This is a genomic window from Saccharopolyspora sp. MMCC62 (assembly GCF_057736575.1).
Genome location: NZ_JBYKCM010000004.1, coordinates 286338 through 343820 on the forward strand (window position 1 = coordinate 286338; position 57483 = coordinate 343820).

The 57483-nt window shown below is 73.0% G+C and carries 48 protein-coding genes and 1 riboswitch (1 of these 49 cut by a window edge); of the genes, 27 read left to right on the forward strand and 21 right to left on the reverse strand.

Going from position 1 to position 57483, the window contains the following annotated elements:
• Nucleotides 1–16: 16 nt before the first annotated feature.
• The gene (locus tag AC29IT_RS11785) at nt 17–595 is read right to left on the reverse strand and encodes a peptide deformylase (RefSeq protein ID WP_488218723.1); all 579 of its coding nucleotides are present in this window, start codon (nt 593–595) and stop codon (nt 17–19) included.
• A 370-nt stretch (nt 596–965) separates the two neighbouring features.
• Between AC29IT_RS11785 and AC29IT_RS11790 the strand changes: the two genes are divergently transcribed.
• Together AC29IT_RS11790 and AC29IT_RS11795 are read left to right on the forward strand one after the other, a co-directional pair.
• The gene (locus AC29IT_RS11790; RefSeq protein ID WP_358442398.1) at nt 966–1268 is read left to right on the forward strand and encodes a DUF3263 domain-containing protein; all 303 of its coding nucleotides are present in this window, start codon (nt 966–968) and stop codon (nt 1266–1268) included.
• The gene (locus AC29IT_RS11795) at nt 1268–1921 is read left to right on the forward strand and encodes a LytR C-terminal domain-containing protein (RefSeq protein ID WP_488218724.1); all 654 of its coding nucleotides are present in this window, start codon (nt 1268–1270) and stop codon (nt 1919–1921) included. Before AC29IT_RS11790 ends, AC29IT_RS11795 begins: the two co-directional genes overlap by 1 nt.
• A gap of 46 nt (nt 1922–1967) precedes the next feature.
• On the opposite strand, the gene AC29IT_RS11800 is transcribed toward AC29IT_RS11795, so the two are convergent.
• The 5 genes from AC29IT_RS11800 to moeA form a co-directional block, all read right to left on the reverse strand.
• The gene (locus AC29IT_RS11800) at nt 1968–4199 is read right to left on the reverse strand and encodes an AAA family ATPase (protein ID WP_488218879.1); all 2232 of its coding nucleotides are present in this window, start codon (nt 4197–4199) and stop codon (nt 1968–1970) included.
• A 476-nt stretch (nt 4200–4675) separates the two neighbouring features.
• Nucleotides 4676–5623, reverse strand: coding sequence for a CDP-diacylglycerol--serine O-phosphatidyltransferase (gene pssA, locus AC29IT_RS11805; protein ID WP_358442351.1), 948 nt, complete (start codon nt 5621–5623; stop codon nt 4676–4678).
• Entirely contained in the window at nt 5620–6369 is a 750-nt protein-coding gene (locus AC29IT_RS11810) for a phosphatidylserine decarboxylase (protein ID WP_358442353.1), read from the reverse strand. The genes pssA and AC29IT_RS11810 overlap by 4 nt, the downstream gene beginning before the upstream one ends.
• Nucleotides 6370–6999: 630 nt before the next feature.
• Nucleotides 7000–8961, reverse strand: a complete 1962-nt coding sequence (locus tag AC29IT_RS11815) for a M48 family metallopeptidase (RefSeq protein ID WP_488218725.1) — start codon at nt 8959–8961, stop codon at nt 7000–7002.
• Between the two features lie 108 nt (nt 8962–9069).
• Nucleotides 9070–10314 (reverse strand): molybdopterin molybdotransferase MoeA, encoded by a 1245-nt coding sequence (moeA, locus tag AC29IT_RS11820; RefSeq protein WP_358442358.1) that lies wholly within the window; start codon nt 10312–10314, stop codon nt 9070–9072.
• Between the two features lie 99 nt (nt 10315–10413).
• Between moeA and AC29IT_RS11825 the strand changes: the two genes are divergently transcribed.
• The 5 genes from AC29IT_RS11825 (at nt 10414) to AC29IT_RS11845 (ending at nt 17681) form a co-directional block, all read left to right on the forward strand.
• Complete coding sequence (locus AC29IT_RS11825; RefSeq protein ID WP_488218726.1) at nt 10414–11082, forward strand: TIGR00266 family protein; 669 nt, start codon at nt 10414–10416, stop codon at nt 11080–11082.
• Between the two features lie 434 nt (nt 11083–11516).
• Nucleotides 11517–11720, forward strand: coding sequence for a cold-shock protein (locus tag AC29IT_RS11830; RefSeq protein WP_184483357.1), 204 nt, complete (start codon nt 11517–11519; stop codon nt 11718–11720).
• 134 nt (nt 11721–11854) lie between these two features.
• On the forward strand, nt 11855–13279 hold the full coding sequence (locus AC29IT_RS11835; protein WP_488218727.1) for a serine/threonine protein kinase: 1425 nt from the start codon (nt 11855–11857) through the stop codon (nt 13277–13279).
• A gap of 301 nt (nt 13280–13580) precedes the next feature.
• Complete coding sequence (gene groL, locus AC29IT_RS11840; RefSeq protein ID WP_224960042.1) at nt 13581–15215, forward strand: chaperonin GroEL; 1635 nt, start codon at nt 13581–13583, stop codon at nt 15213–15215.
• A 447-nt stretch (nt 15216–15662) separates the two neighbouring features.
• Nucleotides 15663–17681: a glycoside hydrolase family 84 protein gene (locus tag AC29IT_RS11845; protein WP_488218728.1), complete on the forward strand. Its 2019-nt coding sequence runs from the start codon at nt 15663–15665 to the stop codon at nt 17679–17681.
• Nucleotides 17682–17703: 22 nt separating this feature from the next.
• Here the strand turns inward: AC29IT_RS11845 and AC29IT_RS11850 are convergent, their stop codons facing one another.
• Nucleotides 17704–18057, reverse strand: a complete 354-nt coding sequence (locus AC29IT_RS11850) for a PspC domain-containing protein (protein WP_358442371.1) — start codon at nt 18055–18057, stop codon at nt 17704–17706.
• A 152-nt stretch (nt 18058–18209) separates the two neighbouring features.
• Between AC29IT_RS11850 and AC29IT_RS11855 the strand changes: the two genes are divergently transcribed.
• The 4 genes from AC29IT_RS11855 (at nt 18210) to AC29IT_RS11870 (ending at nt 22303) form a co-directional block, all read left to right on the forward strand.
• Nucleotides 18210–18767: a suppressor of fused domain protein gene (locus AC29IT_RS11855; protein WP_488218729.1), complete on the forward strand. Its 558-nt coding sequence runs from the start codon at nt 18210–18212 to the stop codon at nt 18765–18767.
• Between the two features lie 215 nt (nt 18768–18982).
• A complete protein-coding gene (locus AC29IT_RS11860; protein ID WP_358442377.1) occupies nt 18983–20095 on the forward strand; it encodes an XdhC family protein in 1113 nt (370 codons plus the stop codon).
• Between the two features lie 87 nt (nt 20096–20182).
• Complete coding sequence (locus AC29IT_RS11865) at nt 20183–20719, forward strand: DUF4232 domain-containing protein (RefSeq protein ID WP_488218730.1); 537 nt, start codon at nt 20183–20185, stop codon at nt 20717–20719.
• A gap of 495 nt (nt 20720–21214) precedes the next feature.
• Entirely contained in the window at nt 21215–22303 is a 1089-nt protein-coding gene (locus AC29IT_RS11870; RefSeq protein ID WP_488218731.1) for an SRPBCC family protein, read from the forward strand.
• Nucleotides 22304–22483: 180 nt separating this feature from the next.
• Here the strand turns inward: AC29IT_RS11870 and AC29IT_RS11875 are convergent, their stop codons facing one another.
• The 4 genes from AC29IT_RS11875 to AC29IT_RS11890 form a co-directional block, all read right to left on the reverse strand.
• Nucleotides 22484–23152 carry a GNAT family N-acetyltransferase gene (locus tag AC29IT_RS11875; RefSeq protein WP_488218732.1) on the reverse strand — a complete coding sequence of 223 codons (669 nt, stop codon included), beginning with the start codon at nt 23150–23152 and terminating at the stop codon, nt 22484–22486.
• A gap of 45 nt (nt 23153–23197) precedes the next feature.
• Entirely contained in the window at nt 23198–24193 is a 996-nt protein-coding gene (locus tag AC29IT_RS11880) for an o-succinylbenzoate synthase (protein ID WP_358442387.1), read from the reverse strand.
• 188 nt (nt 24194–24381) lie between these two features.
• Nucleotides 24382–24975, reverse strand: coding sequence for a suppressor of fused domain protein (locus AC29IT_RS11885; RefSeq protein WP_358442390.1), 594 nt, complete (start codon nt 24973–24975; stop codon nt 24382–24384).
• Between the two features lie 159 nt (nt 24976–25134).
• Entirely contained in the window at nt 25135–26808 is a 1674-nt protein-coding gene (locus AC29IT_RS11890) for a DNA repair helicase XPB (protein ID WP_488218733.1), read from the reverse strand.
• A 225-nt stretch (nt 26809–27033) separates the two neighbouring features.
• Between AC29IT_RS11890 and AC29IT_RS11895 the strand changes: the two genes are divergently transcribed.
• Together AC29IT_RS11895 and mdlC (AC29IT_RS11900) are read left to right on the forward strand one after the other, a co-directional pair.
• Complete coding sequence (locus AC29IT_RS11895) at nt 27034–28290, forward strand: LppU/SCO3897 family protein (RefSeq protein ID WP_488218734.1); 1257 nt, start codon at nt 27034–27036, stop codon at nt 28288–28290.
• Nucleotides 28291–28351: 61 nt separating this feature from the next.
• Nucleotides 28352–29935 (forward strand): benzoylformate decarboxylase, encoded by a 1584-nt coding sequence (gene mdlC, locus AC29IT_RS11900; RefSeq protein ID WP_358433886.1) that lies wholly within the window; start codon nt 28352–28354, stop codon nt 29933–29935.
• A gap of 112 nt (nt 29936–30047) precedes the next feature.
• Here the strand turns inward: mdlC (AC29IT_RS11900) and AC29IT_RS11905 are convergent, their stop codons facing one another.
• The 3 genes from AC29IT_RS11905 to AC29IT_RS11915 form a co-directional block, all read right to left on the reverse strand.
• Entirely contained in the window at nt 30048–31211 is a 1164-nt protein-coding gene (locus AC29IT_RS11905) for an SGNH/GDSL hydrolase family protein (protein WP_488218735.1), read from the reverse strand.
• Nucleotides 31212–31451: 240 nt separating this feature from the next.
• Nucleotides 31452–32453, reverse strand: a complete 1002-nt coding sequence (locus AC29IT_RS11910) for an ABC transporter substrate-binding protein (protein ID WP_358433892.1) — start codon at nt 32451–32453, stop codon at nt 31452–31454.
• A 104-nt stretch (nt 32454–32557) separates the two neighbouring features.
• Nucleotides 32558–33613 carry an ABC transporter substrate-binding protein gene (locus AC29IT_RS11915; RefSeq protein ID WP_358433895.1) on the reverse strand — a complete coding sequence of 352 codons (1056 nt, stop codon included), beginning with the start codon at nt 33611–33613 and terminating at the stop codon, nt 32558–32560.
• Between the two features lie 267 nt (nt 33614–33880).
• Here AC29IT_RS11915 and mdlC (AC29IT_RS11920) point away from each other — a divergent pair, with 267 nt between their 5' ends.
• A complete protein-coding gene (gene mdlC / locus AC29IT_RS11920; protein ID WP_358433898.1) occupies nt 33881–35476 on the forward strand; it encodes a benzoylformate decarboxylase in 1596 nt (531 codons plus the stop codon).
• A 315-nt stretch (nt 35477–35791) separates the two neighbouring features.
• Here mdlC (AC29IT_RS11920) and AC29IT_RS11925 read toward each other — a convergent pair whose 3' ends face one another.
• From AC29IT_RS11925 to AC29IT_RS11935, 3 genes are read right to left on the reverse strand one after another with little or no spacing between them, the layout of a single operon-like run.
• Nucleotides 35792–36577 carry an ABC transporter ATP-binding protein gene (locus AC29IT_RS11925; RefSeq protein WP_488218880.1) on the reverse strand — a complete coding sequence of 262 codons (786 nt, stop codon included), beginning with the start codon at nt 36575–36577 and terminating at the stop codon, nt 35792–35794.
• Nucleotides 36578–36589: 12 nt separating this feature from the next.
• On the reverse strand, nt 36590–37429 hold the full coding sequence (locus AC29IT_RS11930; protein WP_358433903.1) for an ABC transporter permease: 840 nt from the start codon (nt 37427–37429) through the stop codon (nt 36590–36592).
• Nucleotides 37426–38193, reverse strand: a complete 768-nt coding sequence (locus tag AC29IT_RS11935) for an ABC transporter permease (RefSeq protein ID WP_358433906.1) — start codon at nt 38191–38193, stop codon at nt 37426–37428. The genes AC29IT_RS11930 and AC29IT_RS11935 overlap by 4 nt, the downstream gene beginning before the upstream one ends.
• 686 nt (nt 38194–38879) lie before the next feature.
• Here AC29IT_RS11935 and AC29IT_RS11940 point away from each other — a divergent pair.
• The 4 genes from AC29IT_RS11940 to AC29IT_RS11955 are packed head-to-tail and all read left to right on the forward strand — an operon-like array spanning nt 38880 to nt 44388.
• Nucleotides 38880–42467 carry a sensor histidine kinase gene (locus AC29IT_RS11940; RefSeq protein ID WP_488218736.1) on the forward strand — a complete coding sequence of 1196 codons (3588 nt, stop codon included), beginning with the start codon at nt 38880–38882 and terminating at the stop codon, nt 42465–42467.
• 20 nt (nt 42468–42487) lie between these two features.
• A complete protein-coding gene (locus AC29IT_RS11945; protein WP_184485825.1) occupies nt 42488–42895 on the forward strand; it encodes a roadblock/LC7 domain-containing protein in 408 nt (135 codons plus the stop codon).
• Nucleotides 42896–42941: 46 nt separating this feature from the next.
• Nucleotides 42942–43781, forward strand: a complete 840-nt coding sequence (locus AC29IT_RS11950; RefSeq protein ID WP_358433911.1) for a DUF742 domain-containing protein — start codon at nt 42942–42944, stop codon at nt 43779–43781.
• A 13-nt stretch (nt 43782–43794) separates the two neighbouring features.
• Nucleotides 43795–44388: a GTP-binding protein gene (locus tag AC29IT_RS11955; RefSeq protein ID WP_224966597.1), complete on the forward strand. Its 594-nt coding sequence runs from the start codon at nt 43795–43797 to the stop codon at nt 44386–44388.
• Between the two features lie 238 nt (nt 44389–44626).
• On the opposite strand, the gene AC29IT_RS11960 is transcribed toward AC29IT_RS11955, so the two are convergent.
• Nucleotides 44627–46882 (reverse strand): helicase-associated domain-containing protein, encoded by a 2256-nt coding sequence (locus AC29IT_RS11960; protein WP_488218737.1) that lies wholly within the window; start codon nt 46880–46882, stop codon nt 44627–44629.
• A gap of 168 nt (nt 46883–47050) precedes the next feature.
• Here AC29IT_RS11960 and AC29IT_RS11965 point away from each other — a divergent pair, with 168 nt between their 5' ends.
• The 4 genes from AC29IT_RS11965 (at nt 47051) to AC29IT_RS11980 (ending at nt 50654) form a co-directional block, all read left to right on the forward strand.
• Nucleotides 47051–47245, forward strand: a complete 195-nt coding sequence (locus AC29IT_RS11965) for a hypothetical protein (protein WP_358433918.1) — start codon at nt 47051–47053, stop codon at nt 47243–47245.
• Between the two features lie 262 nt (nt 47246–47507).
• Entirely contained in the window at nt 47508–48962 is a 1455-nt protein-coding gene (locus AC29IT_RS11970; protein ID WP_358433920.1) for an NAD-dependent malic enzyme, read from the forward strand.
• Nucleotides 48963–49044: 82 nt separating this feature from the next.
• Complete coding sequence (moaC, locus tag AC29IT_RS11975; protein ID WP_358433922.1) at nt 49045–49524, forward strand: cyclic pyranopterin monophosphate synthase MoaC; 480 nt, start codon at nt 49045–49047, stop codon at nt 49522–49524.
• A 179-nt stretch (nt 49525–49703) separates the two neighbouring features.
• Nucleotides 49704–50654: a molybdenum cofactor biosynthesis protein MoaE gene (locus AC29IT_RS11980; RefSeq protein ID WP_358433924.1), complete on the forward strand. Its 951-nt coding sequence runs from the start codon at nt 49704–49706 to the stop codon at nt 50652–50654.
• Nucleotides 50655–50972: 318 nt separating this feature from the next.
• Here AC29IT_RS11980 and AC29IT_RS11985 read toward each other — a convergent pair whose 3' ends face one another.
• The 3 genes from AC29IT_RS11985 to moaA all read right to left on the reverse strand — a co-directional run bounded on the left by AC29IT_RS11985 (nt 50973) and on the right by moaA (nt 53726).
• The gene (locus AC29IT_RS11985; RefSeq protein ID WP_358433927.1) at nt 50973–51605 is read right to left on the reverse strand and encodes a transglycosylase family protein; all 633 of its coding nucleotides are present in this window, start codon (nt 51603–51605) and stop codon (nt 50973–50975) included.
• 20 nt (nt 51606–51625) lie between these two features.
• Nucleotides 51626–51740: riboswitch (cyclic di-AMP (ydaO/yuaA leader) on the reverse strand.
• A gap of 625 nt (nt 51741–52365) precedes the next feature.
• A complete protein-coding gene (locus tag AC29IT_RS11990) occupies nt 52366–52662 on the reverse strand; it encodes a MoaD/ThiS family protein (RefSeq protein ID WP_488218738.1) in 297 nt (98 codons plus the stop codon).
• Between the two features lie 5 nt (nt 52663–52667).
• Nucleotides 52668–53726 carry a GTP 3',8-cyclase MoaA gene (gene moaA / locus AC29IT_RS11995; RefSeq protein ID WP_488218739.1) on the reverse strand — a complete coding sequence of 353 codons (1059 nt, stop codon included), beginning with the start codon at nt 53724–53726 and terminating at the stop codon, nt 52668–52670.
• Nucleotides 53727–53898: 172 nt separating this feature from the next.
• Between moaA and AC29IT_RS12000 the strand changes: the two genes are divergently transcribed.
• The 5 genes in view from AC29IT_RS12000 to AC29IT_RS12020 are tightly spaced (at most 26 nt apart) and all read left to right on the forward strand, a layout consistent with a single transcriptional unit that may run on beyond the window.
• The gene (locus tag AC29IT_RS12000; protein ID WP_358433936.1) at nt 53899–54297 is read left to right on the forward strand and encodes a TOBE domain-containing protein; all 399 of its coding nucleotides are present in this window, start codon (nt 53899–53901) and stop codon (nt 54295–54297) included.
• Nucleotide 54298: 1 nt separating this feature from the next.
• Nucleotides 54299–55063, forward strand: coding sequence for a molybdate ABC transporter substrate-binding protein (gene modA, locus AC29IT_RS12005; protein ID WP_488218740.1), 765 nt, complete (start codon nt 54299–54301; stop codon nt 55061–55063).
• Nucleotides 55060–55875: an ABC transporter permease gene (locus AC29IT_RS12010; RefSeq protein ID WP_358433942.1), complete on the forward strand. Its 816-nt coding sequence runs from the start codon at nt 55060–55062 to the stop codon at nt 55873–55875. The genes modA and AC29IT_RS12010 overlap by 4 nt, the downstream gene beginning before the upstream one ends.
• On the forward strand, nt 55872–56966 hold the full coding sequence (locus tag AC29IT_RS12015; protein WP_488218741.1) for a sulfate/molybdate ABC transporter ATP-binding protein: 1095 nt from the start codon (nt 55872–55874) through the stop codon (nt 56964–56966). The genes AC29IT_RS12010 and AC29IT_RS12015 overlap by 4 nt, the downstream gene beginning before the upstream one ends.
• Nucleotides 56967–56992: 26 nt before the next feature.
• Nucleotides 56993–57483, forward strand: the 5' portion of a protein-coding gene (locus AC29IT_RS12020; RefSeq protein ID WP_488218881.1) for an HAD-IIA family hydrolase. It continues 274 nt past the right edge of the window; only the first 491 of its 765 coding nucleotides appear in the window; its start codon is at nt 56993–56995; its stop codon lies off the right edge, out of view.

The following is a 57483-nucleotide window of genomic DNA, read 5'->3' on the forward strand; positions in this document are numbered from 1 at the left end:
CGCAACGGGAGAAGGCTCAATCCTCCTCAGCGAACGGATCGCCTTCGATCGCCGGGTCCCAGGAGAGCCCGGGAACTCCCCACCCGTTGCGCTTCACGGCCTTCTTCGCGGCCCGCGCGTTCCGCCCGACGAGCCGGGTCAGGTAGAGGTGCCCGTCCAGGTGGTCGGTCTCGTGCTGCAGGCAGCGGGCGAAGAAGCCGGTGCCCTCGACCTCGACCGGCGCGCCGTCCACGTCGAAGCCGGTGACCTTCGCCCAGCTCGCCCGGCCGGTGGGGAACGCTTCGCCGGGGACGGACAGGCAGCCTTCCCAGTCGTCCTCGGGGTCGGGCATGGTCTGCGGGAGCTCGCTGGTCTCCAGCACCGGGTTGACCACCACGCCGCGGTGCCGCACCCCGTCGTCGTCGGGGCAGTCGTAGACGAAGACCCGCAGGTCCACGCCGATCTGGGTGGCCGCCAGCCCGGCGCCGTTCGCGGCGGTGTTCGTCTCGAACATGTCCTCGACGAGGGTGCGCAGCGCGTCGTCGAACCGCTCGACGGGGCGCGTGGGGTGGTGCAGCACCGGGTCGCCCACGATGCGGATCGGGTGAACAGCCATGCGGCGGAGGGTATCGGTAGCGGTCTCCGGGGCGCCTCGGGAGTGGTGGCGCGGAGGTGCGCGCCGCCCATCGGAGTGATCTTCGCCGGGCTGCCGGTGGATCTCCGCCGGGGGCGTGTTGGCCGCGCACGGCGGGCGGGCTCGCGTGATGTAATGGGCTTGGAATCACACCCGTGTGATTCCGGCGAACGCGGGGGCCCCGGATCGCGACGCGAGGAGCCAGATGGACGCCGCCCAGATGCTGACCGTGCACGAGATCGCCCGGCAGTGCGAGGAACTGGCGCGTACCGACGGGCGCGGAGCGGCGGGTGAACCCGCGTCCGGCAGGCACCTGCGGGCGGTCGACCCGCCCACCGAACCGCTGCCGCGCATCCCCCCGGATGAGTCCACTTCGGACGATCAGGAGCCCGCGGCGGAGCGGGGTCTCGGCGACCGCGAGCTGAGCATCCTGGCGTTCGAGCGGCAGTGGTGGAAGAGCGAGGGTGGCAAGGAGCGGGCCATCCGCGAGTTGTTCGACATGTCCGGCACCCGGTACTACCAGGTGCTGAACGATCTGCTGGACGACCCGGCGGCGGTCCGGGCCGATCCGATGCTGATCAAACGTTTGCGCAAGGTGCGGGCGAGTCGGCAGCGCGCCCGGCAGGCCCGCCGACTGGGAATCGAGTGGCACTGATGACTTCCGGGGAACCCCCGACCAGCCCGTCCGCCGCGAAGATCGGCGGTATCGCTCTCATCGGCGCGGGCGCGCTATCGGCCGTGCTCGGCCTGACGACGCTGGTCTCCGGCGGGTCCGACGACGCGGCCGCGCCGCCGGTGGACCAGCAGCAGACCTCGGCTCCGCTGCCGCCGCTGCCGCCCGGCCCGACGAGCTCCGCGCAGCCGCCGACCTCGTCGGTCGCCGAACCGCCGCCCGCCGCGGACGAACCGCCCGCGCAGACACCCGACCCGGAACCGCAGGTGCCGCCGGCGAACCAGCCGCGCCCGGACTCGCCGGGCTCGGACTCGACCGGTTCGGACCACCAGCGGCAGCGGATCGTGGTGCGGGTCTACAACAACAGCACCATCAAGGGCTTGGCGCACCGGGCCGCCGACGAGTTCCGCAGCGCCGGGTACGAGGTGCCGGAGGTCGGCAACTACTCGCAGGGCGTCATCCCCACCACCACGGTGTACTACCGGCCGGGCACGCCGGAGGAGGCGCAGGCGAAGGAGATCGCCGTCGCGTTCCAGGCCCGCGCCGAACCGCGCTTCGAGGGCCTCGCCCCGGCGAGCCCCGGTGTCATAGCGATCATCACGAACGACTACCAGGGCATGCCGAAGGGCAGCTAGCGCCCGGTGCGCGGCCCCGCCGAGCGGGTGGGCCGCGCACCGCGGATCAGCCGCGCCGGTCGGCGTAGGACTCCAGGGACGCGAGCTGCGCCGGGTCCAGCGAGGGGCGCACGGCGCCGCGCGCCGCCGCCAGGTGCGCGGCCGTCACCTCCGCGGCGCTGAGCGACTCGCGCATCGCGGTCAACGCCGCCTCCCGGACCAGCGCGGCGCAGTCCGCCGCCGAGTACCCGTCCAGCTCCGCCGCCACCGCCGCCAAGTCCACATCGGACGCCAGCGGCGTGTTCCGCGCCGCGGCGCGCAGGATCTCCGCCCGCGCATCCTCGTCCGGCGGCGGCACGTACACCAGCCGCTCCAGCCTGCCGGGCCGCAGCAGCGCCGGATCGATCAGCTCCGGCCGGTTGGTGGCGCCGAGCACCACGACCTCCCGCATCGGCTCGACCCCGTCGAGCTCGGTGAGCAGCGCCGCGACCACCCGGTCGCCCACCCCGGAGTCGCCGGACTGGCCGCGGCGCGGGGCCAGCGCGTCCACCTCGTCGAGGAAGACCAGCGCGGGGGCCGCGTTCCGGGCGCGCAGGAACAGCTCCCGCACGGCCCGCTCGGATTCGCCGACGAACTTGTCCATCAGCTCGGCGCCCTTGACCGAGAGCACGTTGAGCCGGCCGCTGCCCGCGAGCGCCCGCACCAGGAACGTCTTGCCGCAGCCCGGCGGGCCGTACAGCAGCACCCCGCGCGGCGGCTCCACGCCGAGCCGGGTGAACGAGTCCGGGTAGCGCAGCGGCCACAGCACCGATTCGGTGAGCGACTGCTTCACCTCGACCATGTCGCCCACGTCGTCCAGGGTGAGCCCGCCGGTGCGCAGATCGTCCGATGTGGACATCGACAGCGGCCGGACGGACGACAGGGCGTCGACGAGGTCCTGCTGGGCGAGCGCCGGTTCGCCGTCCGCCCCGCCGCGGTGGCGCAGCGCGGCTCGCACCGCGGACTCGCGGCACAGCGCCACCAGGTCGGCGACGACGAAGCCGGGGGTCCGCTCGGCGAGCTCGCCGAGCTCCACGTCCGCGGCCAGCGGGGTGCCGCGCAGCAGCACCCGCAGCAGCTGCACCCGGGTCGCCGCGTCCGGCAGCCCGACGGTCACCTCCCGGTCCACCCGGCCGGTTTCGCGCAGCCGCGGGTCCAGGGATTGCGGCTGCGCACTGGTCACCACGACGGCGAGCCGCTCGGTGCGCATCGCGGTGTCCAGCGCGTCGAGCGCGACGGTCGCCAGCGGCGGCGGCTCGGCGGCGGGCAGCAGGCTGTCGGCGTCGGTGAGCAGCACCACGCAGTTCCGGCCGCCCGCGGCGATTCCCGCCGCGCGGTCCAGCGACCGCTGCAGGCGCTGCGCTGCGGAGCGGGATTCGAGCGCGGCGACGCTGGGCGCGGTGACCTCCACGAGCTCCGCGCCGACCGCGGCCGCCACCGAGCGCGCCAGGGTGCTCTTGCCCGCCCCGGGAGGTCCGCTGACCAGCACGCCCAGCCGGTCGCCGCCGCCGAGCCTGCGCAGCAGCTCCGGTTCCTCGAAGTGCAGCCGCAACCACTCGGTGAGCCGGGTGGCGGTGTCCTGCGCGCCCGCGAGATCGCTGACCGGCAGCGCCGGTTCGACCGGTTCGACCCGTTCGGCGGGTTCGGGCGCTTCGGCCGCGGTGGTGGGGAGGTCGGCGACGTCGAGCGGGGCGCCCGCGGGGGCGCTCGGCGCGGAACCGCGCCAGGAGACCACTGTGGACGGTTGCACGGTGACGGCGCCGTCCGGATCGGTGGCCGCGATCGTGATCAGCTCGGTGGTCCACGTCCGGCCGATCGACGCGGCCAGCCTGCTGCGCACCTGCCCCGCGTTGGCCGCCGTCGCCGGCGCCAGGTCCTGCGGCAGCAGCGAGACGGTGTCGCCCGCCCGGAAGACCTTCCCGGTCAGCGCCAGCCGGATCGCCTCCGGCGGCGCGGTCGCGGTGGCCAGCCGGGAACCGGCGACCGTGACGCTGCGCGCGGGCGCCGTGCGCACCGGGGCGACGCCGACCTCGGCGCCCTCGGCCAGCCCCAGGTTGGTCAGCACCACGTCGTCCACCAGCACCACGCCCGCCGGGCCGCCCCGGTCCGCGGCGGCGGCCAGCGCCACCGACACCCGGGCGCCGGTGAGGGCCACCGCGTCCCACGGGCGCAGGCCGAGCGCATCCAGCACTTCCGGGTGCAGCCGCACCACCCCGCGCCGGGTGTCGGCGGCGGAAGCGGACAACCGGACGGTCAACATCAACGAAGCCACGCACCGACAGTAAGGCCTCGCCCCGGAACTGTTCGTTCGTGCTGCTTCTGCCGCGTGGTGCTCGGGTGGCGGAACCGCAGCGGTTTCCTCGCTGCGGGATCGTTTTCGCAGGTGGCTCCGCCGCAGGCGACAACGCTGTCCTCGCGAGGAGGCCGCTGAGAACCCGCTGCGGTGCGAGTTGCCCAGGTGGTCGTCGGCTCAGCGGCTTCGCCGCTGACAGGAAACCGGCCCGCCGGGCAGGTTCGGAGACAGGCGCTGAGCGGGGCCGGTGGCGGAACCCCGGCGGCGTGTTCGCCGCGGGATCGCCGGCACCGGTGGTTCCGCCACGTGCGACGGCGCCGCCCTCCCGAGGACGGCGCCGCGGACCCGCGGCGGTGCCGGTCGATCCGGTGGGCGCCGCTCGGCGACTCGGCCGCCGACGGGATTCCGCTACCTGCCCCGGCTCGCAGCGGCCGGGGGAGCGCTCAGCGGGGGTGCTGGTTGCCGCGGTTGCGGCGCAGGCCCAGGCGGCGCCAGCTCAGACGAGGACCTTCCGGGCCGCCCGCGCGGCTGCGGCGCATCCGCTGGCGGGCGCCGGCGAGAGCGCGGCGCGGGTGCGGCGGGCGCAGGCCCAGCCGCCGCTGGGTGCGCCTGCGGATGGCGCGCCGCTCGCGGGGGGCCGCCGCCCACGCCTCCGGGTGCGCCGCGAGCCAGCGGTGCCGGTACACGGCGTACGGGATGTGCGCCAGGTACACCACGAGCGCCACCGCGAGCGAGATCAGCGGGAACACGATGACCGCGGCGGCCAGCACGGCCACCAGCACCAGCAGCGGCGCGACGAGCCGCGCGGGCACCTTCGCGGTCTTCAGCGACAGCGTCGGCACCCGGCTCACCGCCAGCGCGGCCACGGCGACCATCCACACCATCACCACCGGCTGCTGCGCCCACCAACCCGGATAGCCGAAGTGCGCGGTGAGCACCAGCGGCAGCAGCGCCAGCAGCCCGGCCGCGGGGGCCGGGACACCGACGAAGAACTCCTTGCTGAACGCGGGCTGCTCGGTGTCGTCGAGCAGCGTGTTGAACCGCGCCAGCCGCAGGATCATGCACACCGCGAAGATCAGCGCCGCGATCCAGCCCGCCCGGTTGTCCTGCAGCTGCCACGCGTAGAGCGTCAGCGCCGGGGCCACGCCGAACGACATCGCGTCGGACAGCGAGTCCAGCTCGGCGCCCATCCGCGTGGTGGCGTCCAGCAGCCGGGCGATGCGGCCGTCCAGCCCGTCGAGCACCGCCGCCACCGCGACGGCCGCGATGGCGCCGACCAGCTGCCCGTTCAGCGCGAACTGCACGGCGGAGAGCCCGGCGCACATCGCCAGCACCGTGATCGCGTTGGGCAGCAGGCGGATTCCGGGCGGGGCGATGCGGGCGCCGCTCATGCCCGCTCGCCACCCGCCTGCTCGTGGTCCGGCAGTTCGGCGAGGACGGTTTCGCCGCCGACGGTGCGCTGCCCGGGTTCGACGAGGACCCGGCTGCCCGCGGGGACGTACAGGTCCACCCGGGAGCCGAAGCGGATCAGGCCGTAGGTGCTGCCCGCGGTGGCGCGTTCCCCGCTCTGCACGGAGCAGACGATGCGGCGGGCGACGAGCCCGGCGATCTGTACCACGGCGAGTTCCTGGCCGGCGTCGGTGCGCAGCAGCAGCGAGTTGCGCTCGTTGTCCTCGCTGGCCTTGTCCAGGTCGGCGGAGAGGAACTTCCCGGGCCGGTAGGCGGCGCGCACGATCTCGCCGTCGACGGGCAGCCGCTGCACGTGCACGTCGAAGACGGTCAGGAAGGCGCTGATCCGCGTCATGGGCCGGTCGCCGAGCCCGAGCTCGGGCGGCGGGGTGGCGGTCTCCACGTGCGCGACGGTGCCGTCGGCGGGGGCGACCGCGATGCCCGCGCGGGTGGGGGTGACGCGCTGCGGTTCGCGGAAGAACCAGGCGCACCAGGCGGTGGCGACGGCGCCGAGCACGCCCGCGGGACGCCAGGCGCGGCGCAGCAGCAGGGTGCCTGCGGCGGCGCCGAGCACGAACGGGCGACCCGCCGGGTGCATCGGCGGCACGGTGTCGCGGGCGAGCTTGGCGAGGTGCGCGAGCGGGTTGCCGCTGGCGGGGGCGGTGCCCCGGTCTGTCTGGGTGCTCATCGAGCTGTACACCCCTGCATCGGAGGTCGTTACCGCGGCGCGGTGGCTGCGCTGCGGCCGGGCCGGTACAGCATCGCGGACGGGGTGGCGGCGGCTGCGCGAGGGGGCGGAGTCGATCAGCGGTGCGGGCGTGCGCCGGGCGAACCGGCGGGCCGCGCCGGGGCTGCTCCGAACGAGTGAGGCGAGGTGGGCGGCGCCGCGATGGTGCTCGCGGGGGTGCTCCGGAGGGATCGCGGGTCGCGGCGACCGGTCGGCGGCGGAGCTCGCGGACGCCCGGCCGGATGCGGTGGCCGAACCGGATCGTCGCAGGTGAACGGAAAAGTGCCGGGGGGGGGGGGGGCCCGCCCCCCCCCACGCGCCGGGCCCACCCCGGCACCCAACCGCACGGCGCCTCCCCGTGGGCGCCGAACGGTCCCCGATGTGGGCCCGTGCACCCCCCGACGGCACACGGAGCCCGGTGTCCGCTCCCTCCCTGGTGGAAGGGGGCTGACGTCTGAAGAGACGGAGTCGATCGACAGGTTGTTACGCGTTTTCCAGTGTAATTGAGCTCACACGAACTACGTAGCCGCTATTGGAGGACATTGGGCACGAAATTTGTGACGGAGGGTGACAAATCTGGGCCGTTGTTACTCACTCGTCCGAGGGCTCCCGGCGGTCGTCGACCCGCATCCGCGCGCCCATCAGCTCGTCGAGCCCGCTGTACGGGTCGCCGCGCTCGTCCGTGTCGGCCGTGCTGCGCACCTCCAGCTCCGCCACGTCGTCCTCGCCGTGCACCACCGCGTCCGAGCGCACCGTCGAGGACGACGCGTCGTCCAGGTACAGCTCCAGCTTCAGCGACCAGCCCGAGCGGTCCTGCACCAGCGTCGTCGCCGCCACGTCCCGGCTGTCCACCCACTGCGCGCCGTCCCGGTCCCGCAGCCGGTCCACCGGCGCCACCATCAGCTCGTCGAGCTCCTCCAGCTCCGACTGCCACATCCGCGCCGAGGCACCCGCCAGCAGCCGCCGCGCCGTGCTCGCCGAACTCGGCAGGAACACCAGCCCGCGATCCGTCACCAGCAGGTCGTAGCGCTCGCCCGCGTACTGCACCGGGCTGACGATCCCGGACACCGACGGCTCCGGTTCCGCCACCGGCTCGCGGGAGTGCTGCAGCGGGACCCCGAGGTCCACCAGCGCCCGGTGCAGCCCCGGCACCAGCCGCGGATCCGCCACCGCGGGCCGCACCAGCCGGTCCGGGTCCAGCGGCCTGCCACCGCTGAGCCGCACCACCGATTCGCCCGCCCAGTCCAGCTCGTGCTGCGCGCGGCCCGCGCACACCAGCGCGTCCACCACGGCACCGCCGAGCAGCTCGGTGAGCGTGTCCACCGCGGCCTCGTCCACCAGCTCCGGGCTCAGGCCCGGGTTCAGCACCGGGTTGATCAGGTCCGCGCCCTCGCCGCGGTGGATGGCGGCGAGCACGCCGCCGATCGCGGGCGGGCACTCCAGGCCGCTCTGCTGCACCGCCGAGCTCAGCAGGCCCGCCTGCCGGGCCACCTCCGCGGCGCCCGCCTTGCGGGCCAGGTCCGGCCACGGCAGCCGCGGCCCGAGGCCGTCCACCAGCAGCCGGTCCTCCAGCTCGGGGACGCTCTTGCGCGGTTCCCGCAGCAGCGCGAACGCGGGCGCCTCCTCCGGCTCCCGGTCGCCACCGCGCAGCCGCTTCATCGCCTCCACCCGCTCCCGGGTGGGCGGGTGCACGTCGCGCTCCTCGGCGAGCGATTCCTTGACCCGCTCGGCCAGCTGCGGCTTGCGCTCCGGGTGGTCCATGAACGCGCGGAAGCCCAGCAGCAGGTCCGGGGTGTGCTCGACCTTGGTGGCCATGCTCAGGTACTGCTCGGCGTAGTCGCGCCAGCCGAACTCGACCGCCTTCATCTTGCGCAGCGAGGTGACCGCGGCCCGCTTGCCCGCCGCCTTCACCGCGATGGTGTCCGCGCCGAACCACAGCTTGTCGCCGACCCCGGCGGCCACCGCCGAGTAGGTGCGGGCGTACCCGGTGAACAGCCACTTCACCGGTCCGCCGGTGAGGCCGGTCGCGGTGCGCCGCACGCTGGTGTCGATCCGGTCGGCCAGCACGACGAACTTCCCGGCGCCGACGGTGCGGCCCAGCTCGCGGGCGGTCACGGCGCGGAGCTCGCTGGTGGACAGCCCGGCGATCAGGGGTAACCCGATCTCCAGGTGCCGGGAGCGGACCTTGAGGCCCAGCAGCGCGGTGTCCTCCCGCAGCCGGGCGGTGGGCTGCGAGGTCACCCGGACCGCGTCGGGGGCGGCCGCGCCGGACCCCGAGCAGATCGAGTCGACCATCTTCCAGACCTTGGGCTGCGCGCCGCGGGTCAGCTCGACGCCGCGCGGTCGTTCACGTCTGCGCAGCACGGTCCGCAGCCCGATGCCGAACACCACCGCGACGACGACCGCGGCGAGACCGGCGCGGACGCCGCCTCCGAAGTCGAGCCGGACGGTGTAGGCCGCTATCAAGAGCAGGCCCAGCACCGAACAGAGGGGCACGGCGAAGAAGCCGATGTGCAACGCCAGCGCCAAGGTGGCGCGCCAGGGGCCACGCACGGTGTTGAAACTCCTGAGTGAGGTGTCGACTGCTCGCGGTCCGAACCCGGCGCGACGAGCGCAGCGACGGGACGTGCGGGGGCAGTCTTAGCGGAAATCAGCCGGACGTCAATCCATCAGAAGTACGTCCACAGTGGAACCGGCTGGTAGATCCACCGTCTCCTCCGGTACTTCCAGCAGGCAGTTCGCCGTCGCCATCGCGGACAGCAGGTGCGAACCGGGGCCGCCGTGCGGGGTGACCTCGCCGGTGGCGGGGTCGTACAGCGCTCTGCGGTACTGCCGCTTGCCGGGCGGGCCCTCCAGCGAGCGGGTCAGCACCGCCTTCCTGCTCGGCCGCTCGGCCCGGTGGTGCCCGGCCGCGGCGCGCAGCGCGGGCCGCACGAAGACCTCGAAGGAGACCATCGCGCTGACCGGGTTGCCGGGCAGCGTCACCACCGCGGGTCCGCCGCGGTACCGGCCGGCGCCCTGCGGCATGCCGGGCTGCATGGCGACCTTGGTGAACTCGACGCCGTTGCCGGACAGCGAGTCCTTCACCACCTCGTAGGCCCCGGCGCTGACCCCGCCGGAGGTGATGATCAGGTCGGTCTCGTCCAGGTGCGGGGCGAGCGCGGCGTGGAAGGACGCCACGTCGTCCGGCACGAAGCGCAGCAGCTCCGCGCGACCGCCCGCCTCCCGCACTGCGCCGGCCAGCATCAGCCCGTTGGACTCGTAGATCTGCCCGGTCCGCAGCGGGGAACCGGGTTCGACGAGCTCCGAGCCGGTGGACAGCACCAGCACCCGCACGGGTCTGCGCACCGGCAGCCGCGCGGCGCCGACGGCGGCGGCGATGCCCAGCTGGGTGGGGCCCAGGGTGGCGCCCGCCGCCAGCACGGCCGTGCCGACCCGCACGTCCTCGCCGGCGCGTCGCACGTGCACGCCCGGTTGCGCGGGGGCGTGCACCCGCACCTCGGCGGTGCCGCCGTCGGTGCGCTCCACCGGCACGATCGCGTCCGCGCCGGACGGCACCTGGGCGCCGGTCATGATCCGGTGCGCGGTGCCGGGCAGCAGCGGTGGGCTGTCCACCCGCCCGGCGGGCAGGTCTTCGGCCACCGGCAGCAGGACCGGCTGCTCGGGGCTCGCTTCGGTGACGTCGACGGACCGCACCGCGTAGCCGTCCATCGCCGAGTTGTCGAATGGCGGCAGCGGGATCGCCGCGACCAGGTCCTCGGCCAGCGCCAGCCCGAGGCAGTCGGCGAGCGGACGGGATTCCACCGGCGCCGGGGTCAGCAGCGCCGCGACCCGCGCGCGGTGCTCGGGCACCGGGGTCAGGCCGGAAGGTCCAGTTGCGTGGGGCACGCCCCGATCATCGGGCATCGGGTACCGGGCTGTCGCCACCGGCGTGCGGAAAGTCGCCGCGGCGCCCGTGGCAGACTGCCGGGCGATCGTGTGAGCGGTGCGGGGAGGGGTGGGGCCGTGCAGGTGCGGAACCGGCACACGCCGTCGTTCGGAGTGGCCCGGTTGGTGCTCGCGCCCGGCGAACCCGTCCGGATCGCCGCCGGCTCGCTGCTGGCCACCAGCTACGGCGTGGCGGTCGAGGTGCGCGGTGGAGGTCTGCTCAAGTCGCTGGCGAAGGGCCGGTCGGCCGCGGTGGCCACCTGCACCGCCGGGCAGCAGGGCGGCTGGGTGGACGTCGCGCCCGCGCTGCCGGGCGATCTGCACGTGCTGGAGCCGGACGGCCAGGGTTGGTGCGTGGCGGGGTCGGCGTGGCTGGCGTCGGCGTCCGGGGTGCGGTTCGACGAGCAGTGGGCGGGGTTCAAGAACCTCTTCGGCGGGGAGCGCGGTTTCCTCGGCCACGTCAGCGGGCAGGGCCCGGTGGTGCTGGCCTGCTACGGCGCGCTGGACGTGATGACGCTGCAACCGGGCGAGTTCCTCACCGTCGCCCCGGGGCACGTGGTGGCCTACGGGGAGTCCGTGCAGACGCGATTGCGCCAACTGGGCCACGGGGTGCCGCAGTCGTTGAAGACGGGGGAGGGTCTGGTGTTCGATTTCGCCGGCCCGGGTCAGGTGCTGGTGCAGACGCGGGATCCGCGTTCGATGGTGAGCTGGTTGCATTCGCAGGGGCTGGGCGCGCCGCGTTCGTGAGCGCGGTATTCGCCGCTCCGGCCGAGCGGGGAAAGCGGAGCGCTTTCGGCGGGTTCCGGCGGCGCGCAATGGTAATGATCTTCATCGTTATTGCGCCGCCGCGGCATTCCGGGGCGCCGTTTCGATACCCGCTCCCCGGGTGGGCCGGTGCGGGCCGGGCGCGGCCCAGGTCGTGGCCAGGCGCAGGCTCCGGCGGGTTTTCGCACCACTGCGGCATTCGGAATATTCCGTGATTCTCGCGTCCGCGAAACGGCCCAATGCGAGCGCTCCGGCTACGCGCGGTGGCTGGGAAATCCACTCGTTCGGAGCAGTATTTCGCGGAAAAGTCGCAATGGTCAACAGCGGACGAACCGGGCCGACTCCGGTAGCGTCATCCGTGCTCCATCGGCGCTTTTTCGGGGCGCCGTGCATCACATTTCAACGAGGAGGACGCCGTGGCGGTCGGCACGGTCAAATGGTTCAACTCGGAGAAGGGGTACGGCTTCATCGCCACCGATGGTGGTTCCGATGTGTTCGTGCACTACTCCGCTATCAACATGTCCGGTTTCCGCACTCTCGCCGAAGGTGACCGGGTCGAATTCGAGGTGAAGGCTGGGCGCGACGGTCGAAGCCAAGCCGACGGCGTCCGCAAGGTCTGAAGCTCGCCGCCAGTGGCCCGCCCCGCGGCAGGGGGCGGGCCACTGGGCTTTCCGGGGAGCCTGCCGGGCGCTGCCGGGGCCGAACCGGTGGAACCCGCAGACGGGGAAGATCGCGGGACGTTAGGCTTCCTGACGTGTCGGAAGACCTCACCGGGCGCCGTCTCGGCCACTACAAGATCGACGGAGTGCTCGGCCGCGGCGGTATGAGCGTGATGTACCGCGCCACCGATACCCGGCTGGGCCGCAAGGTCGCGCTCAAGATCATGGGTGAGCACATCACCGGTGACGCGGAGTTCCGCGAGCGCTTCGTCGACGAAGCCCGCAACACCTCGGCCATCGACCACGCGAACATCGTGCCGCTGTACGACTTCGGCGAGGTCGACGGCATGCTCTACATCGCGATGCGGCTGGTCGACGGGTCCGACCTGGCCAGCCTCATCAAGGACGGGCCGATCTCGCCGCCCCGCGCGCTGGAGCTGCTCAGCCAGGTCGCCGAGGCGCTGGACATGCTGCACGAGCGCGGTCTGGTGCACCTCGACCTGAAGCCGGCGAACGTGCTGGTGACCTCGCGGGAGTCCTCGAACGAGCACGTGTACCTCGCGGACTTCGGCCTCACCCGCCGCGGCGCCACCGGGCACCGCACCAGCTCCGGGGACTTCCTCGGCTCGCCGACCTACGCCGCGCCGGAGCACCTGCGCGGCGAGCCGGTGGACGGCCGCACCGACCTGTACGCGCTGTGCTGCATGTTGTTCGCCTGCCTGACCGGGCGCCCGCCGTTCCAGGGCCAGGTGCAGGAGGTCATCCAGGGGCACCTGAGCACCGCGGCGCCGTCCGCGCTGCCGCTGGTGGCGCTGCCGGCTGGGCTGGACGAGGTGCTGCGCAAGGGCATGTCGAAGAAGGCCGACCAGCGCTACGACACCTGCAAGGAGCTGATGGCGGCGGCGAAGGCCGCGTTGAACGCGCCGCCGGACGCGCCGACGAAGAAGACGATGCCGACGCTGGGGCCGCCGTCCGGTCCGCAGCAGGTCCAGTCCGCGCCGCAGCCCCCGGCCCGTTCGCCGCAGCAGTCGGGCCCGGTCTCGCCGCCCGCGGGTCCGCAGCAGGCGCAGTCCGGCCCGCACCCGGCCCCGCAGCAGCCCGGTCCGGCGCAGTCCGGGCCCCAGCCGGTCGGCTCGCAGCAGTCCGGCCCGCAGCAGTCCGGGCCCCAGCAGTCCGGCCCGCAGCAGCCGGGTCCGCAGCAGTCCGGGCCGTACGGCCCGCAGTACCAGCAGGCGCCGCGCCCGATGTCCGGTCCGGGCGCCGATCCGGTGCGGCTGCGCCCGCCGATGCCCGCGCAGTCCTCGTCGTTCGCCACCGCCAAGGGCGGTGGTTCGGCGAAGTGGCTGGTGCCGCTGCTGATCGCCGTCGCCGCGATCATCGTGGTGATCGTGTTCATCGCGACGGCGTCCTCGTCGGGCGGTGGTTCCGGTGGCTCCGGCGGGGCCACCACGTCGGCCGTGCACTCGTCCGCCGCGGAACCGAGCGGGCTGCCCACCGAGGTCCCGACCGTCGGCCGCTGAACATGGCGTCGGCCACCCCGTCGGGTGGCCGCGTGCGGTCCGAACGGGGGAAATGCGGCTGGTCGGGGCGGCGCGCGCCCGAGCGGCTTGCACTCGCCGGGCGTGAGTGCTAAACCTGGATTTGGCACTCAGCGCAGTTGAGTGCCAGGTCGGGACGGTGAGGCCGTCCGCGCTCCGCCACACGACGGCGGGTGCGCGACCGGTCGTCCGTCGCGGGCACCGAGCCTGGCCGAGCACAGAGTCCTGCCACGGGGTGAATCTGCCTTTCGTGGCGTCCAGATAGGTGGAGGACCACACCGCAATGGCCAAGATGATCGCGTTCGACGAGGAAGCCCGCCGCGGCCTTGAGCGCGGCATGAACACCCTCGCCGACGCCGTCAAGGTGACGCTCGGGCCGAGGGGCCGCAACGTCGTGCTCGAGAAGAAGTGGGGCGCGCCGACCATCACCAACGACGGCGTCTCCATCGCCAAGGAGATCGAGCTCGAGGACCCGTACGAGAAGATCGGGGCCGAGCTCGTCAAGGAAGTGGCGAAGAAGACCGACGACGTCGCCGGTGACGGCACGACGACCGCCACCGTGCTCGCCCAGGCGCTGGTGCGCGAGGGTCTGCGCAACGTCGCCGCCGGTGCCAGCCCGATCGCCCTCAAGCGGGGCATCGAGAAGGCCACCGAGGCGATCGCGGAGCAGCTGCTCAAGAGCGCCAAGGAGATCGAGACCAAGGACCAGATCGCCTCCACGGCGGCGATCTCGGCCGGCGACCGCCAGATCGGCGAGCTCATCGCCGAGGCCATGGACAAGGTCGGCAAGGAAGGTGTCATCACCGTCGAGGAGAGCAACACCTTCGGGCTCGAACTCGAGCTCACCGAGGGTATGCGCTTCGACAAGGGCTACATCTCGCCGTACTTCGTCACCGACACGGAGCGGATGGAGGCGTCGCTCGACGACCCGTACATCCTGCTGCTGAGCTCCAAGGTCTCGAACATCAAGGACCTGCTCCCGCTGCTCGAGAAGGTCATGCAGGCCAACAAGCCGCTGCTGATCATCTCCGAGGACGTCGAGGGCGAAGCCCTGTCCACCCTGGTGGTCAACAAGATCCGCGGCACCTTCAAGTCCGTCGCGGTCAAGGCCCCCGGCTTCGGCGACCGCCGCAAGGCGATGCTGCAGGACATGGCGATCCTGACCGGCGGCCAGGTCATCAGCGAAGAGGTCGGCCTCAAGCTGGAGACCGCGGACCTGCCGCTGCTGGGCCAGGCCCGCAAGGTCGTCGTCACCAAGGACGAGACCACCATCGTCGAAGGTGCGGGCGACGACGAGCAGATCGCCGGCCGGGTCAACGAGATCCGCGCCGAGATCGACCGCTCGGACTCCGACTACGACCGCGAGAAGCTGCAGGAGCGCCTGGCCAAGCTGGCCGGTGGCGTGGCCGTCATCAAGGCGGGTGCGGCGACCGAGGTCGAGCTCAAGGAGCGCAAGCACCGCATCGAGGACGCGGTCCGCAACGCCAAGGCCGCCGTCGAGGAGGGTGTCGTCGCCGGTGGCGGCGTGGCCCTGCTGCAGGCCGCCGTGTCCGCGTTCGACGGCCTCAAGCTCGAGGGCGACGAGGCGACCGGTGCCAACAGCGTCAAGCTGGCCGTCGAGGCTCCGCTGAAGCAGATCGCGATCAACGCCGGTCTCGAAGGCGGCGTCGTGGCGGAGAAGGTCAAGAACCTGCCCGTCGGGCACGGCCTCAACGCCGCGACCGGCGAGTACGAGGACCTGCTGGCGGCCGGCGTGCCGGACCCGACCAAGGTCACCCGTTCGGCGCTGCAGAACGCCGCGTCGATCGCCGCGCTGTTCCTGACCACCGAAGCCGTGGTCGCGGACAAGCCGGAGAAGGAAGCCGCCGGTGCGGCCGGCGGTGGCGACCCGATGGGTGGCATGGGCGGCATGATGTGACCCATGCCGGTCACCGGGGTTCGCGCTGAATCCCAGCTACCGCACGAGAAGGGCCGTCCCGTTCCGGGGCGGCCCTTCTCGCTGTCCGGGGTCCCGGGCCACCTGGTCTCTCGCGCCGTCCGGGGTCTGCGCCCGCCCGGGTTCCCAGGCCGTCCCGGGCCCTGCGCCACCCGGAGTCCCGTGCGGTCCGGGTCCTGCGCCACCCGGTGTTCTCGTGCGTCCCGGGGCCCTGCGGCCACCCGGTGTTCTCGTGCCGTCCAGGATCCTGCGCCGACCCCGGGCGCTCGTGTCGTCCGGCCCCGCGCTCGGCCCCGTGCGGCCGATCGGGGGATGCTGCGGCCGGACGCGTGGCGCAAGCCGGTCAGGTCGCGGCCACCGGCCGGACGATGTGATCTCCTGAGCACCGAACGGGACACACGTCCGCTCAGGTCGAGGAGGTTCGGGCGAATGGCCATTCCAGGTGCGCTGCGCCGGTTCGGTGGTTCAGCGGCGATCGTGCTCAGCGCCGCGCTGGTCGCCGCGGGCTGCACGGATGCGGCACCACCCCCGCAGCAGCCCGGTGCGGGCGCCGAGGCGGGGCCGTCGTCCTACCCGGCGGAAGGCGTGCCCGAAGTGGTCCCGCAGCCGCAGAAGGCCGAGCGGCTCGGCGACGACGTGGCCGTGCGCGGCAAGGTCGAGCTCGTCGTCGACCCCTTCGTGGACGAACCGACCAGGGACCTGGCGCAGCGGGTGCTCCGCGAAGCGGGCGCCTCCGACGTGGTGGTGCGCGAACCCGGCCCGCGCGCCGAGGATGCGACGCTGCAGGTGCGGATCGGCGACCGGATGGCTCCCGGCGTGGTGAAGGGCTTGCAGGCCAACGGCTGGGGCGCGCCGTCCCCGCTGCCCGCGGAGGGCTACGTGCTCGCCGCGCACGGCGGTGAGGACAGCGTGGTGCTCGGCGCCGACGACGCGGCGGGCGCCTACTACGCGGTGCAGACGCTGCGCCAGCTCGCCTCGCCCGGCCGGATCGCCGGGGTCGGCGTCGTGGACCAGCCGAACATGCCGATCCGCGGCTCCATCGAAGGCTTCTACGGCAGCCCGTGGACGCACGCCGAGCGGATGGACCAGCTGGCGTTCTACGGCGACGTCAAGCTCAACACCTACGTCTACGCGCCGAAGGACGACCCGTACCACCGGGAGCGCTGGCGCGAGCCGTACCCGGAGGACAAGCTCTCCGAGGTGCGCGAGCTGATCGGCCAGGCCGCGGCGCACCACGTGCGCTTCACCTTCGCGCTCTCCCCCGGGCAGTCGATCTGCTTCAGCGACCCGGCGGATTTCCAGGCGCTGCTGGGGAAGCTGCAGGCCGTGTACGACTCGGGCGTGCGGGACTTCTCGGTGCCGTTCGACGACATCTCCTACACCCGCTGGAACTGCGGGGCGGACCAGGCGCACTACGGCGCCCCCGGCGAGGCGGCGGCGGGCCGCGCGCAGGCGGAGATCCTCAGCCGCGTGCAGCGCGAGTTCATCGACGCCCACCCCGACGCGCGCCCGCTGCAGATGGTGCCCACCGAGTACTCCGACTACGAGGACTCGCCGTACAAGACGGCGTTGCGCGAAGGCCTGGACCCGCGGGTCGTGGCGATGTGGACCGGGGACGGCGTGATCCCGGAGCAGATCACCGTCTCGGACGCGGAGAAGGCCGCGCAGGTGTGGGGCCGGAAGGTGTTCCTGTGGGACAACTACCCGGTCAACGACTTCGACGGTTCCGAGGGCCGGTTGCTGCTCGGGCCGTACGGGGAACGCGAACCGGGGCTGGGCGAGCAGCTCGTCGGCGACGTGGTGAACCCGATGAACCAGGCCGCGGCCAGCAAGGTCGTCGAGATCGGTGCGGCCGATTTCGCCTGGAACGACGACGACTTCGACGCGCAGCGCGCGCACCGGGCGGCGGCGCGCTACCTGGCGACCGATCCGGCGGCGGCGTTGCGCCCGGCCACGGCGGCCGATCCGGCGACGACGCAGGCGCTGCAGGTGTTCTTCGACCTCAACAGCATGGCGCCGCTGGCGAACGGTTCCCCGTGGCTGCCGCCCGCGCCGGAGCTGGCGCGGCGCATCGAGGAGTTCCGCTCCGGGTGGAGCGGCGGGGACCGGGTGCAGGCGCTGAACGGGCTGCGGGACTACGCGCGGCAGATCGCGGACGCCCCGGAGCGCATCCGCGAGTCGGCGCCCGCGGACTTCGTCGCCGACTCGGAGCCGTGGTTGCAGGCCACCGACCTGTGGGGCGACGCGCTGGTGACCACTGTGGACGGTTTGCAGGCGCGGGAGGACGGCGCCGGGCAGGTCGCCGACGAGCGGTTCGCCGTCGCGGCGGACCTGGCCCGCCGGGCCGAGCAGGTGCAGACCATCCCCGGCGAGACCCGGCCGCAAGGCCCCGTCCGGCTCGCCGACGGGGTGCTCGACGTGTTCGTCCGGCAGGCGCCGCAGCTGTAGCCGGACCGCGGCCGGGCGCCGCTCAGTCCTGCGGCACCAGGACCCAGCAGACCAGGTAGAGCAGGATGCCGGTGCCGAAGCCGAGGATCGTCGCCGCCACCAGCCCGACCCGGATCAGGGTCGCGTCGATGCCGAGCAGGTCGGCCGCGCCGCCGCACACCCCGGCGATCATCCCGTCGCGGTGGCGGCGGAACCGGCGGGGCTCTGCCTGTGCGGTGGAGTCGGTGGCCTGCCCTGCGGAGTCCGTGGTCGACCCGGCGAAGTGGGCGGTCGGCCCGGCGAAGTCGGTGGCGGGCCCGGTCGGGTCGGTGGCGGTCCCGGTCGCGGCGCCGCCCGGGTCGGTGGCGGTGGTGTGCTGGTGCGTCGTCTCCGTCATGCCACCAGCGTGATCTCCAGGCGTCCCGGGGGCCTCCGGGGAGTCCCGGGGGCGCACCCGGACATCGGGGGCGCGCGCCTCCGGGAAGCCCCGCACCCGGACGGCCCGGCACCCGGCCCGTGGCATGATCGCCTTCCGAGGGAAGGGGTGGCATGAGCCGGTTCAGCGGGTTCCCCGCGCACGTCGAGAAGTACGTCGGCACCGTCCGCGGGGCGGACTCCCGCGGCACCGACGGGCGCGAGCGCGCCTACCACCTCGTCTACTGCGACCACCACTCCGGACCGTACGTGTCGGTGCTGACCAGCGGCCTGCGCGAGCACACCGCGGGCGCCCCGCTGCCCCAGGAAGTGCTGTGCACGGTGCACGCCGACCAGGAGATCCTGGGCAGGCACCTGACGGCGGTCGTCGCCGAGCTGCTCACCGAATCGAACAGCCGCGTCGGCTACGGCGCCCTGATCATGAACGACCGCGCGCTGCTGCCGGAGACCGAGATCGCCGGCGCGCTCGCCGCCCCGCACCCGTACCTGGCCGACGAGTTCGACGTGCTGCTGGACGCGGACGGCGGCCCGGTGCTGCAGCTGATCACGCTGCTGCCGGTCACCCGCGGCGAATCGCAGCTGGTGGCCCGCTACGGCCGGGATGCCCTCTACGACCGCTGGGAGCAGCGGAACGTGGACCTCACCGACATCCGCAGGCCCTCCGCGGCCTGACCGGTCGCCCTTCCGGACGGGTGGTGCCCGATCGGGCGGCCCGGCGGGTCCACCGCCGGTGGGCGCGAGAACGTTCCGTGCCGGTTCGGCGACGGTCGGTGATACCGCGCGGCGACTCCGGACGAATGTGACTTCGATCCGCCCCAACGGGAATGCGATCGGCGCCCCGGGTGCTGAGATGGCCATGACGCGGCGAGGTGCAGTGGAGGTGGGCCGTGCGTGACGTGCTCGACGAGGTGTTCCAGCGGTGGGAGTCCGGGGAGGCGGTCGGCCTCGGCACCGTGGTCGCCACCTTCCGGTCCGCGCCGCGCCCGCCCGGCGCGTCGATGCTGGTCACCCAGGGCGGTGAGGCCGTCGGCAGCGTGTCCGGCGGCTGCGTGGAAGGTGCCGTGTACGAGCGGGCCACCGCGGTGCTCGACGGCGAACCGGCGGCGCTGCAGCGCTACGGCGTCAGCGACGACGACGCGTTCGCCGTCGGACTGACCTGCGGCGGCATCCTCGACGTGTTCGTGGAACGGGTGGACCGCGCCGCGTTCCCCGACTTCGACGTGGTCGTGAAGTCGGTGCGCGACGAGGAACCGGTGGCGATCGCGACCGTCGTGGACCATCCCGACCCGGCCCGGGTCGGTGCGCACCTGCTGGTGTGGCCGGAGCGGACCTCGGGCGGGCTCGGCGACGACCGGACCGACGCCGCCGTCGCCGACGACGCCCGCGGCATGCTCGCCAGCGGGCGCAGCGGCGTCCTCGAGTACGGGCCGCAAGGCCAGCGGCGCGGCGAAGGCATGCGGGTCTTCGTGAACGCGTTCGAACCGCCGCCGCGGATGCTCGTGTTCGGCGCGATCGACTTCGCCGCGGCGATGGCCCGCATCGGCTCGTTCCTCGGCTACCGGGTCACCGTGTGCGATGCGCGGCCCGTGTTCGCCACCCGCAGCCGGTTCCCCGGCGTCGACGACGTGGTCGTGGACTGGCCGCACCGCTACCTCCAGGCGGAGGCCGATGCGGGGCGGCTGGACGCGCGGACCGCGGTGATGGTGCTGACGCACGACCCGAAGTTCGACGTGCCCGTGCTGGAGATCGCGCTGCGGCAGCGGCTCGGCTACGTCGGCGCGATGGGTTCGCGGCGCACCCACGACGACCGGATGCTGCGGTTGCGGGAGAACGGGGTGCCGGAAGCCGACCTGGCCCGGTTGTCCTCGCCGATCGGCCTCGACCTCGGCGCCCGCACTCCCGAGGAGACCGCGGTGTCCATCGCCGCCGAGCTGATCGCGCTGCGCTGGGGCGGGCTCGGCGCCCGGCTCACCGAGACGGAAGGCCCCATCCACCGCTGACCGCGGCGTTCCCCACCCGGGACAACCCCGCGCCGCTCCGTGCGTCCTACGGGCCGGAAGCGAAGTCTCGGGAAGGGAATACCACGCATGCCGAAGCGGAAGCTCGCCACTGCGGCCGTCGCGCTCTGCGCCGGATCGTTGCTGCTCGCCGGGGGCGGCCAGGCCGTCGCGGCCGAGGCGGCGAACCCGCCCGCTGGAGGCACCGCGGCGTCGAACTGCTCCGGGGAGGACTTCGCGGTCACGATGCGCGCGCAGGCCGACCCGGGCTCGTTCCTGCTGGAGCTGCGCAACACCTCGGACCGGGCCTGCCAGGTCGGCGGCTGGGTGCGCTTGACGCCGCAGACCGCGAAGGGCACGCCGATCGACGTGCCCACCGACTACTTCCAGGTCCCCGGCCCGCCCGGGGTCGACGAGGTGGCACCCGGCGGGACCGCCTACGCCGGCGTGCGCGCCGAGTACGGCGAGACCGACTTCAACGCGGTCGGGTTCGAGGCGGCCCCCGACGACGTCGCGGGCCACAGCATGGTCGTGGTCGAAGGGGCGGGGGAGCCGTACCCGTTGCTCCCCGTCACGAGCCTCCAGGTGGGCACCCTGCAGGCGACTCCGGACGGGGTGCTGGGCTGACGGTTCGCCTTCCTCGGGGTGAGCCGACTGCCTGTCTCTTCTGCCGCGTGGTGCTCGGGTGGCGGAACCGCAGCGGTTTCGCCGCTGAGGGAGGCCGACAAGACCCGCTGGGCGGGTTCGGAGACGGGCGGTCAGCGCTTTCCTCGCTGCGGGATCGTTTGCACAGGTGGTTCCGCCACCTGCGACGACACCGTCCCCGCGAGGAAAGCGCTGCGAACCCGCTGCGGTGCCGGGTGCTCGTGGGTTCGCTGCTGGCAGGACGAAGGCGCGGTCCGCCGGGAGCGGGGGAACGGCCGTCGGCCGCGGGCCGGACGGGCGGTGGGCGGGGGCGCTCGGGTGTAGGAATGGACGGGTCGGCGCGCCCGGGGTGCACCGGCCTCCCGGTGCGCGGTGGCGTGCGCGGGGAGACTGGCGCGGAGGTCCCCGGCCGGACGACCGGGAGCGCCGAGCACCGCCCCGCACGCAGTGCGGCGATCTACCAGGAGGACCTGTCCCGTGCAGCTGCAGCACCACTTCACCGTTCCGGTCCCGGTCGACGTGGCCTGGCCGGCGATCATCGACCCGGAGCAGGTCGCCCCGTGCATGCCCGGTGCCACGCTCACCTCCTCCGAGGACGACCGCTTCAATGGCACGGCGACGGTGAAGCTGGGGCCGATCTCCCTGCGGTACAAGGGTTTCGGCTCGTTCCAGCGGATCGACGCGGCGGCGCGCCGCATCGTGGTCGACGCCGCGGGCACGGACCTCCGGGGCAACGGCACCGCGGCGGCGACGGTGACGCTGACGCTCGCCGAAGCGGACGGCGGCACCACGGCGCAGGTGGACACCGACCTGAAGGTGACCGGGAAACCGGCGCAGCTGGGGCGCGGCCTGATGTCCGAAGTGGTCGGCAAGGTCCTGCACCAGTTCGCCGCGAACCTGGCCCGCAGCCTCACCGGGCAGGACACCGCGGCGGCCCGGCCGGAGTCCGAGCGCGCCGGTGCCGACCACGCCGAGCGGGCGGGAGGAGCGGCGGACCCCGCGGACGCCCGGGACTCCGGCGACGCCCGGGACCGCGCCGATGCCCAGGCCCCCGGCAACGCGCAGGACCGCGCCGCCGCGGCGGGCTCCGGCGATGCCCAGGACTCCGGCGATGCCCAGGACTCCGCCGATGTCCGGAATCCCGGCGATGCCTGGAACCCCGCCGATGCCCGGAACCCCGGCGACCAGCGCCCCGACGACCGCAGCGCGGACGGTGCCGAGCCACCGGCTCCGGACGGACCCGGGCGGCGCGGCTCGCCGGACCGTTCCCGGCACCCGAGCAACGGCGAACGCCCCTCCGGCCGCAACCCGGCGTGGCGGGTCACCTCGCCGGCCGCCGCGGTGCGGACCGCGCCCGCCGACGCGGTGGCCGTCACGACCACCGCCGTGCACGGTTCCGCGAGCCGGGCGGACGCCGTGGTCACCGCCGCCCCGGTCCCGCAGGACGAACCCGTCGACCTCCTCGGCACCGCGGACAAGCCGGTGCTCAAGCGGGCGGTGCCCCTCGCCGCCGCAGCTCTGGCCGCGGTCCTGCTCCTGCGCAAGCTGCGCCGCCGCCGCGGCTGACCGCTGTTGTCACGCGCGAGTTCCCGTGCGTCGAGATCGGCTGCGGCCGCCCGGGAACTCGCCGTCCTCGCGAGGGCACCGCAGCGCACCCGCGGCGGCACCCGTCGATCGGGCGGCTCGGTCGCCGACCGGGAACCGCGGACTGCGGCGAGGTCTCCGCCACCCGGGTGCCGTGCCAGGTCAGCGGCGGGTGCCCGCTGAGACGACTCCGGCCAGCCGGGTCCAGCCGAGCGCGGTGTAGAGGTGGTGGCCCTGCTTGCTCGCGGTGAGCAGTCCGGTGCTCGCGCCGAGCAGCACCGACTCCCGGACCAGCGCGCTCATCAGCGCTCCGCCGAGGCCGCGCCTGCGGTGCGCGCGGTAGGTGGCGATGTTGTGCGCGACGGCCACGTCCCCGTGCACCACCATCACGCCGTGCGCCGCGGGATCGCCGTGCTCGTCGGTGATGCGGGCGGCGAGGATCGGGCCTTCGCGCACCAGGTCCACGGCGTACCGGGCGCCCGCGGTCCGCTGCGGGTGCGCGGTGAGGTCGGTGGTCATGAAGTGCTCGCGGGCGGGCGCGAGCCGCAGCCCTTCGGAGCTGAGCACGTCCTCGACGGCCGCGGGGTCGGTGGTCGGCACGGTCAGCCAGTCGGGGTGCGGTGAGCCGGCGACCTGCGCGGCGTGCAGGCGCAGCGAGCCGGGGTTCCCGTCGGCGTCGAGCACGATGCTCTCCAGGTTCCTGCCGGGTTTGCCGGACAGCACGTGCAGCGCGCCGTCCGCCTCGTCGGCGGGGGCGAGCCCGCACGCGACGCCCCACCCGTGCTGCCACCGGCGGACCAGGTCGGTCAGCGGGGGAGAAGTGCGCTCCATGCCGCTAGCCAACCACCAGGTCGCGGCTCCGGCTCGGAGGGCGGGTCACCGGGCGGCGAGCAGCGCGTGCACCCGCACCAGGCGGTCCAGCCAGCGGCGCTGGTCGTCGGCGGTGGGCGTGGCGGCCGCGACCCGCGCCGGGTCGGGCTGCGGTGCGCGGCGCGGCACCGGGAGCACCCCGTCGCGCGGCAGCAGCGAGTCGCTGACCACGTCGCCGTCGAGCAGCGACAGGGTGCCGAGCCCGCAGGCGAACGGCAGCTCCGGCAGCGCCCCGGCCAGCGCGAGCTGCGCGGCGAGCCCGACGCTGCTCTCCACGGCGGAGGACACCACGCAGGGCAGGCCGCAGGCCTCGGCGACCTGCAGGGCCCGCCGCACCCCGCCGAGCGGTGCGGCCTTGAGCACGGCCACGTCGGCGGCTCCGGCGACCGCGACCTTCATCGGGTCCTCGGCGCGGCGGATGGATTCGTCGGCGGCGATGCGCACCCGCACCTTGCGGCGGACGGCGGCGAGGTCGTCGATCGTCGGGCTCGGCTGCTCCACGTACTCCAGGCCGCCCGCGGCGCGGTCCAGTTCGGCGATGCGGGCGACGGCGGTGTCCACGTCCCAGGCCGCGTTGGCGTCGACGCGGATCGCGGCGGACGGGCCGAGCGCGTCCCGGACGGCGGCGACCCGTTCGAGGTCGTCGCCGGGATCTTGGCCGCGTTCGGCGACCTTCACCTTCGCGGTGGTGCAGCCGGAGGCGGCGGCGATGGCGTGCGCCTGTTCGGCGCCGACCGCGGGGACCGTGCAGTTCACCGGGATCTCGTCGCGCACCGGCTCCGGCCAGTCGCCCGCGCAGGACTCCAGGGCGGCGGCCAGCCACGGCACGGATTCGGCGTCGGTGTAGTCCTCGAACGGGCAGAACTCGCCCCAGCCCGCCGGGCCGCCGAGCAGCACCCCGTGCCTGCGCGTGATGCCGCGGAACCGGGTGCGCATCGGCAGGCCGTACACGCGGACCGCGTCGAGCTCGGCCAGGCTGATCGTCGCCCCGTTCGCGGTCATGTTCGGTCCTTCCGCTCGGCCGTCACCACGGCGTCCTGTCGCGCACATCGTCGTCCCGGTGCCCCGTGCGGGCAGCGGGACGCACGTGCAATGACGTCGCGGGCGGTGCAGGTGTTCCTGCACCGGTCACGACGCGAAGCACCGGCCACCTCCGCGGGTGGCCGGTGCGTGCGGGGAACCGGCGCGCGTCAGGCGACGCTGGGGCGGCCGAGGTCGAACACGTCGACCTCGAACCGGGCCCACTGCTGGCGCAGCGCGGTCACTCCGTTGTCGAGGATGTAGTTCAGCTCGCCCAAGGTGACCGGCAGCAGCGTGTACACCTGCAGCTGCTCGATGCCCTCGGGATCGGTGAAGCGGGTGAACTCCGGCGGGAACAGCGGATGCCCGCTCGCCAGCACCCCGTAGAACTCGGTGTCGGGCAGCAGCGGCGCCTCGTTCGGCACGATCTGGTCCGGGACCAGGTGCGTGCCGCTCTGCACCAGCAGCTCCGACGTCACGTCCACCAGGTGGCGGGCCGCCTCCGCCTGCTCCTTGTAGACGGTGCACGCCAATTCCTGCGCCGGATCCGCGCCCAGCGGCTGGAACCGCAGCCCCGAGCTGATCACGGTGCTCAGGTGGTACTGCTCCAAGTGGAAGAACACCAGCCCGTAGCCGCGGTTCTCGCCGCGCACGTTGGGCGGCTCCGCGGCCGTCGGGGTGCCCGCGTGACGTTCGAGGTTCTCCGCCAGCCCGATGAACCGGTGCGCACCACCCATCGCGGTGTTGTGCTTCTCGGTGGTCATCCGATCTCCAGTGCTGCGTGTGCTGTCGCAACGGTAACCGGTGCCGCGAGGGGCACGGGCAGTTTCACCGACGACGTCGAAAATACGACCTCGCTCCGCGGCGCCGGCGGCGGGTACCGCAACCGATCAGCCGACCGGCGACGCCCGTGGTCCCGGGGCTCAGCCGCCATGCGGACCGACGTCCGGCAGGGCCGGCCCGAGCAGGTCGTCGGCGTCGACGATGCGGTACGCGTAGCCCTGCTCGGCGAGGAACCGCTGCCGGTGCGCCGCGTAATCGGTGTCCAGCGTGTCGCGCGAGACCACCGAGTAGAAGTGCGCCTGCTTGCGCTCCGCCTTCGGCCGCAGCAACCGGCCGAGCCGCTGCGCCTCCTCCTGGCGGGACCCGAAAGTGCCGGACACCTGCACCGCCACCGAGGCCTCCGGCAGGTCGATGGAGAAGTTCGCGACCTTCGACACCACCAGCCGGGAGATCTCGCCGCGGCGGAACGCGTCGAACAGCTTCTCCCGCTCCTTGTTCTTCGTGGAGCCCTCGATGATCGGCGCGTCCAGCGCCTCGCCGAGCTCGTGCAGCTGCTCCAGGTAGGCGCCGATGACCAGCGCCGGCTCGCCGGGGTGCTGGTCGAGGATGGCGCGCACCACGGGCGCCTTGGTACGGGCGGTGGAGCACAGCTTGTAGCGCTCCTCGGCTTCCGCGGTCGCGTACCGCAGCCGCTCGTCGTCGGTGAGCGTCACCCGCACCTCGACGCAGTCGGCGGGCGCGATCCAGCCCTGCGCCTCGATGTCCTTCCACGGCGCGTCGAACCGCTTCGGCCCGATCAGCGAGAACACGTCGCCCTCCCGGCCGTCCTCGCGCACCAGCGTGGCGGTGAGGCCGAGGCGGCGGCGGGACTGCAGGTCCGCGGTCATCCGGAACACCGGCGCCGGCAGCAGGTGCACCTCGTCGTAGACGACGAGGCCCCAGTCGCGGGAGTCGAACAGCTCCAGGTGCTTGTACTCGCCCTTCGACTTGCGGGTGATCACCTGGTAGGTGGCGATGGTGACCGGGCGGATCTCCTTCTTCTCGCCGGAGTACTCGCCGATCTCCTCCTCGGTCAGCGAGGTGCGCTCGATCAGCTCCCGCTTCCACTGCCTGCCCGCGACGGTGTTGGTGACCAGGATCAGCGTGGTGGCGCCCGCTTCGGCCATGGCGGCCGCGCCGACGAGGGTCTTGCCCGCGCCGCAGGGCAGCACGACCACGCCGGAGCCGCCCGCCCAGAACGACTGCACCGCTTGGCGCTGGTAGTCGCGCAGGGTCCAGCCGTCCTGGTTCAGCTCGATCGGGTGCGCTTCGCCGTCCACGTAACCGGCGAGGTCCTCGGCGGGCCAGCCGATCTTGAGCAGTAGCTGCTTGAGCCTGCCGCGCTCGCTGGGGTGCACCGCGACGGTGTCGTCGTCGATGCGCGCGCCGAGCATCGGCTGCACCTTCTTGTTCCGCAGCACCTCTTCGAGCACCGCGCGGTCCAGCGAGATCAGCACCAGTCCGTGCGCGGGGTCCTGGGCGAGCTGCAACCGGCCGAACCGGCCCATCGTCTCGACGATGTCCACCAGCAGCGGCTGCGGCACCGGGTAGCGGGAGAACCGGACCAGGCCGTCCACCACCTGCTCGGCGTCGTGCCCCGCGGCGCGCGCGTTCCACAGCGCCAGCGGCGTGATCCGGTAGGTGTGCACGTGCTCGGGGGCGCGTTCCAGCTCGGCGAACGGGGCGATGGCGCCGCGGGCTTCGTCGGCCTGGGCGTGATCGACCTCGAGCAGCAGGGTCTTGTCGGACTGGACGATGAGCGGTCCGTCGGTCACGGGTGCGGCTCCTCGGGCTGGGCGGCTCTTTGCGCAGGTGATCGGCCTGCGGGAACAACGGTCGGGCCGGGCTCCAGTATTCCACCGCCGCGGGCGCGCCCGGGTGCGGCGTCCGCGATGTCGGAACCGAACGGTTCTGGAAACGTTTCCCCCGGTTCCTGCGTGGCGCGCGCGGGCGTCGGCTAGGTTTCGCTCGGACGTAGATCATTTAGGAGTTGTGTCTTCGTGAGCGTTCCGCCGCAGGGTCCGCACTCGCCGGTCGAGCCGTCGGGATCGTCGCCGGAGTGGGGGCCGGGCGGGCATCCGAGGGTGGCGCAGGGCCATCCGCAGGGGTTCTCGTCCCCGCCGGACCAGCAGTACCCGGGCTGGCAGGACCACGACTGGCAGGACCACCGCCAGCGGGACCGCGGTGAGCGGGACTCAGGCGAGCGAGCACCCGGCGCGCAGGTTCCTGGCGAGCAGGACCATGTCGAGCAGGACCGCACCGAGCAGGGCCGGCGGTACGGGAGCATGCAGTACGGCGGCCCGCTGCCGGGGTTCGCGCCGGTGGAGCCGCCGCTCGGGCAGCTCGCCTTCGGGATGGCGGCGGGCGGGCCTTTCGCGTCCGGCCAGATCCCGTCCGGCCAGATCCCGTCCGGCCAGATCCCGTCCGGCCAGATCCCGTCCGACCAGATCCCGTCCGACCAGGTCCTGCCCGGCGGGTTCTCGTACGGCCCAACCCCGTCCGGCCGACCCTCGTCCGGTCAGGTTCCGTCCGGGCCAGCCACATCCGACCGGTTCCCGGCCGACCAGCCCTCTTCCGGCCAAGTCCTGTCCGGCCAAGTCCTGTCCGGCGGGTCCGCTTCCGACCAAGTCCCGCCCGGCCGGTCCTCGTCCGCCCCGGCGGGGCCGGTGCCGACCAGGCCCGGCCTGCCGCAGCCCGACCAGGCCCGGCCGCGGCCCACCTCGATCCCGGCTTCCGGCGCGCCGCCGAAGCGCAGGCGCGGGCTGCTCGGCGCCGGGCTCGGGTGCGGGGCCCTGCTGCTGCTCGGCGCCCTCGTCCCGGCGCAGGTCGGCTTGGGCGAGGCGGCCCCCCAGGTGGGCCAGTGCGTCGCCGTCACCGACGACTCCGAGCGGACCTTCGCCTACGAGACCACCGCCTGCGGCACCGCCGACTCCGACCACCGGATCGTGCAGGTCAAGCAGAACGACCAGGCCTGCGACGGCGACTACTCCGAGATCGCCCGGGGCGGCACCCGGCTGTGCCTGGTCCCGGACGTCGTCGTCGGCGACTGCCAGCGGGTGCCCGGCGCGAGCAGCGCGGGCGCCACCATCCCGACCGGCATCGACACCAAGGTGCCGTGCGGCAGCCCGAAGGCCGACGTCGAGGTCGTCGGCGCCACCGACACCACCGCGGGCGAGTCCGCCTGCCCGGAGGGAACTGCGAACTACTCGGTCTTCACCGCCCCGGCCAAGACCTTCTGCTTCAAGCTGACCCGCTGAGCCTGGACCGGTGCGCGCCGGTGTGCTGGGCTGATCGCGGACACCGAACCGGGAGGTGGGGATGGACGAGCGGACGGTCCGGGACGTCACGCGGGACCTGCTGCGCGAACTGGGGCTGACCACCGTGTTCGGGAATCCCGGCACCACCGAGGTCCCGTTCCTCACCGGCTGGCCGGACGACTTCCGCTACGTGCTCGGGCTGCAGGAATCCGTGGTGGTCGCGATGGCCGACGGGTACGCCCAGTCGCGGCGGGCACCGGTGCTGGTGAACCTGCACTCGGCGGGCGGCGTCGGGCACGCGCTGGGCTCGGTGTTCACCGCCTACCGCAACCGCACTCCGATGATCGTCACCGCCGGGCAGCAGACCCGGACGCTGCTGTTCGACGAGCCGTTCCTCGGCGCCACCGACGCGGCCACCTTCCCCCGGCCGTACGTGAAGCACAGCTGCGAACCGGCGAGCGCCGCCGACGTGCCCGCCGCGCTCGCCCGCGCGCACCGGCTGGCCGTGACCGCGCCGCAGGGGCCGGTGTTCGTCTCCATCCCCGCCGACGACTGGGACCAGCCCGGCGCACCGGTGCCCGTCCGCCCGGACACCCCGAACCCGGCGCCCGATCCGGCGGTGCTCGCCGAACTCGCCGCCGCCCTCGACGGCTGCGCCCGCCCGGCGTTCGTCGTCGGCCCGGCCGTGGACCACGAGGGCGCCGTGCCGGAGCTGGTGGAACTCGCCGAGCGCACCAGGGCCGCGGTGTGGGTGGCGCCGCTGTCGGCGCGCTGCTCGTTCCCGGAGGACCACCCGCGGTTCGCCGGATTCCTGCAGCCGGAACGACGGCTGCTGGCCGCCGAGCTCGCCGCCTACGACCTGGTGGTGGTGTGGGGCGCTCCCGCGTTCACGTACCACGTGTACCGGGGCGAGGCCGTCGACGAGCTGCCCGAGATGTTCCTGGTGCACGACGACCCGGACGTGCTCGCCCGCGCCCGGCGCGGCAGGGGAGTGCTGGGGTCCGTCGCGCACGCGGTGCGCCGCGTCGCCGAGCTGGCCGGAGCCGCGCAGTGGCGGCCCGAACCGCAACCGTGCGCCCGGCCCGAGTCGCCGGAACCCGCGACCCCGCTGCCGCCCGCGTACGTGCTCTCCCGGGTGCGCGCGGCCTGGCCCGCGGACGCCGTGGTGGTGGAGGAGGCGCCGAGCCACCGCAACGACCTGCACGAGCACTTCCCGATCACCTCCCGCGACGGCGGGTTCTTCGCCTGCGCCTCCGGGTCGCTGGGCTACGCCGTCGGTGCCGCGGTGGGGGCCGCGATCGCCGACCCGTCGCGGCCGGTGCTGGCGCTGCTCGGCGACGGGTCCAGCATGTACGGCATCCAGGCGGTGTGGTCGGCGGTGCGGGAGCAGGCGCCGGTCACCTTCGTGATCCTGGACAACGCCCGCTACGCGGCCGTCGCCGTGCTCGGCGCGGCCGGTGGCGGGCGCAAGCTGCCCGGGGTGGAGCTGGGCGGCACCGACTTCGCCGCGCTGGCCCGCAGCCTCGGCTGCCCGGCCGACACCATCCGCACTCCGCAGGAGCTGGACGAGGCGCTGGCCCGCGCCGAACCGGGCCCCCGCCTGCTCCACGTCCACGTGGCCGCGGAACAGCGCCACCTCTACTGACCAGGTGAATGGCCCATTCGCCCAGCCCTGCTGGTCGAGTGGGCCATTCACCCTCGAACGGCCCCGCAGGTGAATGGCCCATTCGCCCAGCCCCGTTGGGCGGATGGGCCATTCACCTGGCGGTGAAGAAGCCGTCGGGGGCGGTGGCCCGCTCGGCGAAGCGGTCCGCGATGCGCAGGTGCGCGGCGGTGTCCGGGTGCAGCTCGTCCGGCAGCGGCAGTTCGGCGTAGTCGGCGGGGCCGTAGAGCTCCTCGCCGTCGAGGTACCGCAGGTTCGGGTCCGCCGCCGACCGCTGCCGCACGATCCGCGCCAGCTCGTCCCGCACCACCCGCAGCGTCAGCTTCCCCTGCGCCCGTTCCGCCGGATCACCGGTGGCGCGGAACTTCAGCACCCCGGTGCTGAGGTCCACCGCGCCCGGCCCCGGCGTGTCCTCGTGGATGGGGCAGTGCAGCGGCGAGATCACCAGCAGCGGCGTGTCCGGATGCCCGTCCCGGAGGGTGTCCAGGAAACCGTGCACCGCGGGCGTGAACGCGCGCAACCGCATCAGGTCCCCGCCCACCAGGTTGATGCCGATCTTGACGCTGAGCAGGTCGGCCGGGGTGTCGCGCATGGTGCGCGCGGTGAACGGGTCGAGCAGCGCGCTGCCGCCGAGCCCCAGGTTGATCAACTCGACGCCGCCGAGCAGCGCGGCGCGCACCGGCCAGGTCGAGGTGGGTTCGGTGGCGTTCGACCCGTGGCTCAGCGAACTGCCGTGGTGCAGCCACACCGGTCGGCCGCGGTCGGCGGCGGGTGCGACGGGGGCGTCGGTGCGCAGCGCGACGAGTTGGGTCATCTCGTTGTGCGGCAACCAGATCTCGACGTCCTTGTCCCCGGCGGGCAGTCCGGTGAAGCGGGCGGTGCCGCTGGGCCCGGGCTGCACGTCGGCGGTGCCGGCCGCCGGGTCGAGGACCATCCGGTCGCCCTCGGGCACGGTGGTGCGGGCGAGCAGTTCGCCGTCGACGAGCAGGTCGTAGCAGCCGTCCGGCCGGGGTGGGGCGCCCGCCATGCCCCGCTTGGTGGGCACGGTCTCCAGCTCGATCGCGGTGGCCGCGGTGCGGAAGGCCAGCCGCACGCCCGCGGTCTCCGCTTCGACCATGGACAGCTGCAGGTCGGTGCACTGCTCGCGAGCCCAGCGGGGCAGCCGGTGCGGCCGCAGCCCGCGCTCGGTCGGTTCCAGTTCGAGGACGCCGCGCAGCAGTTCGGCGGTGAGGGGAGTGGTGGTCCAGCCGGTGTTCATCGCGTGTGGTCGCCCGCCCGTGGTTCGTGTCGGTGCGCCGTTCCCCGGCGCGCGCTCATCCTCCAGCCGGAGGCCGGTCGGTGCCACGCCTTTTCCGACGCCGGGTGATCGGCCCGGTCGGCGTGGAGTGATCGGCCCGGTCGGCGCCGAGTGTTCGGCCCGGTCGGCGTGGGGTGATCGGCCCGGTCGGCGCCGGACGAACGGCCGGTCCGGCGCCGGGAACGGCCCGGCGCCCTCGGATCAGGGGTGCGCGGCGATCATGCTGCTCGCGTCCAGCGGCCGGTCCAGGAAGCCGAAGCGGTGCATCAGGTCGGCGACCCGCTGCACCTGCGCCCCGTCCGGCACGGTGTGGAACTCGACGAGCTTCGTCTCGGCGGCGACCTCCGGCGAGATCCGGGCGACGTCCGGCAGCAGCGGCTCGACGACCCGCCGGTCCCGGGATTCCAGCGTGGCGCGGGTGAGGCCGCGCTGGAACGCGGCGAGCGTGCGCGGGTTGTCCTGCACGAACCGGGCGGTCGCCCCGTAGCCGCTCAGCGGCAGCCCCTCGGCGGGCCCGACCGCGGAGTCGAACAGGGTGCGGGCGCTGCCCTCGCGGGTGGCGATGGTGATGAACGGTTCGGTGAGCAGCGCCGCGTCCAGCCGTCCCTGCGCGAGCGCCGCGGGCATGTTCGGGAACGAGATCGGGACGAGCCGCACGTCCCGCACGGCGACGCCGCGGGTGCTCAGCCCGGCCTTCACCAGCAGGTCGGAGACGGTGCCGATCGCGCTGACGCCGATGACCTTCCCGGCGAGCTCGGCGGGATCGCGCACCGGTGAGTCCGCCGGGACCATGACGACCGCGGTGCCGGGCGCCGCCGCTCCGGCGTCGGCGACGATCCGCAGGTCGGCGGCGCCCCGCCCCTGCGCGGTGAGCAGCGGGACGTAGCTGCTCAGCGCGACGTCGTAGTCGCCGCCGATGAGGCTGCTCAGCGCGGCGCTGCCGTCGGTGGCGGTGACGATCTCCACCTGGAGGCCCTCGTGCTGGAAGTAGCCGCGCCGCACGGCCAGCGCCAGCGGGGCGTACTCGGTGGTGGGCAGCGTCCCGACCCGGATGGTGGCCCGCTCCACCTTGTCGTTGGAGCCGCTGACCCGGCTGCCGCCGAGCAGTCCGCAGCCACCGGTGGCGAGCAGGGCGGCCGATCCCGCGGCGGCGAGCAGTCCGCGCCGGGTCGTTAACCGTCGGGGTGGTCGAGCAGCGCTCATGGCCGGGCCTCCTCGCCGGGGCGGAACCGGGGCCGGACAGCGATTCGCCGGCGGCCCGCCCCGGCCGCCGGCGAATCCGGCTCGAGCTGACTAGCGGTGCGCGATCACGCACCACCGTCCGAATCATCGTCGAACGGCGGCGGCTGGACCAGCATTTCGGCGACATCGACGGGCTTGTCGAGCTGGCCGAACCGCACCATCAGGTCCGCGACGCGCTGCAGCCGGGCGGCGTCCATCGAGGTGGGGATCTTGCCGAGTTCCACGATCGGCGCGAGCTCCGGGGTGATCTTGGCGAACTGGGGCAGCAGCGGCGTGACCTCGGCGCGGTTCTGACCGGTGACCTGCGCCTTGTGCACGGCGCGCTGGAAGGCCTGCAGCGTGTTCGGGTTCTCCTCGGCGAACTTCGAGGTGGTGACGGCGCCCGCCACCGGGAAGTCCGCGGTCCCGCCGGAGAAGGCGTCCATGATGGACACGGCACCGGCGTTCTTGGCGGCCTGGGTGATGAACGGTTCGGTCATCACCGCGGCGTCGATCTGGCCGTTCTGCAGCGCGGGCAGCATGTCGGGGAAGCCGAAGCGCACGAACTGGTCGTCGGCGACGTTGATGCCCCGGTCCTGCAGCGCGGCCTTGGTGCCGATGTCGGTGATGGCTCCCGGCGCGCTGATGGCGATCTTGGCGCCGGCGAGGTCCTCCGGTTTCTTGATCTTGGAGCCGGGCAGCACCATGATGTTCATGTTGTTCGGCACCGAGATCATCATCTCGCTGACGATCTTGAGGTCGGCGGCACCGGTGGCCTGCGCCTTGATCGGCGCCGTGTAGCTGCCGAGGCTCACGTCGTTCTGCCCGGAGATCAGCGAGGTCAGCGCCGCCGGACCGTCCGACACCGGCTGCACCTTGACGGTGAGGCCTTCCTCCGCGAAGTAGCCCTTCGCCTGCGCCACCGCGATCGGGGCCTGCGACAGGGCGGGCAGCGAGCCCACGACGACGGTGGTCTTCTCCAGCGTGCCGTTGCCGCCATCGCTCGACCCGCCGGCACCGCTGAGCAGGCCGCAACCGCTCAGGGCGAACGTCGAGACGCCGATCGTGGCGATGGACAGCAGCGCGCGAACGACGCGCCGCCGAGCTCCACGTGGTGCGGATCCGGTCGGTCTGCTCGGCATGCGGGGGTGCCTCCTCGGGGCGAGCGGGTGCGGAACGGTGGAACGAAGCTAGCCGAGCGGGGTGGCGCCGGAAGCCCACGTCGGGCCTGCATAACAGGCTGCAATAGGATTGGAATCGCACTTACCCGAGCGTGTCAAGGTGATCTCGTGCCTGGTGACGAAAAGTAATTGCATCGGGTCTCGGCGTAGTCCTGCGCGGCTCGTAGACGGTTTTTCGCGTATTTGAGGGAAATACGGGAATGTCCGGACCGGCTGAGGAGAATGGTGATGGAGGCAGCTGACATGCCGACCGTGCGCGACGTCACGCGGGGCCTGATGCGCGAGCTCGGCCTGACGACCGTGTTCGGCAATCCCGGCACGACCGAGGTCCCGTTCCTGGACCAGTGGCCGGACGACTTCCGCTACGTGCTGGGTCTCCAGGAGTCCGTGGTGACCTCGATGGCCGACGGCTACGCCCAGCAGACGGGCAACGCGGTGCTGGTCAACCTGCATTCCGCGGGCGGGCTCGGGCACGCGCTGGGCGCGGTGTTCGGCGCCTACCGCAACCGCACCCCGATGATCGTGCTCGCAGGTCAGCAGACCCGCAGGCTGCTGCCGCACGACCCGTTCCTCGGCGCCACCGACGCCGCGCAGTTCCCCAAGCCGTACGTGAAGTGGTCGCTGGAGCCCGCCAGGGCCGCGGACGTGCCGCTGGCGCTGGTCCGCGCCTACCAGATGGCGATGCAGGCGCCCCGCGGTCCGGTGTTCCTGTCGGTGCCCGCCGACGACTGGGACGAGCCGGGCGAGCCGGTGTCCGCACCGCAGCCGATCTCCCCGCCCGCCGCCGACCCGGCCGTCATCGCGGAGCTGGCCGCCGCGCTGCGCGACTGCGAGCGGCCCGCGTTCGTCGTCGGCCCCGCCGTGATCGAGGCGGGCGCGGTCGCCGAGCTGGTGGAGCTGGCCGAGCGGACCGGGGCCGCGGTGTGGATCTCGCCGATGGTGTCCCGCTCCTCGTTCCCGGAGACGCACCCGCAGTTCGCCGGGTTCCTGCAGCCCGCCGAGCCCGCGGTGGCCGCCGCGCTGCGGGACCACGACCTGGTCACCGTGTTCGGCGCCCCCGCGTTCACCTACCACGTCTACCGCGGCGAACCGGAGCACCCGCACCCGCGCGGCTTCGTGATCAGCGACGATCCGGAGATCCTGGCGCGCACCCGGCACCTGCGGGGCGTGCACGCGGGCCTGGCCCAGGCGCTGCGGCAGCTGCTGCCGGAGGTGGCGCCCTCGGACCGCCCGGTCGCGCCGGGCTGGTCGCGCCCGGAGCTGCCGCCGCTGAGCACCCCGCCCGCCGCCGACCACGTGATCAGCCTGGTGCGCGAGCTGCTGCCGGAGAACGCGGTGGTGGTCACCGAGGCGCCGACGCACAAGCAGACGATCCAGCGGCACCTGCCGTTCGACTCGCCGGAGCAGGACTTCCACGCGGGCGCCAGCGGTTCGCTGGGCTACGGGATCTCCGCGCTGGTGGGCACCGCGCTCGCCGCCCCGTCCCGGCCGGTGCTGGGCCTGATCGGCGACGGCGCCAGCATGTACGGCATCCAGGCGCTGTGGACCGCGGCCAAGGAGCAGGCGCCGCTGACGATGCTGGTGCTGGACAACGAGGAGTACGCGGCGGTGCGGGTGCTCGGCGAGACGGAGAACGGCGGGAAGCTGCCCGGCGTGGAGCTCGGCGGCATCGACTTCGTCTCGGTCGCCCGCGGCATGGGCTGTGCGGCCCGCCGGGTGTCGGACCTCGACGAGCTGAAGCGGGAGCTGCCCGCGGCGATGGCCGAACCGGGTCCGACGGTGCTGCACGTGCCGGTCGCCGCGAGCGCCCGGAAACTGTATTGATCGGATCCCGCTGATTCGAGGGAAAACCCCCGCGGATATTCGGCGGGCCGGGGCGGTCCGGGAACATCGGGGATTTTCCCCAGACTTTTCCCGAATGCTTCGGCTCGCCGTATTCGGAGAGTGATCGCTACCGCTGGGTAATTCCGGTTTCGCGCATTCGATCAATGCGCGAACGGCCATGGAATGGTGTTCGAACAACACTCGTTCGAGTGTGGTTCGACCACGTTGCGCAATCAGGTATGGACCAGAAAGACCGCGGCCCGCGCCCGGCACGAGTGCCGGATCGCGGGCCGCGGGTGCGCGTGCGGGGGAGCCTCAGCCCTCCTGGGCGGCGATCTCCGCGGTCTCCTGCGCCCCCGGCGAGTGCAGCAGCCGGGCCACCTGGCTGCGCAGCTGCACGAACTCCGCCGAGGCGCGGGTGCTGATCTGGTCCCGCCGCGAACCCAGCGGCACGTCCAGCTCCGCCACCACGGTCGCGGGCGACTTGGACAGCACCAGCACCCGGTCGCCCAGGTAGATGCTCTCGTCGATGTCGTGCGTGACCAGCAGGATCGTGCTGCCGTGCTGCTCGCGCACCGACAGCAGCAGGTCCTCCAGCTCGAACCTGGTCTGCGCGTCGACGGACGCGAACGGCTCGTCCATCAGCAGCAGCGCGGGGCGGGTGGCCAGCGCGCGGGCGATCGCGACCCGCTGCTGCATGCCGCCGGAGAGCTGCCACGGGTACTTCTTCGCCGCGTCCGCGAGCCCGACCTGGGCCAGCGCCTCCTCGGCCCGCTCGCGCCGGTTCACCGAGCGCGTGCGCAGCGGGAACTCCACGTTGCCGCGGACGGTCAGCCACGGGAACAGCGAGCGGCCGTAGTCCTGGAACACCACGGCGAGGTCCTCCGGGACCCCGTCGATCTCGGTGCCGTGCAGCTCGACGCGCCCCGAGGTGGGGCGCTGCAACCCGCCGACCAGCCGCAGCAGCGTCGACTTGCCGCAGCCGGACGGGCCGACGATGCAGGCCAGCTCACCGGTGCGGACGGTGAAGCCCAGCTCCTCGATGGCGACGTGCCGCTGCTTGCCGGGGTAGGTGTGCCCGAGCCCGGTCACTTCCAGCATCGTGCTCACGGGTCATCCTTTCGCTTGAGCGGGCTGGTCGGAGCGTTGCTGCCAGCTCAGCGCGCGCCGCTGCACCGCGAGCAGGCCGGAGTTGAGCAGGTATCCCAGCAGCGCCAGCAGCACGATCCCGGCCCACAGGTCGGCGAACTCGAACTGCTGCTGGGCGTTGACCAGCTGGAAGCCGAGTCCGCTGCTGGCGCCCACCATCTCGGAGACGACCATCAGGATCAGCGCCTGCGAGAGGCTGACCCGCAGCCCGGCGAAGATCTTCGGCGCGGCGGCGGGCAGCACGATCCGGGTCCACCAGTCCCACCGGCCGATCCGGAACGCCAGCGCGGTCTGCTCCTTGACGGAGTCCACCGAGGCCGCGCCGTCGGCGGTGTTGAGCACCACCGTGAACACGGTGCCGAAGACGATCGTGGCCAGCTGCATCGGCGTGCCCAGGCTGAACAGCACCAGGAACAGCGGCACCAGCGCCGGGGTGGGCAGCGAGCGGAAGAAGTCCAGCAGCGGCCCGACGTACTCGGCGGCCGTGCGGGAGCGGCCGAGCGCGATGCCGAGGACGACACCGAGCGCGCCGGAGATCAGCCAGCCGCCGAACAGCCTGCCGAGGCTGGGCAGCACGTCGCGGAACACCGCGTCGGTGAGCCACAACCGAGATGCCGGGCCGGTCAGCCAGAGCTGCCAGGCGTGCGCGACGATCTCGGTCGGCGGCATGAAGTACACGTTGCCCGCGGCGCGGGTGGCGAGCTCCCACAGCACGAGCAGGACCAGCAGCAGACCCCACTTGCCCAGGAAGTTCCGCACGCCGGCGACCGGGGCGGTGGTCGGTTCGGTCCGTTGTGCCGTCACAGTTCCTCCCGGCTCGCGGTCCAGCCGAACAGCCTGCGCTGCAGCTGCTGCAGCCCGGAGTTGATCAGATATCCGATGGCGCCGACGATCACGGTTCCGGCCAGCACCAGGTCCATCTGCCCGCCGCCGCTGCTGGCTTCGAGGATGAACGTGCCGACGCCGCGCGCCCCGCCCGCGATGAGCTCGACGACGACCACCACGACCAGCGCGATCGACGCGGAGATGCGGATGCCGGTGGCGATGAACGGCGCCGCGTGCGGCAGCGCCACGGTGAACATGGTGCGCACCTTGCCGAACCCGAAGGACCGCGCGATGTCGGTGTAGAGCGGGTCCATCTCGTCCAGCGCGTACATCGTGTTGAACAGGATCGGCCAGAGCGCGGCGTAGGTGGCCAGCGTGATCTTGGTTTCCGGCCCGGAGCCGAGCAGCAGCATGAACAGCGGCAGCAGCGCCACCGCGGGCAGCGGGCGCAGGAACTCGACCACGGTGAGCCCGGCGACGCGGGCGGGCCGCACGCTGCCCAGCAGCAGGCCGAGCGGGATCGCGATGACCGCGGCCAGCACGAGCGCGATGAGGAAGGTCAGGACCGTCGCGATGGTGTCGAGGGCGAAGTCGGCGTCGGCGCCGAGCAGTTCGACGATGCGCGGGCCCACGACCGAGGGCGGCGGCACGAACCGGGCGTCGAGCAGGCCGAACGCGCAGCACAGCTCCCACACCACCAGCAGACCGGCCAGCCCGGCCAGGCCGCGAGCGAGTCGGGCCACCGGTCAGCTCCTCTTCGGTGGTGCGCCGGGGTCGTGGCGGGGGCCGGGGTCGCGGCCGGCGGCGGTGCGCATCCTGACTGCTTCTCCTCGCGTGGACGGCGTGGGTTTCCGGGGTCGCGGTGCGTGTCCGTGCGGCGGTCGGCGAGGTGGCCCAACCGGGTGCTGCGAACGGTCCACACCGCCACCGTCGTCGCTGGTCGGAACGATGATGATCACCCAGGCGACGGTGGTGTCGAGCGCGGCTCTAAGGTGCTCCCAGTACTTGTCGGACGGTCGCTCGACGTGGTCGTCGTCGACCAGGACCCACGGGGCCGCAGAGCCGGTGGTGAGCCTAGGTGATAGCCCGAACGGGTGGTAGGTCGGGCGTTTCGGATTTTCGAAGCGCCCGGCGGACACGGTGAGTGACGGGCAAAATCAACACTGCCGACTCTCCTCTTTGGAGTGAAAGTCGCAGCCGGTTACGTTACCTTCCGTGGCCTTACCCACTTCCCCGTCGACGGTCGTCGCAAGTACTCTGTGCTGCGCTGGAACGCGAGGCGTCCCGGTACCGTCACAACGAGTGCCAGGTCGCGCCTCGTGTCCAGAATCGGCCCGCTGAACTGCGGGTTCGGTCCGGAGCACGGTGCAAGTGTAGATTTTTCGTGAGCGGTGCGAGCCTCCGCTGCTGTCGGAAGAGGAAGCCTGGAGTGGCCCGAGGAGACACAGGTCGCGAGCGCCTGAGCCGCACGGAGCAGGCGGACGCCGGTATCCACCACATGGGCGAGGCGCTCGGCACCGAAGGTCAGTCGCTCGGCACCGAAAGTCAGGGCGCTGCGCTGAGCATGGGTTCCGCCCAGCTCCGGAGCGGCCAGGACAGCGGTCCCGGCGACTGGCGACTGAGCAACTGGCGACTGCGCACCAAGCTGTTGGCCGTCCTGCTGATCCCGCTGTTGAGCGCGATCGTGTTCGGCGGTCTGCACGTCTACGACGGCGTGAGCGAAGCCCGCCTGCTCGACCAGACCCACCAGCAGGTGAACCTGCAGCGGGCCGCCGACGACTTGACCCACCAGCTGCAGCGCGAACGGGACCTCTCGGTCTCGTACGTCGCGAGCGGCCGGTCCGGGGACAAGGCGCCGATGGACGAGACCCGCGGCAAGGTCGACACCGAGCTGACCGAGTTCAAGGACCAGATCGGCAGCAACGACGAGTCGATCGCCGCCGAGTACCGCGTCGCCGCGAACAACCTGAGCGACCGGCTCGCCAGCCTCCGCGACTCGGTGGACAACACCCAGTACCCGCCGGAAGGCGTGCTGCGCACCTACAGCCAGAGCATCGACTCCCTGCTCGACCTCGGTCAGCAGGGCGTCAGCAACATCGGTGACTCGAACCTGCTGCGCCTCACGCTGGCCACGAACGCGATCGCCGACGCGCAGGAGGCCGCCTCGCTGCGCGCCGCGCTGCTCAACGACGCGATCCGGGCCGGCCAGTTCCGCACCGACCAGAACCGGGAGCTGCTGGCCGCCGAAGCGCGGATCGAGACCGCGATCAGCGACTTCAACGCGGTCGCGACCGAACCCCAGCGGCAGCTCTACGCGGACAGCGTCACCGGCGCCGACGTCGACCGCGCGAACAGCATGTCGCAGAGCGCGCTCGCCTTCGACAGCGGCGGCCAGCCGCTGAACTCGCTGGACGCGCAGGAGTGGGACAAGGTCGCGAACACCAGCGTCGACCTGATCGACCAGGTCGGCGGCAAGCTGCACGACAGCCTGGACGCCGCGGCCGACGACGCCGCGGCCGGCGCCCAGCAGCGCACCATCGCGATCAGCGTGGCGACGCTGCTCGCCCTGATCGTCGCGGTGGCGATCGCCCTGGTCGTGGCCCGCTCCCTGCTGGGTTCGCTGCGCACGCTGCGCCGCTCGGCGCTGGACGTGGCCGACCGCGGGCTGCCGGAGGCGGTCCGGGCGATCCTGAACGAGTCCGGCACCGGCGGCGGTGGCGGACTCGCGCAGATCGAGCCGATCCCGGTCTACAGCCGGGAGGAGATCGGCAAGGTCGCCCGCTCGTTCGACGCGGTGCACTCGCAGGCGCTGCGGCTGGCGTCCGAGCAGGCGCTGCTGCGGAACAACGTCAACGACCTGTTCGTGAACCTGGCCCGCCGGAGCCAGACCCTGGTGCAGCGGCAGCTGTCCCTGATCGACCGGCTGGAGCAGGACGAGCAGGACCCGGACCAGCTCTCCAGCCTGTTCGAGCTGGACCACCTGGCGACCCGCATGCGCCGGAACAACGAGAACCTCCTGATCCTCGGCGGCACCGACCTCACCCGCCGGATGATGCAGCCGGTGCCGCTGACCGAGGTCGTCGGCGCCGCCGTCTCCGAGGTGGAGCAGTACACCCGCGTCTCGGTCGCCGACTCCCCGGAACTGGGCATCCAGGGCCGCGTGGTCAACGACTTCGTGCACCTGGTGGCGGAGCTGCTGGAGAACGCCACGGTGTTCTCCAACCCGGACACCGAGGTCACCGTCCGCACCGCCTACCGCAGGCAGGAACTGGTGCTGGAGATCCGGGACCGCGGTGTCGGCATCGACGCCGCCGAGCTCGGCGAGATCAACGAGCGGCTCACCCGGCCGCCGGAGATCGACGTCGCCGTGTCCCGCCGGATGGGCCTGTACGTGGTCGGGCAGCTGGCCCGCCGCCACGACATCCGGGTGGACCTGCGCAACAACGGCGACCTGGAAGGCGGCGTCACCGCCAGCGTCCGGGTCTCCGGCGAGTTCGTGGTGCAGCTGACCCCGGACGGCCCGCGCCCGATGCCCGACGTGCAGCGGGTCGCCGCGGACGACCGGGACTCGGGGGACACCGGCACGAACCTGGGCCTGGCCGCCGCGTTCGGCGGTGCGGCCGCGAACGGGCGCCCCACCGACTCGTCCACGCAGCTGACCCCGGTGGACCCGGCGGAACCGGAGCGGCCCACCGAGCGGTCCGGCTCCCAGGCGGCGGTCAACGGGCACGGCGGCATCGAGAAGACGCACGTCTCCCCGGTGTGGGTCACCGAGGACGACGACCCGGTGACCGACCTCGACTTCGAGGCGCCCGCCGCGGAGCCGGAGCCCGAACCGGCCGCCGCCCGGCACCCGGAGGTCGAACAGCAGGAGGTCGACTGGCAGGACGCCGACGAGGAGCAGCAGGCCGCCGAGGAATCGGAGCCCGGCGACTACTCGTTCCGCGTGGCGACCGGCGACGCGTTCGGCGTCACCGACGTGCCGCGCTGGCACACCGCCGAGCAGGCCGCCATCCGCGACGTCGAACCGCAGGCCCCCCGCCCGGCCGCGAACCGCGCCGAGCAGACCTCCGAGGTCTGGCCGGACGAGGAGACCCGCGATCCGGACTTCGACGGCCAGTGCGGCACCCCGCCCGGCCTGGACGCGCCGCAGCTCGGTGAGGACGTGACGACGACGTTGGGCCGGGTCGGCAGCGGACCGCAAGACCTCTTCCACAGCCCGTTCGAGGCGGAGAAGACCCAGCAGATCAGCCTCCCCCCGGACGACTTCGACTGGGGCGCGGGCGCTCCGGCGGAACCGGAACCAGCCCCGGCCTCGAACGGCGCCGGGACGACTCCGCCGCCGCTGGGCTACGCGCACCAGGCCCGCCGCGAAGGCGACGACGCTCCGACCGAGCGGTTGCCGATCTACGAGGCGGTGCTGTCGCAGTGGTTCCGCGAGGGCAGCGACCAACCGACCCCGGAGGCCACCGCCCCCAGCGCCGGTTCGATGCCGCTCGAATCGGAGGCCGCGGACACCCCGGACGTCCCCGAGGACCCGGCGCCGGCCATCGGCCGCCGCAAGGCCCGCCGGGAGGCGGAGGAACAGCAGCAGGCCGAACCGCTGTCCGGTTCGGACCCGCTCGACACGACCGGCTCGATCGGTGTCGGGAGCGATGGCTCCGCGGACACCGGCGGGCACATCCTGGCCGGGCCGCACGACCCGGGCTGGGGTTCGGCGGATGTGGGCTGGCAGGCCGCCGAAGCACTGGTGGCGCAAACCCGCCAAACCCAGGAGACCACTGCCGCCGGGCTGCCCAAGCGGGTTCCCAAGTCGAACCTGGTGCCGGGCTCTGCCGCACCTCGTTCGCAGTCTCCAGCACCCGTGAAACCCGCCGCGCCGCGCTCGGCCGATGCCGTCCGCGGACGGATGTCGAACTTCCAGAGCGGCGTCCGGCGTGGTAGGCACGCAAAGGCAGAACCAGTCTCGACCGAACCGCCCCGCTCGACCCCGAGCCGTCCCGAGGAGCAGGAGTGACCGGGTCCGTCCAGCAACCCATGAGCCAGAACAGCTTCAGTTGGCTGATCACCGATTTCGTGCGCCGGGTTCCCGGCGTCGCGCACTCCGTCGTGGTCTCCGCGGACGGCCTGCTGCTGGCAGGTTCGCAGGGCCTGCCGCGGGATCGCGCCGAGCAGCTGTCCGCGGTCGCCTCCGGCCTGGTCAGCCTCACCCAGGGCGCGGCGCGCTGCTTCGAGGCAGGCGACGTCACGCAGACCGTGGTGGAGATGGAGCAGGGCTACCTGTTCCTGATGTCCATCAGCGACGGGTCGTGCCTCGCGGTGCTGGCGGCCCCGAACGCCGACATCGGCCTGGTCGCCTACGAGATGACCCTGCTCGTGGAGCGGGTCGGCAAGCAGCTGACGCCGGAGCTCCGCGCGCAGCTGCAGGGCATGGTCCGGCGATGACGCTCGCCGTGCCGTGCTATTCGGCGACGTGTGAGGGGGGTTCGCCATGACCTCGGGTCCCGACCCGAACTGGGACGGCGACCCGTTCCGGGCGTACAACCGGCACGGCGGCGCGGACTCCTGGCAGGACGACTTCCTCGACGACCCGCGCGGTGGTCAACCGGACTCGTGGCCGGGTTCGTCGAGCGGGTCCGACTACAGCCGCGCGCTGTTCGGCGGGCCCGGTGCCGACCTGTTCGGTTCCGGCATGTCGTCGTCCTCGATGCCGTCGGTGTCCTCCGGCTCGGTGCCGAACCCGGAGCACGGCTCACCGCTGGACGTCCCGTACGGGCACAGCCAGCCGGGGTCCGGCCAGGGCCGGGACCGCTCCGGGTGGGACTCGCAGGCGGGCACGCGCGGGCAGGGGCGCTACGACGGCGGTCCGCCGTCGGGCTCGATGCCGTCGCTGTCGCAGTCGATGCCGCCCGTGTCGGGTTCGCTGCCGTCGATCTCCGGATCGATGCCGGCCATTCCCGGTGGTCCGGTGGATCACGGGGAGATGCAGGAAACGGGCTCCCTGGTGCGACCCTATGCCCGCACGAGGGGCCGCACGCGTACCGATTATGATCTTGCCATCGAGACGCTGGTCTCCACCAGCGAGCGCGGCCGGGGGCAAAGCAACCCGGCGACGCCTGAGCACCGCTCGATCTGCGGGCTCTGCGTGGAGGCCAGGTCGGTCGCCGAGGTCGCCGCCCATCTGCGGCTGCCTCTCGGCGTGGTGCGGGTGTTGATCGGTGACATGGCCGGACTCGGCCTGGTCCTCATTCACGAGAACGGCATGGTCGTGGGAGACGGACCGTCGATGGAATTCTTGGAGAGGGTGCTCAGTGGCCTCCGGAAGCTCTGATCCCCGGGCGATCATGAACAATCAAAGCAGCGGCAAGACCTCGACCAAGATCGTCGTCGCCGGTGGTTTCGGCGTCGGGAAGACGACCTTCGTCGGCTCGGTCTCCGAGATCATGCCGCTGACCACCGAAGCGGTGATGACCGAGGCGAGCGTGGGGGTCGACGACCTCAGCTCGACGCCCGGGAAGGTCACCACCACGGTCGCGATGGACTTCGGCCGGGTCTCGCTCGACTCCGACCTGATCCTGTACCTGTTCGGCACGCCCGGGCAGCACCGGTTCTGGTTCATGTGGGACGACCTGGTGAAGGGCGCGATCGGTGCCATCGTGCTGGTGGACACCCGCCGGCTCGCGGACGCGTTCGCGTCGATCGACTTCTTCGACGACCGGCAGCTGCCGTACGTCGTCGCGGTCAACACGTTCGACGGCATGTTGCACCACAACATGGAGGACGTGCGGGAGGCGCTGACGATCGACAAGTCGGTGCCGATGATCTCCTGCGACGCCCGCAACCGGCAGTCCACCAAGCAGGCGTTGATCACGCTGGTGGAGCACGCGATGCGGCAGCGCCTCGCGATGCCCGCGTCCCAGTCCCAAGCCAAGGGCTGACGTCCCGGAGCAGCGGCCCTCTGGGGAGGGAGGCCGCGCTCCAGGAGAACCGAGCGGCGCGCCGTGCGCGGGCGCGCTCTCCGGTCCGGCGCCGTCGGCGCGCCGGTTCTTCGCGGTAGCAGCGCGCGGGTGGCCGGGATTCCCGGCCTCGGGGACCTGCGCCACACCGCCTTTCGCACCGCCCAGCGGCCCTCCGGTTCCGGCCTACCTGCCGCGCCGGTCGGACGTCCGGGAGTGCTCAGTCCTCCACGACCGCCACCGATGTGATGCGGTGCAACGGGAATCGGCCCGGCTCGCCGCTGCCGCGGTCCACGCCTTGCAGGACGCCGCCGCCGACGCTGACCGGCTGCACCACGACCTGGCTGGCGACGCCGTTCGAGTTCACGAAGCCGAGCCACACGCTGCGCTGCTGCACCGCGGCATCGCGCAGCAGCTGCAAGGTGGCGTCCGCGCTGGGCCTGCCGCGTTCGGGGCGCATCGCGCTGCCGCGGCGCACCGATCCGGCGCGGTCCCCGGACCGCAGCTGCGCCACGATCTCCGCCAGCTGCTCGTCCCCCGGCGGAGCGGGCAGCGCGGGCGGCTGCGTGGTGCGGATCCGGCCGCGGGACCGGTGGCCTTCGGCGCGCAGGTCCAGGATCTGCCCGTCGGGTCCTTCGGCGGCGGGGGTGAACCCGGCGGCGCGCAGGCCATCCAGCACCTCCACCAGTGGCAGCGGGCTCACCAGCACGGTCGGTGCGATGCGGCGCAGCTCCAGCTCGCCCACGCCCGGGCTGGCCAGCACTTCGGCCAGCAGCACGGGATCGTCGCAGCGGAGGAAGGCCGATGCGGTGCCGGCGCGAAGCCTGCCGTGCCTGCGCGCCACGTCGTCGATCAGGTAGGTCAGGCCCTGCGGGATCGGGGTGCGGGAGCGGTCCCGGAACAGGGCGTGCAGCTCGTCGGCGGTGCGGCCCGCGTCCAGCGCGCGGCGCATGCTGCTCTCGCCCACCCGGTACACGGTGGCGCTGCCCGCCGATTCGACGTCGGCGACCAGCTTCATGTCCGCGGCCAGGTCCGGTTCGAGGCGGCCCGGCGCCACCACGGTCAGGTCGGCCTGCACCAGCACGTGGTCCAGCGGTTCCGGCAGCGCCGAGGTGAGCACCTGCGCGGCGGCACCGGGCCCGTCGAACAGCACCGCCCGGCCCGCGCCGGACAGCGCGCCGAGCGCGACGATGCCCAGCGCGGTCGCTTCCTGCAACGTCCAGCGCACCAGGTCGTCCCGCATCCGCCCGCCGCGGCGCGGGGCGCGCCAGGCCAGCAGCGCCGCCACGTCCTCCGCGCTGCGCACCCCGTGCCCGCCGGGGAGCTCGTCGAGGACGCCCAGCACGCGCAGCCGGTCGCGCGGCGCGGTCACCCGGCGCAGCTCGTCGGACAGCGTGCCGAGCAGCCGGTCCTTCTCGTCCCGGCTCCCGACCAGGCCGGGGAGCCGGGGCAGGTCCAGCCAGCCCTTCGCCAGCGGTGCCCAGCGCTGCTCCGGTCCGGACGCCAGCCAGGTGTCGGCGCCGTAGGTGAGCGACCAGTCGGGGGCCGCGCCTTCGGCGGAGGTGATCAGGTTCGTGGTCGCCGCGAGTTCCGCGAGCAGCGACACCCGCGCCTCGTCGACGTCCAGCGCCTTCGCGGCCCGGCGGATGTCGCGCACCCCGATGCCGCCGGAGCGCAGCACGTCCGGTGGGTCCTCGCTCCACAGGTGCAGCAGGGATTCCAGGTGCCGCAGCAGTTCCAGCACTTCACCGGCCGCAGTAGAATCCACTGTGGACTGATCGTGCGCGGCGAGGTCCAGCAGCGGTTCCGCCGGCTCCACCGGCCCCATCGGGTGGTCGCCGCGGATCGCGAACGCCAGCTGCCGCGGCAGTTCCACGGTCTCGTCGTCGCGGCGCAGCAGCAGGCCCTTCGCCAGCAGCCGCTGCACCGGGGTGGCCGCCTCGTCGATGGCCCCGCGCGCCGCGTCCTTGGTGCGCCCGATCGGGTTCGGCCCGGCGAGCTTACCCACCAGGTCCCGTTCCGGCTCGTCCAGGTCGGCGAGCGCGGCGCGGGCGTCCTCGACGGTGAGGCCGTCGGCCGGGCGGCCCAGCCCGGCGGGGAACGCGGGCAGCGACTCCCGCGCGGTCGGCACCACCGCGAGCTCGTCGTCCTCGCCCCAGGCCAGCGCCCGGCGGCGCAGCTCCGACACCGAGCGGCGGGCCTGCTGCGGGGTGACGTCCGCGCCGAGCAGCTCGGCCACCGCGTCCAGCCCGACCGGCGCGGCGTCCGCGTTCAGCAGCACCAGCGCCTCCAAGGTGGACAGCGCGAACGCGTCCAGGTCCTCGCACGCCCTGGCCACCGAGGAGCGCACCCCCGCGCGGGTGGCCAGCACGGAGGTGTCCGCGGGCGGAGGAGTGGCCAGATCGGGCCGCGTGCGCAGCAGATCCGTGAGTTCCTCGTCGCCGCGTGCGCGCAGGAAGTCCGCGAGAGAAGCCATCCCCGCCACGATACCGAGTCGGCCCTGCGCACCCGTCCGGATCGTGGTCGAACGCGCACGCGCCCCGACCTCGGGCGATGATCCGCACCGCATCCGGCGGGCCGGGGTTCGCCCTGGCCACCCGATCGGGCAAACTGGTGCGCGTACGCCCACCCGACTTTCCGGAGGATGACCGTGGCCGGTGGCAACGCGAAGAAGGACCGCATCGACCCGACGTGGCCGCACGTCGGCGACGGCGAGCACCCGGTCAGCGAGCTGGTCGCCGACAAGCAGGGCGCGCTGTCCCCGTTCGGCGACGTCACCTTCCCCTTCGACGAGGGCACGTTCCCGTACGAGCACCCCGTCACCGAGCTCAACAAGTGACGTCCGGCGAGTAGCGGCCCCGCCGCGCCGCCCCGGCCCCGGTGTCCCCAGCGGACCCGGGGCCGACGTGCGTTCCGGGCCGGTTGTCAAGGCCGACTCGTCGGTAACGGTGCCGGATATCGATCACACCGGAGAAAGTTCTAGGCTTTTTCTCAGCCGGGTGAAGTTCAATGGCTTTGGTGGGTGTTGGATCTTGCCTGAGACCTGAGTTCTGTGCATAGGCCCGGCGCTCGAGTCGAAACTTCACGACAGGGGTGTCGCCATGCCGGTTCCAGGTCCGGGCTATTCGATCACGGTCCGAGTGGAGGCGCCGCCGTCCGCGAGCGCCGCGGGTGACCTCGCCAGCGCCGTGGGGCGTTCCGGCGGCGTCATCACCGCGTTCGACGTCGTCGAATCGCACACCGATCGCATCGTCGTGGACATCACCTGCAACGCGCTGTCCGCCGACCACGCCAGCGACATCACCGACCGGCTCGGCGAGCTGCCCGGCGTGAAGGTCCGCAAGATCTCGGACCGGACGTTCCTGGTGCACCTCGGCGGGAAGATCGAGGTGAGCTCGCGGGTGGCGCTCGCCAACCGCGACGACCTCTCCCGCGCCTACACGCCGGGCGTGGCCCGGGTGTGCACGGCGATCGCGGAGAACCCGGAGGACGCCCGGCGCCTCACCATCAAGCGGAACTCGGTCGCCGTGGTCACCGACGGCTCCGCCGTCCTCGGCCTCGGCAACATCGGGCCGGAGGCCGCGCTGCCCGTGATGGAGGGCAAGGCGGCGCTGTTCAAGAAGTTCGCCGGCGTCAACGCCTGGCCGGTGTGCCTGGACACCCAGGACACCGAGGAGATCATCCGCGCGGTCGAGCTCATCGCGCCCGTCTACGGCGGCATCAACCTCGAGGACATCGCCGCGCCGCGCTGCTTCGAGATCGAGGCGCGGCTGCGGGACAAGCTGAACATCCCGGTGTTCCACGACGACCAGCACGGCACCGCCATCGTGGTGCTGGGTGCGCTGCGCAACGCGCTGCGCGTCGTCGGCAAGAACATCGAGGACGTGCGGATCGTGGTCTGCGGCGTCGGCGCGGCGGGCTCGGCGATCATCCGGCTGCTGCAGCGCAAGTCGCCCGCGGACATCATCGCCGTGGACATCGACGGGATCGTGCACGGCGGCCGCGGCGACGAGGACGAGAACCTCCGCTCCATCGCCGCGGGCACCAACTCCGAGGGCCGCACCGGCACGCTGTCCGACGCGGTGAACGGGGCGGACGTGTTCATCGGCGTCTCCGCGCCGAACCTGCTCAGCAGCGACGACGTGGCCACCATGAACGAGGACGCGATCGTGTTCGCGCTGGCCAACCCGGACCCGGAGATCGACCCGCTGGAAGCCCAGCAGCACGCCAAGGTCGTCGCCACCGGGCGCAGCGACTACCCGAACCAGATCAACAACGTGCTCGCGTTCCCCGGTTTCTTCCGCGGGCTGCTCGACGCGCACGCGCACGAGATCACCGACGAGATGATGATCGCCGCCTCGAACGCCATCGCGGACGTGGTGGACGGCGAGGAGCGGGTCAACCCGTCGTTCATCGTGCCGAGCGTCTTCGACAGCAACGTCGCCCCCGCCGTTGCCGAAGCGGTGCGCAAGGCCGCGATCGCGAGCCGCACCGAGCAGCCCTCGCCGGGCGGCTCCTCCATGCCGTGGTCCATGGCCGAGGACCTCGACTTCTGATCCCGCGCCGCAGGTGAGCGGCCCGTCCGGCCGGGTGCACTGGCCGGACGGGCCGCGCACCGCGCGGACTAGAGTTCGCGGTATGGCGCAGGACGAGTTGACGCACGTGGACGAGTCGGGCGCGGCCCGCATGGTCGACGTCTCCGAGAAGCAGGTCACCGCGCGCACCGCCGTCGCCACCGGCGTCGTGCGCACCACCGCGGAGGTCCTCGCGCTGGTCCGCCGGGACGGCCTGCCCAAGGGCGATGCGCTCGCCACCGCGCGGATCGCCGGGATCATGGCCGCCAAGCGCACCCCGGACCTCGTCCCGCTGTGCCACCCGATCGCGCTGTCCGGGGTGCAGGTGCAGCTCGACCTGGGGGATGCCGAGGTGCGGATCACCGCGACCGTGCGCACCACCGACCGCACCGGTGTCGAGATGGAGGCGCTCACCGCCGTCACCGGCGCCGGGCTCGCGCTGCACGACATGATCAAAGCGGTCGATCCGGCCGCCGTGCTCGACGCGGTCCGGGTGGAGCGCAAGGAAGGCGGCAAGACGGGCACCTGGGTTCGCGAGGACTGATCGGCCGCGGCCCGGCGGCTGCTCGTACGCTGGACCACGACGTGGATCCGCGGTCGCCCCGCCGGGTCCCGACCGGTCCGCGATCCACCCGGCCCGCGAGTCCGCCGTCCGGTGCGCGAACCGTCCGGTGCACGACCCGGCCGCCGCACGATCCGCTCAGCACGCGAGGAGCTCCGACCATGCCGACCCGCACCGCTCGAGTCGTGGCCGCGTCGAACCGCGCCGCCGCAGGCGTGTACACCGACCGCACCGGTCCGATCATCGTCGAGTGGCTGCGCGAACGCGGGTTCCAGGTCGGCGAACCGCAGGTCGTCCCGGACGGTGAGCCGGTCGGTGCGGCGCTGCGCGCGGCGGTGGCCGCCGAGGTCGCGGTGGTGATCACCACCGGCGGCACCGGGATCAACCCGACGGACCGCACACCCGAGGTCACCGCCGAGGTCCTCGACCGTCCCGTGCCCGGCCTGGCCGATGCGATCCGCGCCGCCGGGCTGCCGGAGGTGCCGACGGCGGTGCTGTCCCGCGGGCTGGCCGGAGTGGCCGGGCGGACGCTGGTGGTGAACCTGCCGGGGTCCCGCGGCGGGGTCGCCGATGGGCTCGGCGTGCTGGACGGGGTGCTGGACCACGCGCTGGACCAGCTCGACGGCGGGGACCACGCGCCGGGCGGCGGGGTGCCGCACGCGCACGCCGCACCGGTGCGGACCGCGCCGGCCGAGGTGCTGCGCGCCGAGGTCGTCGACCGGCCGCTGGACGTCACCGAGCTGGAGCGGCTGGTGCAGGACCGGGCCGCGGGCGCGGTCGTCACCTTCGGCGGCGTGGTGCGCGACCACGACGGCGGCCGCGGCGTCACCGAGCTCGAGTACGTCGGGCACCCCAGCGCGGACGAGGTGATCCGCGAGGTCGCCGCCGAGCTCGCCGCCCGCTACGAGGGCGTGCGCGGCCTGGCCGTGGCGCACCGGATCGGGCACCTGGGCATCGGCGATGTGGCGCTGGCCTGCGCGGTCGCGGCCGAGCACCGCAAGGAGGCGTTCGCGGTGTGCGCGGAGCTGGTGGACGAGGTGAAGCGCAGGCTGCCGATCTGGAAGCGCCAGGTCTTCACCGACGCCTCGGAGGAATGGGTCAACTGCCCCTGATCCGGAGCCTCGACATTCGGAGCCTCGCTCCGGCGATCGCCGCTGAGATCGTCTCTGCGCTGTCGGACGTGCGGGATCTCGGGGGAAGGGCGGGAACGCCCGTTGATCTCGTTGACGGCGCTCTCAGGGCGCGCCGGATGCATTCAGATCTCGGCGAGGTGACGATCGGGTCTCGCGGCGGCGTCGGGCTCGGGAAGAAGAACGGGCCCCTGCCGCTGGGGGAGGCGGCAGGGGCCCGAGAGGGGAGTCGCGCCGGCTCGCACGGGGGAACGAGCCGGGCGGTCGACTCCGCGCCAGGTCGACGACCTGGCCGGTCGATCACTTGATGTCGAGCTGCTGGCCCGGGAAGATCAGGTTCGGGTCGCTCAGCACGCCGCTGTTGCGCTCGAAGATGTCCTGGTAGTCCACGCCGTACTGGCTGGCGATCTTGCCCAGGGTGTCACCGGCCTGCACCGTGTAGTCGGCGCCGTTCGACTTGACGGTCGACTTCTTCTTGGTGCTGGTGGTGCTCTTCGAGCTCTTCTTCGACGACGAGGAGGAGCTCTTCTCGGAGGCGGAGCTGGACCCACCGCTGGTGCTGCCGCTGGTCCAGCTGGTCTTCGAGGTGCAGCCCGGCCAGGCGCCGGGGCCCTGCGAAGCGAGGACCTTCTCGGCGACCGCGATCTGCTCTTCACGGCTGGCGTCCTTGGCGTTCGACGCGTACTGCGTGCCGCCGTAGGCCGCCCAGGTCGACGGGGTGAACTGGAGGCCACCGGAGAAGCCGTTGCCGGTGTTCGCGCTCCAGTTGCCGCTGCTCTCGCACTGCGCGAGCTGGTCCCAGTCCGCGGCGTTCGCGGGGGCCGCGACCGCGATCGGGGCGGCGACCACGGCACCTGCGATGGCGAGTCTGGCGGCGTTGCGAGCGATACCGGCGGTGGAAGGTTTCCGGTGCTTGCCTTCGTAGCGAGTCATGTTCCCTCTCCTGCCGCGCTTGCGAGGTGAGCTGTCGGGTTCGGGCTGAGAGGCAGCCCGGCCGGCTCGGGAGCCGGCTTCACCCCTAGGGCGTTCGGGGCGCCCAGTGGTGGTTCCCCCGCCCCTGTCCGGTGTGTTCGTTCGGGGGTGGGAAGCCCGCCGGACAGGGTTCGGCGCTGCGGGCTTCCGTGGTCCTTGCTGATCGGTTCGGGGCCGACCGGAGAGCGACACTACGTAACCGATCGCCGAAGCGGAAATCTGAGCATATGTGACGCTAGTCACAGTAACGATGGCTCAGGGGTGTCCGATCTCGATCGTTTTCGCTGATCAGGGCGTCGTTATCAAGTCGTTTCCGGGCCGAGATCGATCACCGTCGGTGAGGCGTGGCTCACCACATCAGTGGCCTCGCAACCTCGTCGTCGACCGGATGTCATCTCGCGAGCGGGCTGAATCGAGTCCAGGGCAGGCGTGGAATCGGGCCTTCCGGCGATCACTGCGCGATCAAGCGCAGTGACGCTCGGTCATGGCGAACCTCTGCCGGGTGAGGGATTGGAGGAGATGGCTCGAGATCGTCCCGGGGTCTTTCCAAGATCGGGAGACCGTCCCGGCGGCACCTCCGGGGAGACGGTGCGGGACCACTCGATCGCACACCGAAAAGTCACTCGGGGGAGTGTGTCAGACACGCCGGGGAATGTTGTATTCGCGCACGCGCGCCTGCGCGGGCGGAGTAATGAGGAGAGAACTCGATCGCCGCAGGCGTTCAGCCACCCGCGAACGGCGGCAGCACGTCCAGCTCGTCACCCGCGCCGACCTCGATCGACCGGTCCCGCAGCGCGACCCCGTTGAGCAGGAAGCTGCAGGCGGGCACCACTGCGGCCAGCCGCTCGTCGTGCGCCGCCAGCACCGCCTCGACCACGTCCGACGCCCGCACCGGCCCCGGCACGGCCGGCGCGATGCTCAGGACCTCCTCGGCCACGCCCGCCGCCGCCCTGGCGCCGGCGAAGTACCGCACCCGGACGGCCGTCGCGGCGGGAGCACCTTCGAACTGCACAGTCACGGCGGTCAGCCTCCGATCGCGCTCATCGGCCGGGACGGCTGCGCGAACCCGTCGTCGTCCATCCCGTGCCCGGCCTTCTTGGCCCACATCGTCCCCTGCCACAGCCGGGCGAGTTCCTCGTCCCCCGCGCCGTCGCGCAGCGGGCCGCGCAGGTCCGTCTCGGAGGTGGAGAACAGGCAGGACCGCAGCTGCCCGTCGGCGGTGAGCCGGGTGCGGTCGCAGTCGGCGCAGAACGGCCGCGTCACCGAGCCGATCACGCCGACCGTGCCGGGCCCGCCGTCCACCAGCCAGCGCTCCGCGGGCGCCGAACCGCGCTCGGCGACGTGCGGGGTGAGGGTGAACTCGGCGCCGAGCCGTTCCAGGATCTCGTCCGCGGTGATCATCTGCTCGCGGTCCCAGCCGTGCTGCGGGTCCAGCGGCATCTGCTCGATGAACCGCAGCTGGTAGCCCTGCTCCAGGCAGAAGCGCAGCAGGTCCCCGGCCTCGTCGTCGTTCACGCCGCGCAGCAGCACCGCGTTCACCTTCACCGGCTCCAGCCCGGTCGCCTTCGCCGCGGCGAGCCCGTCGAGCACGTCGTGGAACCGGTCGCGGCGGGTCAGCTCGTGGAAGGTCTCGGCGCGCAGCGTGTCCAGCGAGACGTTGACCCGGTCCAGCCCGGCCGCCACCAGCGCGTCCGCGTAGCGGTGCAGGTTGATGCCGTTGGTGGTCAGCGAGGTCTTCGGGTGGCTCGGCAGCGCGCTGGTGGCCGCGACGATGTCGACCAGGTCCTGGCGCAGCAGCGGTTCGCCACCGGTGAACCGCACGTTGGTGACGCCGAGGGTCTCGACGGCGAGCCGGATCAGCCGGATCATCTCGTCGGTGTCGAGCATCTCCTGCCGCTTCAGCCACGGCAGCCCCTCGGCGGGCATGCAGTAGGTGCAGCGCAGGTTGCACTTGTCGATCAGGGATACGCGGAGGTCGGTGGCCACGCGGCCGAATCGGTCGACCAGTGCCGGGGTGTCCGGACGCGTCGACGTGTCGGTCGTGGGGCGCACGGCCGGGATGCCCAGGTCCACTGCGGTCACACCATCGACCCTAACCCTGCTCGCGGGGGTATTTCGATCGCCGGGAGCGGCTTTCTCGCAGCGGAGCGCAGGTTTCCCGACCTGCGGGGATCCGCAGTGGACGGTCCAGCACCCGCGGGTGCGGACGGTGGGCGCTGTCCTGGCCGCAGGTGCGGCAGTAATCTGCACGACTGTGCCGCACTACCGGATTTCCGAAGCCGCCGGACTGCTCGGCGTCAGCGACGACACCGTGCGCCGCTGGGCCGACGGCGGGCAACTCGCCACCGAGCGGGACGGCTCCGGCCGCCTCGTGGTGGACGGTGCCGTGCTGGCCGGGTTCGCCCGCGACCAGGCGCGCGCCGTGCCGGACCCGTCGGGGGTCGGCCGCTCAGCCCGCAACCGGCTCGTCGGGCTCGTCACGGAAGTCGTCTCGGACACGGTGATGTCGCAGGTGGAGCTGCAGTGCGGCCCGCACCGGGTGGTGTCGCTGATGAGCACCGAGGCCGTGCGGGAACTCGGCCTGGAACCGGGAGTGCTGGCGGTGGCGGTGGTCAAATCGACCAACGTCGTGGTGGAGACGCCGGGAGGCTGACGTGGTGAGACGTGGAGTTGTCGCGGCCCTGGCCGGGCTGGCGCTGTTAGCGGCCGGGTGTTCGACCGGCGGCGGTGAGCAGGCGCAGGGCGAGCGCACCGTCACGGTGCTCGCCGCGGCCTCGCTGACCGAGTCGTTCGACCAGCTCGCCGAGCGGTTCGAGGCGGAGAACCCGGGGGTGAAGGTGCAGCTGGACTACGCGGGTTCGTCCACGCTGGTCGAGCAGCTCACCCAGGGCCGCCGCGCCGACGTGTTCGCCTCCGCGGACACCAAGAACATGGACAAGGCCACCAAGGCGGGCGTGACCGGCGGGGAACCGCAGGTGTTCGCCACCAACAAGCTGACCATCGCGGTGCCGAAGGGCAACCCGGACCACATCGGCGCGCTGGCCGATCTGACCGCGCCCGGCAGGCTCGTCGTGCAGTGCGCGCCGGAGGTGCCGTGCGGTTCCGCGTCGGCGGCGGTGGAGCAGGCCGCGGGCCTGGACATCAAGCCTGCCAGCGAGGAGAACGACGTCAAGTCGGTGCTGCGCAAGGTCGCGGCCGGTGAGGCGGACGCCGGTCTGGTGTACGTGACGGACGCGCGCTCCGCCGCGGACCAGGTGCAGGGGGTGGACTTCCCGGAGGCGGACGAGGCGGTGAACGACTACCCGATCGTCTCGCTGAAGGACGCGCCGGAACCGGAGCTGGCCGCGAAGTTCCTGGACTACGTGCGCGGCCCGGTGGGCGAGCAGGTGCTCACCGAGCACGGCTTCGGCTCGGAGTGAGCCCGCGTCGCGCGCGCGGCGGGGGAGCGCGGCCGGTCGCCGTACCGGGCGTGCTGTGGATTCCCGCCGCGCTGGCGCTGGCACTGATCGTGCTGCCGGTGCTGGGTCTGCTCACCAGGGTGGACCCGGCCCGGCTGCCCGAGCTGCTGACCAGCGAGGCGGCCCTGGACGCGCTGGACCTGTCGGTGCGCACCTCGCTGGTGGCGACGGTGCTGTCGCTGGTGTTCGGCGGCCCGCTGGCGGTGGTGCTGGCGCGGGCGCGGCTGCGCGGTTCGCGGGTGCTGCGCGCGGTGGTGCTGCTGCCGCTGGTGCTGCCGCCGGTGGTCGGCGGGCTGGCGCTGCTGTACCTGCTGGGGCGCACCGGCCCGCTGGGCGGACTGCTGGACGACGCCGGGCTGCGGCTGCCCTACACGACGGCGGCGGTGGTGCTGGCGCAGACGTTCGTCGCGATGCCGTTCCTGGTGGTGGGCCTGGAGGGTGCGCTGCGCTCGGCGGACGCCCGCTACGAGCAGGTCGCGGCGACGCTGGGCGCCGGCCCGTGGACGACGTTCCGGCGGGTGACGGTGCCGATGCTGCTGCCCGCGCTGGGGTCGAGCGTGGTGCTCACGTTCGCGCGGGCGCTGGGCGAGTTCGGCGCGACGATCACGTTCGCGGGCAGCCTGCAGGGCACCACCCGCACCCTGCCGCTGGCCATCTACACCACCGCGCAGTCCGACGTGGACGCCGCGGTGGCGATGTCGTTGCTGCTGGTGGTGCTGGCGCTGCTGGTGATCGGCGTGGCGGGCACGAGAGCGGTGGAGGGACGGACGTGACGGGTCTGCACGCCGAGGTCGCGTTCGCGCGGCCCGAGTTCGCGCTGGACGTGGAGCTGTCGGTGGCCCCGGGCGAGGTGCTGGCGGTGCTCGGCCCGAACGGCGCCGGGAAGTCGACCCTGCTGTCGGTGCTGTCCGGCCTGCTGGCGCCGGAGCGCGGCCGGGTGGCGCTGGACGAGCAGGTCTGGTGCGACGCGGCGACCGGCGCGCACGTGCCCACGCACCGGCGCGGGGTGGGCCTGCTGGCGCAGAACGCGCTGCTGTTCCCGCGGATGTCGGTGCTGGAGAACGTGGCGTTCGGGCCGCGCTCGACCGGGACGTCGAAGTCCGCGTCCCGGGAGGCGGCGCGCCGGTGGCTGTCCGAGGTGGACGCGACCGAGTTCGCGGACCGGCGCCCGGCGCAGCTCTCCGGCGGTCAGGCGCAGCGGATCGCGCTGGCCCGCGCGCTGGCGGCCTCGCCGCGGTTGCTGCTGCTGGACGAGCCGCTGGCGGCGCTGGACGTGGATTCCGCCCCGGCGGTGCGCGGCCTGCTGCACCGGGTGCTGCAGGAGCAGCGGCAGCCGACGGTGCTGGTCACGCACGACGTGCTGGACGCGGTGGTGCTGGCGGACCGGGTCGCGGTGCTGGTGGACGGGAAGATCATCGAGGAGGGGCCGACGCGGGAGGTGCTGACCCGCCCGCAGGCCGCGTTCACCGCGCGCATCGCCGGGCTGAACCTGCTGACCGGTGTCGCCACCGAGAGCGGGCTGGACTTCGGCGGCACTGCGATCGCGGGTAGGTCGGTGGAGGTGGCGCGGGGCGAACCCGCGGCGGCCGTGTTCGCGCCGTCGGCGGTCGCGGTGCACCGGGAACGGCCGGACGGCAGCCCGCGCAACGCGGTGCCGGTGCGGGTCGACGCGCTGGAACCGCGCGGTGACGCGGTGCGGTTGCGGGCCTCGACGCGGACGCCGGAGCCGGTGGTGCTGGCCGCCGACGTGACGCCCGCGGCGGTCGCCGAACTGCGGCTGGGCATCGGAGACCTGGTGTTCTTCGTGGTTAAGGCGACCGAAGTGGCCACGCACCCGGTATCCGATGGATCATCTGAGGTGTGACTGAGGAAGCGCCCTGGACGTACTTGATGGACATGGACGGCGTGCTGGTGCACGAGGAGCACATGGTGCCCGGAGCCGATCGGTTCCTGGCCGAGCTCCGCGAGCAGAACTTGCCGTTCATGGTGTTCACGAACAATTCGATCTTCACCCCGCGCGACCTGCGCGCGCGGCTGCACCGCACCGGCCTGGACATCCCGGAGTCGGCGATCTGGACCTCGGCGCTGGCCACGGCCCAGTTCCTGGAGAAGCAGCGGCCGGGGGGCAGCGCGCACGTCGTCGGCGAGTCCGGTCTGACCACGGCGCTGCACAACATCGGCTACGTGCTCACCGACCGGGATCCGGACTACGTGATCCTGGGCGAGACCCGCACCTACAGCTTCGAGGCGATCACGAAGGCGATCCGCCTGGTGGAGAACGGCGCTCGGTTCATCGCCACCAACCCCGACGAGAAGGGGCCGAGCCGGGAGGGCACGTTGCCCGCGACCGGTGCGGTGGCGGCGCTGATCGAGCGGGTCAC

What these genes read in the sequence shown, in the direction of transcription:
- AC29IT_RS11785 (WP_488218723.1), bottom strand. Translation starts at nt 595, where the DNA reads ATGGCTGTTCACCCGATCCGCATCGTGGGCGACCCGGTGCTGCACCAC.
- AC29IT_RS11795 (WP_488218724.1), top strand. Translation starts at nt 1,268, where the DNA reads ATGACTTCCGGGGAACCCCCGACCAGCCCGTCCGCCGCGAAGATCGGC.
- AC29IT_RS11800 (WP_488218879.1), bottom strand. Translation starts at nt 4,199, where the DNA reads ATGTTGACCGTCCGGTTGTCCGCTTCCGCCGCCGACACCCGGCGCGGG.
- pssA (WP_358442351.1), bottom strand. Translation starts at nt 5,623, where the DNA reads ATGAGCGGCGCCCGCATCGCCCCGCCCGGAATCCGCCTGCTGCCCAAC.
- AC29IT_RS11810 (WP_358442353.1), bottom strand. Translation starts at nt 6,369, where the DNA reads ATGAGCACCCAGACAGACCGGGGCACCGCCCCCGCCAGCGGCAACCCG.
- moeA (WP_358442358.1), bottom strand. Translation starts at nt 10,314, where the DNA reads ATGCCCGATGATCGGGGCGTGCCCCACGCAACTGGACCTTCCGGCCTG.
- groL (WP_224960042.1), top strand. Translation starts at nt 13,581, where the DNA reads ATGGCCAAGATGATCGCGTTCGACGAGGAAGCCCGCCGCGGCCTTGAG.
- AC29IT_RS11845 (WP_488218728.1), top strand. Translation starts at nt 15,663, where the DNA reads ATGGCCATTCCAGGTGCGCTGCGCCGGTTCGGTGGTTCAGCGGCGATC.
- AC29IT_RS11850 (WP_358442371.1), bottom strand. Translation starts at nt 18,057, where the DNA reads ATGACGGAGACGACGCACCAGCACACCACCGCCACCGACCCGGGCGGC.
- AC29IT_RS11855 (WP_488218729.1), top strand. Translation starts at nt 18,210, where the DNA reads ATGAGCCGGTTCAGCGGGTTCCCCGCGCACGTCGAGAAGTACGTCGGC.
- AC29IT_RS11865 (WP_488218730.1), top strand. Translation starts at nt 20,183, where the DNA reads ATGCCGAAGCGGAAGCTCGCCACTGCGGCCGTCGCGCTCTGCGCCGGA.
- AC29IT_RS11875 (WP_488218732.1), bottom strand. Translation starts at nt 23,152, where the DNA reads ATGGAGCGCACTTCTCCCCCGCTGACCGACCTGGTCCGCCGGTGGCAG.
- AC29IT_RS11880 (WP_358442387.1), bottom strand. Translation starts at nt 24,193, where the DNA reads ATGACCGCGAACGGGGCGACGATCAGCCTGGCCGAGCTCGACGCGGTC.
- AC29IT_RS11885 (WP_358442390.1), bottom strand. Translation starts at nt 24,975, where the DNA reads ATGACCACCGAGAAGCACAACACCGCGATGGGTGGTGCGCACCGGTTC.
- mdlC (WP_358433886.1), top strand. Translation starts at nt 28,352, where the DNA reads ATGGACGAGCGGACGGTCCGGGACGTCACGCGGGACCTGCTGCGCGAA.
- AC29IT_RS11905 (WP_488218735.1), bottom strand. Translation starts at nt 31,211, where the DNA reads ATGAACACCGGCTGGACCACCACTCCCCTCACCGCCGAACTGCTGCGC.
- AC29IT_RS11910 (WP_358433892.1), bottom strand. Translation starts at nt 32,453, where the DNA reads ATGAGCGCTGCTCGACCACCCCGACGGTTAACGACCCGGCGCGGACTG.
- AC29IT_RS11915 (WP_358433895.1), bottom strand. Translation starts at nt 33,613, where the DNA reads ATGCCGAGCAGACCGACCGGATCCGCACCACGTGGAGCTCGGCGGCGC.
- mdlC (WP_358433898.1), top strand. Translation starts at nt 33,881, where the DNA reads ATGGAGGCAGCTGACATGCCGACCGTGCGCGACGTCACGCGGGGCCTG.
- AC29IT_RS11925 (WP_488218880.1), bottom strand. Translation starts at nt 36,577, where the DNA reads ATGCTGGAAGTGACCGGGCTCGGGCACACCTACCCCGGCAAGCAGCGG.
- AC29IT_RS11945 (WP_184485825.1), top strand. Translation starts at nt 42,488, where the DNA reads ATGAGCCAGAACAGCTTCAGTTGGCTGATCACCGATTTCGTGCGCCGG.
- AC29IT_RS11950 (WP_358433911.1), top strand. Translation starts at nt 42,942, where the DNA reads ATGACCTCGGGTCCCGACCCGAACTGGGACGGCGACCCGTTCCGGGCG.
- AC29IT_RS11955 (WP_224966597.1), top strand. Translation starts at nt 43,795, where the DNA reads ATGAACAATCAAAGCAGCGGCAAGACCTCGACCAAGATCGTCGTCGCC.
- AC29IT_RS11960 (WP_488218737.1), bottom strand. Translation starts at nt 46,882, where the DNA reads ATGGCTTCTCTCGCGGACTTCCTGCGCGCACGCGGCGACGAGGAACTC.
- AC29IT_RS11965 (WP_358433918.1), top strand. Translation starts at nt 47,051, where the DNA reads ATGACCGTGGCCGGTGGCAACGCGAAGAAGGACCGCATCGACCCGACG.
- AC29IT_RS11970 (WP_358433920.1), top strand. Translation starts at nt 47,508, where the DNA reads ATGCCGGTTCCAGGTCCGGGCTATTCGATCACGGTCCGAGTGGAGGCG.
- moaC (WP_358433922.1), top strand. Translation starts at nt 49,045, where the DNA reads ATGGCGCAGGACGAGTTGACGCACGTGGACGAGTCGGGCGCGGCCCGC.
- AC29IT_RS11980 (WP_358433924.1), top strand. Translation starts at nt 49,704, where the DNA reads ATGCCGACCCGCACCGCTCGAGTCGTGGCCGCGTCGAACCGCGCCGCC.
- AC29IT_RS11985 (WP_358433927.1), bottom strand. Translation starts at nt 51,605, where the DNA reads ATGACTCGCTACGAAGGCAAGCACCGGAAACCTTCCACCGCCGGTATC.